The 56,474-nt window shown below is 56.7% G+C and carries 51 protein-coding genes and 4 tRNA genes (2 of these 55 cut by a window edge); 31 read left to right on the top strand and 24 right to left on the bottom strand.

Features of this window, described 5'->3' with window-relative positions:
- Both TU76_RS11865 and cysS read left to right on the top strand, forming a co-directional pair.
- On the top strand, positions 1–1,292 hold the 3' portion of the coding sequence (locus TU76_RS11865) for a glutamine--tRNA ligase/YqeY domain fusion protein (RefSeq protein ID WP_019823169.1). It extends 406 nt beyond the left edge of the window; 1,292 of the gene's 1,698 nt are visible here — the last part of the coding sequence; its start codon lies off the left edge, out of view; its stop codon occupies positions 1,290–1,292.
- Between the two features lie 22 nt (positions 1,293–1,314).
- On the top strand, positions 1,315–2,697 hold the full coding sequence (gene cysS, locus TU76_RS11860; protein ID WP_046809719.1) for a cysteine--tRNA ligase: 1,383 nt from the start codon (positions 1,315–1,317) through the stop codon (positions 2,695–2,697).
- A gap of 117 nt (positions 2,698–2,814) precedes the next feature.
- On the opposite strand, the gene folD is transcribed toward cysS, so the two are convergent.
- Entirely contained in the window at positions 2,815–3,669 is an 855-nt protein-coding gene (gene folD / locus TU76_RS11855; protein WP_019823166.1) for a bifunctional methylenetetrahydrofolate dehydrogenase/methenyltetrahydrofolate cyclohydrolase FolD, read from the bottom strand.
- A 280-nt stretch (positions 3,670–3,949) separates the two neighbouring features.
- On the opposite strand from folD, the gene TU76_RS11850 reads away from it, so the two are divergent.
- The 10 genes from TU76_RS11850 (at position 3,950) to TU76_RS11800 (ending at position 13,409) form a co-directional block, all read left to right on the top strand.
- Positions 3,950–4,026 (top strand) — tRNA-Arg (locus TU76_RS11850).
- A 40-nt stretch (positions 4,027–4,066) separates the two neighbouring features.
- Positions 4,067–4,142: transfer RNA gene (locus tag TU76_RS11845), tRNA-His, on the top strand.
- A 56-nt stretch (positions 4,143–4,198) separates the two neighbouring features.
- Positions 4,199–4,283, top strand: a tRNA-Leu gene (locus tag TU76_RS11840).
- Positions 4,284–4,368: 85 nt separating this feature from the next.
- Positions 4,369–4,444 (top strand) — tRNA-His (locus TU76_RS11835).
- 450 nt (positions 4,445–4,894) lie between these two features.
- The gene (gene tig, locus TU76_RS11830; RefSeq protein WP_046809720.1) at positions 4,895–6,205 is read left to right on the top strand and encodes a trigger factor; all 1,311 of its coding nucleotides are present in this window, start codon (positions 4,895–4,897) and stop codon (positions 6,203–6,205) included.
- Between the two features lie 90 nt (positions 6,206–6,295).
- The gene (gene clpP, locus TU76_RS11825) at positions 6,296–6,937 is read left to right on the top strand and encodes an ATP-dependent Clp endopeptidase proteolytic subunit ClpP (RefSeq protein ID WP_016782312.1); all 642 of its coding nucleotides are present in this window, start codon (positions 6,296–6,298) and stop codon (positions 6,935–6,937) included.
- 106 nt (positions 6,938–7,043) lie between these two features.
- Complete coding sequence (gene clpX, locus TU76_RS11820) at positions 7,044–8,327, top strand: ATP-dependent Clp protease ATP-binding subunit ClpX (protein ID WP_046809721.1); 1,284 nt, start codon at positions 7,044–7,046, stop codon at positions 8,325–8,327.
- A 163-nt stretch (positions 8,328–8,490) separates the two neighbouring features.
- Positions 8,491–10,887, top strand: coding sequence for an endopeptidase La (lon, locus tag TU76_RS11815; RefSeq protein ID WP_046809722.1), 2,397 nt, complete (start codon positions 8,491–8,493; stop codon positions 10,885–10,887).
- Positions 10,888–11,035: 148 nt separating this feature from the next.
- A complete protein-coding gene (locus TU76_RS11810) occupies positions 11,036–11,308 on the top strand; it encodes an HU family DNA-binding protein (RefSeq protein ID WP_016782315.1) in 273 nt (90 codons plus the stop codon).
- A 229-nt stretch (positions 11,309–11,537) separates the two neighbouring features.
- A complete protein-coding gene (locus tag TU76_RS11800; RefSeq protein WP_048351710.1) occupies positions 11,538–13,409 on the top strand; it encodes a SurA N-terminal domain-containing protein in 1,872 nt (623 codons plus the stop codon).
- 82 nt (positions 13,410–13,491) lie between these two features.
- Here TU76_RS11800 and TU76_RS11795 read toward each other — a convergent pair whose 3' ends face one another.
- Positions 13,492–13,839 (bottom strand): antibiotic biosynthesis monooxygenase family protein, encoded by a 348-nt coding sequence (locus TU76_RS11795; RefSeq protein ID WP_046809724.1) that lies wholly within the window; start codon positions 13,837–13,839, stop codon positions 13,492–13,494.
- Positions 13,836–14,993 carry a cytochrome P450 gene (locus tag TU76_RS11790; protein ID WP_048351709.1) on the bottom strand — a complete coding sequence of 386 codons (1,158 nt, stop codon included), beginning with the start codon at positions 14,991–14,993 and terminating at the stop codon, positions 13,836–13,838. Before TU76_RS11790 ends, TU76_RS11795 begins: the two co-directional genes overlap by 4 nt.
- Before the next feature lie 74 nt (positions 14,994–15,067).
- Between TU76_RS11790 and TU76_RS11785 the strand changes: the two genes are divergently transcribed.
- Positions 15,068–15,766, top strand: a complete 699-nt coding sequence (locus tag TU76_RS11785) for an ArsR/SmtB family transcription factor (RefSeq protein WP_046809726.1) — start codon at positions 15,068–15,070, stop codon at positions 15,764–15,766.
- Between the two features lie 76 nt (positions 15,767–15,842).
- Here TU76_RS11785 and fabI read toward each other — a convergent pair whose 3' ends face one another.
- The 8 genes from fabI to gloB all read right to left on the bottom strand — a co-directional run bounded on the left by fabI (position 15,843) and on the right by gloB (position 26,466).
- On the bottom strand, positions 15,843–16,637 hold the full coding sequence (gene fabI, locus TU76_RS11780) for an enoyl-ACP reductase FabI (protein WP_016782317.1): 795 nt from the start codon (positions 16,635–16,637) through the stop codon (positions 15,843–15,845).
- A 19-nt stretch (positions 16,638–16,656) separates the two neighbouring features.
- Positions 16,657–18,267 (bottom strand): ABC transporter ATP-binding protein, encoded by a 1,611-nt coding sequence (locus tag TU76_RS11775; RefSeq protein WP_048351708.1) that lies wholly within the window; start codon positions 18,265–18,267, stop codon positions 16,657–16,659.
- Position 18,268: 1 nt separating this feature from the next.
- On the bottom strand, positions 18,269–19,288 hold the full coding sequence (locus tag TU76_RS11770) for an ABC transporter permease (protein ID WP_046810825.1): 1,020 nt from the start codon (positions 19,286–19,288) through the stop codon (positions 18,269–18,271).
- A 1-nt stretch (position 19,289) separates the two neighbouring features.
- The gene (locus tag TU76_RS11765) at positions 19,290–20,363 is read right to left on the bottom strand and encodes a microcin C ABC transporter permease YejB (RefSeq protein ID WP_046810826.1); all 1,074 of its coding nucleotides are present in this window, start codon (positions 20,361–20,363) and stop codon (positions 19,290–19,292) included.
- Positions 20,364–22,205 (bottom strand): extracellular solute-binding protein, encoded by a 1,842-nt coding sequence (locus TU76_RS11760; protein ID WP_046810827.1) that lies wholly within the window; start codon positions 22,203–22,205, stop codon positions 20,364–20,366.
- Positions 22,202–24,031 (bottom strand): extracellular solute-binding protein, encoded by a 1,830-nt coding sequence (locus TU76_RS11755; RefSeq protein WP_019828399.1) that lies wholly within the window; start codon positions 24,029–24,031, stop codon positions 22,202–22,204. Before TU76_RS11755 ends, TU76_RS11760 begins: the two co-directional genes overlap by 4 nt.
- A gap of 156 nt (positions 24,032–24,187) precedes the next feature.
- Positions 24,188–25,588, bottom strand: coding sequence for a lytic transglycosylase domain-containing protein (locus TU76_RS11750; RefSeq protein ID WP_048351707.1), 1,401 nt, complete (start codon positions 25,586–25,588; stop codon positions 24,188–24,190).
- Between the two features lie 98 nt (positions 25,589–25,686).
- Positions 25,687–26,466: a hydroxyacylglutathione hydrolase gene (gene gloB, locus TU76_RS11745; RefSeq protein ID WP_048351706.1), complete on the bottom strand. Its 780-nt coding sequence runs from the start codon at positions 26,464–26,466 to the stop codon at positions 25,687–25,689.
- 218 nt (positions 26,467–26,684) lie between these two features.
- Here gloB and TU76_RS11740 point away from each other — a divergent pair, with 218 nt between their 5' ends.
- The 4 genes from TU76_RS11740 to TU76_RS11725 all read left to right on the top strand — a co-directional run bounded on the left by TU76_RS11740 (position 26,685) and on the right by TU76_RS11725 (position 29,407).
- Positions 26,685–27,443: a methyltransferase domain-containing protein gene (locus TU76_RS11740; protein ID WP_019828396.1), complete on the top strand. Its 759-nt coding sequence runs from the start codon at positions 26,685–26,687 to the stop codon at positions 27,441–27,443.
- A gap of 86 nt (positions 27,444–27,529) precedes the next feature.
- Positions 27,530–27,982 carry a ribonuclease HI gene (gene rnhA, locus TU76_RS11735; protein ID WP_019828395.1) on the top strand — a complete coding sequence of 151 codons (453 nt, stop codon included), beginning with the start codon at positions 27,530–27,532 and terminating at the stop codon, positions 27,980–27,982.
- Positions 27,975–28,733, top strand: a complete 759-nt coding sequence (gene dnaQ, locus TU76_RS11730) for a DNA polymerase III subunit epsilon (protein WP_019828394.1) — start codon at positions 27,975–27,977, stop codon at positions 28,731–28,733. The genes rnhA and dnaQ overlap by 8 nt, the downstream gene beginning before the upstream one ends.
- Before the next feature lie 92 nt (positions 28,734–28,825).
- A complete protein-coding gene (locus TU76_RS11725; protein ID WP_019828393.1) occupies positions 28,826–29,407 on the top strand; it encodes a GNAT family N-acetyltransferase in 582 nt (193 codons plus the stop codon).
- A gap of 17 nt (positions 29,408–29,424) precedes the next feature.
- Here the strand turns inward: TU76_RS11725 and TU76_RS11720 are convergent, their stop codons facing one another.
- Together TU76_RS11720 and TU76_RS11715 are read right to left on the bottom strand one after the other, a co-directional pair.
- The gene (locus TU76_RS11720; RefSeq protein WP_048351705.1) at positions 29,425–30,336 is read right to left on the bottom strand and encodes a LysR family transcriptional regulator; all 912 of its coding nucleotides are present in this window, start codon (positions 30,334–30,336) and stop codon (positions 29,425–29,427) included.
- 95 nt (positions 30,337–30,431) lie between these two features.
- Complete coding sequence (locus TU76_RS11715) at positions 30,432–30,653, bottom strand: hypothetical protein (protein WP_019828391.1); 222 nt, start codon at positions 30,651–30,653, stop codon at positions 30,432–30,434.
- Between the two features lie 197 nt (positions 30,654–30,850).
- Between TU76_RS11715 and TU76_RS11710 the strand changes: the two genes are divergently transcribed.
- Positions 30,851–31,411, top strand: coding sequence for an NADPH-dependent FMN reductase (locus tag TU76_RS11710; protein ID WP_048351704.1), 561 nt, complete (start codon positions 30,851–30,853; stop codon positions 31,409–31,411).
- 60 nt (positions 31,412–31,471) lie between these two features.
- On the opposite strand, the gene phnX is transcribed toward TU76_RS11710, so the two are convergent.
- Positions 31,472–32,299 (bottom strand): phosphonoacetaldehyde hydrolase, encoded by an 828-nt coding sequence (phnX, locus tag TU76_RS11705; RefSeq protein ID WP_019828389.1) that lies wholly within the window; start codon positions 32,297–32,299, stop codon positions 31,472–31,474.
- An 85-nt stretch (positions 32,300–32,384) separates the two neighbouring features.
- Entirely contained in the window at positions 32,385–33,494 is a 1,110-nt protein-coding gene (locus tag TU76_RS11700) for a 2-aminoethylphosphonate--pyruvate transaminase (protein ID WP_048351703.1), read from the bottom strand.
- A gap of 113 nt (positions 33,495–33,607) precedes the next feature.
- Here TU76_RS11700 and TU76_RS11695 point away from each other — a divergent pair, with 113 nt between their 5' ends.
- A complete protein-coding gene (locus TU76_RS11695; protein WP_019828387.1) occupies positions 33,608–34,465 on the top strand; it encodes a LysR substrate-binding domain-containing protein in 858 nt (285 codons plus the stop codon).
- 55 nt (positions 34,466–34,520) lie between these two features.
- Here TU76_RS11695 and TU76_RS11690 read toward each other — a convergent pair whose 3' ends face one another.
- Positions 34,521–35,390, bottom strand: coding sequence for a LysR family transcriptional regulator (locus tag TU76_RS11690; RefSeq protein WP_019828386.1), 870 nt, complete (start codon positions 35,388–35,390; stop codon positions 34,521–34,523).
- Positions 35,391–35,678: 288 nt separating this feature from the next.
- Here TU76_RS11690 and TU76_RS11685 point away from each other — a divergent pair, with 288 nt between their 5' ends.
- The 3 genes from TU76_RS11685 (at position 35,679) to TU76_RS11675 (ending at position 39,223) form a co-directional block, all read left to right on the top strand.
- Positions 35,679–37,004, top strand: a complete 1,326-nt coding sequence (locus TU76_RS11685) for an MFS transporter (RefSeq protein WP_019828385.1) — start codon at positions 35,679–35,681, stop codon at positions 37,002–37,004.
- A 15-nt stretch (positions 37,005–37,019) separates the two neighbouring features.
- Positions 37,020–38,411 (top strand): FAD-dependent oxidoreductase, encoded by a 1,392-nt coding sequence (locus TU76_RS11680; RefSeq protein ID WP_048351702.1) that lies wholly within the window; start codon positions 37,020–37,022, stop codon positions 38,409–38,411.
- Positions 38,412–38,518: 107 nt separating this feature from the next.
- Positions 38,519–39,223, top strand: a complete 705-nt coding sequence (locus TU76_RS11675) for a YebC/PmpR family DNA-binding transcriptional regulator (RefSeq protein WP_019828383.1) — start codon at positions 38,519–38,521, stop codon at positions 39,221–39,223.
- A 164-nt stretch (positions 39,224–39,387) separates the two neighbouring features.
- On the opposite strand, the gene TU76_RS11670 is transcribed toward TU76_RS11675, so the two are convergent.
- Complete coding sequence (locus TU76_RS11670; protein WP_048351701.1) at positions 39,388–40,698, bottom strand: protein kinase; 1,311 nt, start codon at positions 40,696–40,698, stop codon at positions 39,388–39,390.
- Positions 40,699–40,896: 198 nt separating this feature from the next.
- Between TU76_RS11670 and TU76_RS11665 the strand changes: the two genes are divergently transcribed.
- From TU76_RS11665 to TU76_RS11635, 7 genes are all read left to right on the top strand, one after another.
- The gene (locus TU76_RS11665; RefSeq protein ID WP_048351700.1) at positions 40,897–41,421 is read left to right on the top strand and encodes a Csu type fimbrial protein; all 525 of its coding nucleotides are present in this window, start codon (positions 40,897–40,899) and stop codon (positions 41,419–41,421) included.
- 16 nt (positions 41,422–41,437) lie between these two features.
- Positions 41,438–41,977 (top strand): Csu type fimbrial protein, encoded by a 540-nt coding sequence (locus TU76_RS11660; RefSeq protein WP_019828380.1) that lies wholly within the window; start codon positions 41,438–41,440, stop codon positions 41,975–41,977.
- Positions 41,978–41,995: 18 nt separating this feature from the next.
- Entirely contained in the window at positions 41,996–42,529 is a 534-nt protein-coding gene (locus TU76_RS11655) for a Csu type fimbrial protein (RefSeq protein ID WP_048351699.1), read from the top strand.
- 5 nt (positions 42,530–42,534) lie between these two features.
- Positions 42,535–43,029: a Csu type fimbrial protein gene (locus tag TU76_RS11650; protein ID WP_019828378.1), complete on the top strand. Its 495-nt coding sequence runs from the start codon at positions 42,535–42,537 to the stop codon at positions 43,027–43,029.
- A gap of 24 nt (positions 43,030–43,053) precedes the next feature.
- A complete protein-coding gene (locus TU76_RS11645; protein WP_046810836.1) occupies positions 43,054–43,830 on the top strand; it encodes a fimbrial biogenesis chaperone in 777 nt (258 codons plus the stop codon).
- A 223-nt stretch (positions 43,831–44,053) separates the two neighbouring features.
- Positions 44,054–46,291 carry a fimbria/pilus outer membrane usher protein gene (locus TU76_RS11640; protein ID WP_231984438.1) on the top strand — a complete coding sequence of 746 codons (2,238 nt, stop codon included), beginning with the start codon at positions 44,054–44,056 and terminating at the stop codon, positions 46,289–46,291.
- Positions 46,288–47,238: a Csu type fimbrial protein gene (locus tag TU76_RS11635; RefSeq protein ID WP_048351698.1), complete on the top strand. Its 951-nt coding sequence runs from the start codon at positions 46,288–46,290 to the stop codon at positions 47,236–47,238. The genes TU76_RS11640 and TU76_RS11635 overlap by 4 nt, the downstream gene beginning before the upstream one ends.
- Here TU76_RS11635 and TU76_RS11630 read toward each other — a convergent pair.
- Positions 47,235–48,386, bottom strand: a complete 1,152-nt coding sequence (locus TU76_RS11630) for a M14 family metallopeptidase (protein ID WP_019828374.1) — start codon at positions 48,384–48,386, stop codon at positions 47,235–47,237. The genes TU76_RS11635 and TU76_RS11630 overlap by 4 nt on opposite strands.
- Before the next feature lie 536 nt (positions 48,387–48,922).
- The gene (locus TU76_RS11625; protein ID WP_019828373.1) at positions 48,923–49,390 is read right to left on the bottom strand and encodes an Lrp/AsnC family transcriptional regulator; all 468 of its coding nucleotides are present in this window, start codon (positions 49,388–49,390) and stop codon (positions 48,923–48,925) included.
- Between the two features lie 184 nt (positions 49,391–49,574).
- Here TU76_RS11625 and TU76_RS11620 point away from each other — a divergent pair, with 184 nt between their 5' ends.
- Positions 49,575–50,627 (top strand): Glu/Leu/Phe/Val dehydrogenase dimerization domain-containing protein, encoded by a 1,053-nt coding sequence (locus TU76_RS11620; RefSeq protein ID WP_048351697.1) that lies wholly within the window; start codon positions 49,575–49,577, stop codon positions 50,625–50,627.
- Between the two features lie 49 nt (positions 50,628–50,676).
- Here TU76_RS11620 and TU76_RS11615 read toward each other — a convergent pair whose 3' ends face one another.
- On the bottom strand, positions 50,677–51,024 hold the full coding sequence (locus tag TU76_RS11615; RefSeq protein WP_048351696.1) for a DUF6124 family protein: 348 nt from the start codon (positions 51,022–51,024) through the stop codon (positions 50,677–50,679).
- A gap of 129 nt (positions 51,025–51,153) precedes the next feature.
- Here TU76_RS11615 and TU76_RS11610 point away from each other — a divergent pair, with 129 nt between their 5' ends.
- A complete protein-coding gene (locus TU76_RS11610) occupies positions 51,154–51,816 on the top strand; it encodes a LexA family protein (protein ID WP_019828370.1) in 663 nt (220 codons plus the stop codon).
- Between the two features lie 57 nt (positions 51,817–51,873).
- Here TU76_RS11610 and TU76_RS11605 read toward each other — a convergent pair whose 3' ends face one another.
- The 4 genes in view from TU76_RS11605 to TU76_RS11590 are tightly spaced (at most 28 nt apart) and all read right to left on the bottom strand, a layout consistent with a single transcriptional unit that may run on beyond the window.
- Entirely contained in the window at positions 51,874–53,814 is a 1,941-nt protein-coding gene (locus TU76_RS11605) for an acetyl/propionyl/methylcrotonyl-CoA carboxylase subunit alpha (protein WP_048351695.1), read from the bottom strand.
- Positions 53,811–54,629, bottom strand: a complete 819-nt coding sequence (locus TU76_RS11600; protein WP_048351694.1) for a gamma-carboxygeranoyl-CoA hydratase — start codon at positions 54,627–54,629, stop codon at positions 53,811–53,813. The genes TU76_RS11605 and TU76_RS11600 overlap by 4 nt, the downstream gene beginning before the upstream one ends.
- Before the next feature lie 28 nt (positions 54,630–54,657).
- Complete coding sequence (locus tag TU76_RS11595; RefSeq protein WP_048351693.1) at positions 54,658–56,265, bottom strand: carboxyl transferase domain-containing protein; 1,608 nt, start codon at positions 56,263–56,265, stop codon at positions 54,658–54,660.
- A gap of 11 nt (positions 56,266–56,276) precedes the next feature.
- Positions 56,277–56,474 carry the final stretch of an isovaleryl-CoA dehydrogenase gene (locus TU76_RS11590; RefSeq protein ID WP_019828366.1) on the bottom strand. 966 nt of this gene lie beyond the right edge of the window, so 198 of the gene's 1,164 nt are visible here — the last part of the coding sequence; its start codon lies beyond the right edge, outside the window; the stop codon is at positions 56,277–56,279.

The following is a 56,474-nucleotide window of genomic DNA, read 5'->3' as shown; positions in this document are numbered from 1 at the left end:
TGACGCCAGAGCAGGCCAAGGAATACCGCGGCAGCCTGACCGAGCCGGGCAAGAACAGCCCGTTCCGCGACCGCAGCGTCGAAGAGAACCTGGACCTGTTCGCCCGCATGACGGCCGGTGAGTTCGAGGACGGCAAGTGCGTACTGCGAGCCAAGATCGACATGGCTTCGCCGAACATGAACTTGCGCGACCCGATCATGTACCGCATCCGTCACGCCCATCACCACCAGACCGGTGACAAGTGGTGCATCTACCCGAACTATGACTTCACCCACGGTCAGTCGGACGCCATCGAAGGCATTACCCATTCGATTTGCACCCTGGAATTCGAAAGCCATCGCCCGTTGTATGAGTGGTTCCTCGACAGCCTGCCAGTGCCTGCGCGCCCGCGTCAGTACGAGTTCAGCCGTCTGAACCTGAACTACACCATCACCAGCAAGCGCAAGCTCAAGCAACTGGTTGATGAAAAGCACGTCAATGGCTGGGATGACCCGCGCATGTCCACGCTGTCGGGTTTCCGTCGTCGTGGTTACACGCCTAAATCGATCCGCAACTTCTGCGACATGGTCGGCACCAACCGTTCTGACGGCGTGGTTGACTTCGGCATGCTGGAGTTCAGCATCCGTGACGACCTGGACCACAGCGCACCGCGTGCCATGTGTGTATTGCGTCCGCTGAAAGTCATCATCACCAACTACCCGCAAGACAAGGTCGAAAACCTTGAGCTGCCTTGCCACCCGAAAGAAGACATGGGTGTGCGGGTACTGCCTTTCGCCCGTGAGATCTACATCGATCGTGATGACTTCATGGAAGAACCGCCAAAAGGCTACAAGCGTCTTGAGCCCGCGGGCGAAGTACGTTTGCGCGGCAGCTATGTGATTCGTGCTGACGAAGCAATCAAGGACGCCGATGGCAACATCGTCGAACTGCATTGCTCGTACGACCCTGAAACCCTGGGTAAAAACCCGGAAGGTCGCAAGGTCAAAGGTGTTGTGCATTGGGTGCCGGCGGCAGCCAGTGTCGAGTGTGAAGTGCGTTTGTATGATCGTCTGTTCCGCTCGCCAAACCCTGAAAAGGCTGAAGACGGTGCCGGCTTCCTGGAAAACATCAACCCTGACTCGCTGCAGGTGCTTACCGGTTGTCGTGCTGAACCCTCGCTGGGCAATGCACAGCCGGAAGACCGTTTCCAGTTCGAGCGCGAAGGTTACTTCTGCGCGGATATCAAGGACTCGAAACCTGGTCGCCCGGTATTCAACCGTACCGTGACCTTGCGTGATTCGTGGGGCCAGTGATCAAGTTTTGAAGGAATAAGCCGTGCTTACGATCTACAACACGCTCACCAAGAGCAAAGAAGTTTTCAAGCCGCTGGACGGCAACAATGTGCGCATGTACGTGTGCGGTATGACCGTGTACGACTACTGCCACATTGGTCATGGCCGCAGCATGATCGCCTTCGATCTGGTGACCCGCTGGTTGCGTTTCAGCGGCTACAACCTGACCTATGTGCGCAACATCACGGACATTGAAGACAAGATCATCAATCGTGCCCGTGAAAACGGCGAGCCGTTTGAGGCGCTGACCGAGCGCATGATCCAGGCGATGCATGAAGATGAAGCGCGGCTCAATATCCTCAAGCCGGATATGGAGCCCCGGGCCACGGATCACATCCCTGGCATGCATGCAATGATCCAGACCTTGATTGACAAGGGCTACGCCTACGCCCCGGGCAATGGCGATGTGTATTACCGCGTCGCCAAGTTCATGGGGTACGGCAAGCTGTCGCGCAAGAAAATCGAAGACCTGCGCATCGGTGCGCGTATCGAAGTCGACGAAGCCAAGGATGATCCGCTGGACTTCGTGCTCTGGAAAGGCGTCAAGCCTGGCGAGCCGAGCTGGGAGTCGCCGTGGGGGGCGGGTCGTCCGGGCTGGCACATCGAGTGCTCGGTGATGTCCACCTGCTGCCTGGGTGAGACCTTCGATATTCATGGCGGCGGCAGCGACCTTGAGTTTCCGCACCATGAAAACGAAATTGCCCAAAGCGAAGCGGCAACCGGCAAGACCTACGCCAATGCCTGGATGCACTGCGGGATGATTCGCATTAATGGCGAGAAGATGTCCAAGTCCTTGAACAACTTCTTCACCATTCGCGACGTCCTGGAGAAATATCATCCAGAAGTGGTGCGTTATCTGTTGGTATCGAGCCATTACCGTAGCTCGATCAACTATTCCGAAGACAACCTAAAGGATGCGAAAGCAGCCCTTGATCGTTTCTATAATGCGCTCAAAGGCTTGCCGAAGGTGGCTCCGGCCGGTGGTGAGGCATTCGTTGAGCGCTTTACCCAGGTGATGAACGACGACTTCGGTACGCCGGAAGCCTGTGCGGTGCTGTTCGAGATGGTTCGCGAGATCAACCGGTTGCGCGAAACCGATCTGCAAGCTGCGGCTGGTTTGGCGGCGCGCCTCAAGCAGTTGGCTGATGTGCTGGGTGTCTTGCAGCTCGAGGCTGATGATTTCTTGCAGGCTGGCGCTGAAGGCAAGGTCGATGCAGCCCAGGTGGATGCCTTGATCGCCGCGCGTTTGGCGGCCCGTGCCGGTAAGGACTGGGCAGAGTCGGATCGGATTCGTGATCAGCTCGCTGCAATGGGTGTTGTGCTGGAAGACGGTAAAGGCGGGACGACCTGGCGCTTGGCTGACTAGGTTGCTTGTTGTGTGAACAAAGGCCCGCCTCGTGCGGGCTTTTGTTTGTCCGGCGTTTGGTGGCGCCAATAACAACGGCACCCGAAGGTGCCGTTGTTTTTGTAGCAGGTTGAACATTTAGCTGTGCAATGTTTCAGCTGCGTACAGAGTGTTTTCAAGCAGGCAGGCGCGAGTCATCGGGCCTACGCCCCCTGGGACTGGGGTGATCCAGCCAGCGCGGGGTAGGGCGGTCTCGTAAACTACATCACCAACCAGTTTGCCATCCGCCTGGCGGTTGATGCCAACGTCGATCACGATGGCGCCTTCCTTGATCCACTCGCCCTTGACCAGGCCAGGTTTACCGGCAGCCACGACCACCAGGTCAGCACGGCCAACGTGGCCGGCCAGATCCTTGGTGAAGCGGTGGGTCACGGTCACGGTGCAGCCAGCCAGCAACAGCTCCATGGCCATTGGGCGGCCAACGATGTTGGATGCTCCGACAATCACGGCGTCCATTCCGTACAGATCCTGGCCGGTGCTTTCGAGCAGGGCCATGATGCCTTTGGGGGTGCATGGGCGCAGCAGTGGGATCCGTTGGGCCAGGCGACCGACGTTATAAGGGTGGAAACCGTCGACATCTTTGTCCGGGCGAATGCGCTCCAGCAGCTTGGATGCATCCAAGTGGGCAGGTAGAGGCAGTTGTAGCAGAATGCCGTCGATGTTCGCGTCGTCATTAAGACGGTCGATCAGATCGGTCAGCGCTTGCTGGGTAGTGTCAGAAGGCAGGTCATAGGCTTGGGAAAGAAAGCCTACCTCTTCGCAGTCTTTACGCTTGTGCGAAACATAAACCTGGGAAGCAGGATCGCTGCCGACCAGGATCACCGCCAGACCAGGGGTGCGCAGGCCTTGCTCGTGACGCTCGGCGACACGTTTGGCAATCTGCTGGCGCAGGCTGGCGGCAATCGCTTTACCGTCGATTAGTTGTGCAGTCATTACGCGTGATTAACCATCGTAAAGGGTGGAAAAAGGACGTGCATTCTCGCATGCCGTGGCGCGAGGGCAAAGGCGCCTGGTCTGTTTATTGCCCTAACTCCTTTATATTTCTAAACTTTTTTTAAAAAAGAGTTGACGACTTTCAGGCTCACCTATAACATTCGTCGCACTTGTCGGGCACAGCCTAGCACTGGTTAAGAAGGTAGAGCGAAGTTGTTGTTCAGCTTGGTGATACTGAAAGCACTTGGTTTGTAGTCGTCAAAGAATACAGGCTAACAAGGCGCCCGTAGCTCAGCTGGATAGAGCATCCGCCTTCTAAGCGGATGGTCGCAGGTTCGAGTCCTGCCGGGTGCGCCATTAGGCAGCTTTGGCACAAGTAAGCAGTACAGGCAATATGGTGGGCGTAGCTCAGTTGGTAGAGCACGGGATTGTGACTCCCGTTGTCGAGGGTTCGATCCCCTTCGTCCACCCCATATTTAGAAAGCCGCCAGATTAATCGTCTGGCGTCTTTGCTTTAAAAGTTTGAAATGCGGATGTGGTGGAATTGGTAGACACACTGGATTTAGGTTCCAGCGCCGCAAGGTGTGAGAGTTCGAGTCTCTCCGTCCGCACCAAATTTGAACAAAGCCGCTTGTAGCGGCTTTTTTCTTTTGTTTGACTGCTTGTTCTTTAGGGCTGGCAGTGCTGTAACGCAATATGGTGGGCGTAGCTCAGTTGGTAGAGCACGGGATTGTGACTCCCGTTGTCGAGGGTTCGATCCCCTTCGTCCACCCCATATTTAAAGAAAACGCCAGATTAATAGTCTGGCGTTTTTTTGTATCTGCAGTTTGAGAAACGGATGTATGGGTCCCCTGTAGCGCCTCATTTCCCGCATGCTTAGCGTCCTCTGCAATTTGTGTGACAATGCGCGCAGATTGGGGCGGCTCCAAAGGGTGTCCGATATCGCCAGTTACTCAGCAAGGGCTGTGTGTTGTTTGCACCCGGCTTTTGTCGAACTGTGTGGTCGTCTGCGAAAAGTGCCTTCGGTGAAGCATTGGGTCCTGCCTGATGCGCGCTTCTATCTATATAGAAGGCGAAGCAGATGGCCGTATTTACTTAATTTCTGCCGGCTGTTTCCAAGGGTGTTTGCGGTAGGGTGACTTCTTGAGTTTGACCCACTAGAATGCATGCCCTTGATTATGGGGTCGGAAACGGCCGGCTAACGTCTGTGCAACGAGGAATATCCATGCAAGTTTCTGTTGAAAATACTTCCGCTCTTGAGCGTCGCATGACCATTGGCGTGCCAGCTGAGCGTATTGAGGCTGAAGTCAACAAGCGTCTGCAACAGACTGCCCAAAAGGCCAAGATCCCGGGCTTCCGTCCAGGCAAAGTGCCAATGAGCGTGATCCGTCAGCGTTACGAAGCTGATGCGCGTCAAGAAGCTCTGGGCAATGTGATCCAGGCTTCTTTCTACGAAGCAGTGGTTGAGCAGAAGCTAAACCCGGCTGGCGCACCTTCGGTTGAGCCTAAAGTCTTCGAAAAAGGCAAGGATCTGGAATACGTTGCTACTTTCGAAGTGTTCCCTGAATTCGAAGTAACTGGTCTGGACACTATCGCTATCGAGCGCCTGAGCGCCGAAGTGGCTGATGCCGACCTGGACAAAATGCTGGACGTGCTGCGCAAGCAGAACACCCGTTTTGAAGTGACTGACCGTGCTGCCCAGAACGATGATCAACTGAACATCGATTTCGTTGGCAAGGTTGACGGCGAAGTATTCGCTGGTGGTTCCGCCACCGGTACTCAGCTGGTTCTGGGTTCGGGTCGCATGATTCCTGGCTTCGAAGAAGGCCTGGTTGGCGCTAAAGCTGGCGAAGAGCGCGTTCTGAAGCTGACTTTCCCTGCTGACTACCAAAACCTGGACCTGGCCGGCAAAGAAGCTGAGTTCACCGTGACTGTGAACACTGTTTCCGAGCCTAAGCTGCCTGAGCTGAACGAAGAGTTCTTCGCTCAATTCGGTATCAAGGAAACAGGTCTGGAAGGTTTCCGCGCCGAAGTTCGCAAGAACATGGAGCGTGAGCTGCGTCAGGCAATCAAGTCCAAGGTCAAGAATCAGGTAATGGACGGTCTGTTGGCTGCCAACCCGATCGAAGTTCCAAAATCCCTGCTGTCCAACGAAGTTGATCGTCTGCGTGTGCAGGCTGTTCAGCAGTTCGGGGGCAACATCAAGCCTGATCAACTGCCAGCTGAGCTGTTCGAAGAGCAAGCCAGCCGTCGCGTAGTACTGGGTCTGATCGTGGCTGAAGTGGTCAAGCAGTTCGACCTCAAGCCTGACGAAGATCGCGTTCGCGAAATGATTCAGGAAATGGCTTCCGCCTACCAGGAGCCAGAGCAGGTTGTAGCTTGGTACTACAAAAATGACGCTCAATTGAACGAGGTTCGTTCGGTTGTGCTGGAAGAGCAAGTTGTGGATACTGTTCTGCAGAAGGCTAAGGTGACCGATAAAGCGGTCTCTTACGAAGAAGCTGTCAAGCCGGTGGAAGCTCCACAAGCCGACTGATTTCTGACTCGTTAGAAAACACAACCATAAGCCAGCCTCGAGCTGGCTTATGCGTATCCAGACAAGACTATTTGGGAGTGACTGCCGGACATGTCCCGCAATTCTTATATTCAGCAGAACTCTGATATCCACGCCGCTGGCGGCCTGGTCCCGATGGTTGTCGAGCAGTCCGCCCGTGGCGAGCGCGCCTATGACATCTACTCGCGCCTGCTCAAGGAGCGAATCATCTTCCTCGTCGGTCCTGTAGAAGACTACATGGCCAACCTGGTAGCTGCGCAGCTGCTTTTCCTTGAAGCCGAGAACCCGGACAAGGACATCCATCTTTACATCAACTCCCCAGGTGGTTCGGTGACTGCAGGCATGTCGATCTACGACACCATGCAATTCATCAAACCTGATGTGTCGACCATCTGCATCGGTCAGGCCTGCAGCATGGGTGCCTTCCTGTTGGCCGGTGGCGCACCGGGCAAGCGTCACTGCCTGCCTAACTCGCGCATGATGATTCACCAGCCACTGGGCGGTTTCCAGGGGCAGGCGTCGGATATCGACATTCATGCCAAGGAAATCCTTAACATCCGTCATCGTTTGAACTCGCTACTGGCTCACCACACGGGTCAGACTCTCGAAACCATCGAGCGTGACACTGAGCGTGACAACTTCATGAGCGCCGAGCGTGCAACCGAATACGGTTTGATCGACTCTGTGTTCAGCAAGCGTCAAATGCCCGCTTAAGCAGCTCAAATGTGGGTGGTTGGGTTAACCGACCACCTGCGGGCTTGAAAAAGCCCGCAGTTGCCTTCATCTTGTGTTGCAAGCCTATCGGATTTGGATCGATCGAATGACTGACACCCGCAACGGCGAGGACAACGGCAAATTGCTCTATTGCTCCTTCTGTGGCAAAAGCCAGCATGAAGTGCGCAAATTGATTGCCGGCCCCTCGGTCTTTATCTGCGACGAATGCGTTGACCTGTGCAATGACATCATCCGTGAGGAGGTGCAGGAAGCCCAGGCCGAGAGCAGCGCGCATAAATTACCTTCGCCAAAAGAAATCAGCGGCATCCTTGATCAATACGTTATTGGTCAGGAACGTGCCAAAAAGGTTTTGGCTGTAGCGGTATACAACCACTACAAGCGCCTTAACCAGCGTGACAAAAAGAACGACGACGTCGAACTCGGCAAGAGCAACATTTTGCTGATCGGCCCAACCGGCTCGGGTAAAACCTTGCTTGCAGAAACCTTGGCTCGTCTGCTGAATGTGCCTTTCACTATTGCTGACGCGACCACGCTGACTGAAGCTGGTTACGTGGGTGAAGACGTTGAGAACATCATTCAGAAGCTGCTGCAGAAATGCGATTACGACGTAGAGAAAGCCCAAATGGGTATTGTCTACATCGATGAAATCGACAAGATTTCGCGCAAATCTGACAACCCTTCGATTACCCGTGATGTTTCCGGTGAAGGTGTGCAGCAGGCCTTGCTCAAGCTAATTGAAGGCACTGTGGCTTCCGTTCCCCCTCAAGGTGGTCGTAAGCACCCACAGCAAGAGTTCTTGCAGGTTGATACCCGCAATATCCTGTTCATCTGTGGTGGTGCATTCTCGGGTCTGGAGAAGGTTGTACAGGCTCGCTCGACTCGTGGCGGCATCGGCTTCAGCGCTGAAGTTCGCAGCAAGGAAGAGGGCAAGAAGGTTGGCGAATCCCTGCGTGAAGTCGAACCTGATGATTTGGTCAAGTTTGGTCTGATCCCGGAATTCGTGGGTCGTCTGCCTGTTCTGGCGACACTTGATGAACTGGACGAAACTGCTTTGATGCAGATTCTGACCGAGCCCAAGAACGCATTGACCAAGCAGTACGCGAAGCTGTTCGAGATGGAAGGTGTTGATCTCGAGTTCCGTGCTGATGCCTTAAAAGCTGTGGCCAAGCGCGCGCTTGAGCGCAAGACTGGCGCCCGTGGCCTGCGTTCGATTCTTGAAGGCGTACTGCTCGACACCATGTACGAAATCCCCTCGCAATCTGAGGTGAGTAAAGTGGTGATCGATGAAAGCGTTATAGAAGGCAAGTCCAAGCCGTTGTTGATTTATGAAAACAACGAAGCGACTGCCAAGGTTGCACCTGACGCGTAAAGGTAATGCTGGGCATTACACATAGCGTGTTAAAAAAGGGGCCTGCGGGCCCCTTTGTTTTTCCTGTTGTTCAACGCTTGTTTTTTTTCAAGACTGCCCCCATCTTGGCTTCAAGCTTACTTCCATCTGATTACGGCCTTATGGCCGCCGTAGAGGCGAAATCATGAAGACAACCATCGAATTGCCTCTCCTGCCATTGCGCGATGTTGTGGTTTATCCGCACATGGTGATCCCACTGTTCGTGGGACGCGAGAAATCGATCGAGGCCCTTGAGGCTGCGATGACGGGCGACAAGCAGATTTTGCTGTTAGCTCAAAAAAACCCTGCTGACGATGATCCGGGCGAAGATGCTCTCTATCGTGTCGGTACCATTGCTACCGTTCTGCAACTGCTCAAGCTTCCGGACGGTACTGTCAAGGTGCTAGTGGAAGGTGAGCAGCGCGGTGCTGTTGAGCATTTCGGCCAGGCAGATGGTTATCTGAGCGCTGAAGTCTCCTTGATTGATGAAGTGGCTGCCCCGGATCGTGAATCCGAGGTTTTTGTTCGCAGCCTGCTCTCGCAGTTTGAACAATATGTGCAGTTGGGCAAAAAGGTCCCGGCTGAGGTTCTGTCATCGCTTAACAGCATTGATGAACCAAGCCGTCTGGTCGATACGATGGCCGCCCACATGGCGCTCAAGATCGAACAGAAGCAGGAGATTCTTGAAATTGTCGACCTTCAGGCCCGGGTTGAGCACGTTCTTGCGTTGCTGGATGCCGAGATCGACTTGCTGCAAGTTGAAAAACGCATCCGTGGCCGTGTCAAAAAGCAGATGGAGCGCAGCCAGCGCGAGTACTACCTGAATGAGCAGATGAAGGCCATTCAAAAAGAGCTGGGTGATGGTGACGAAGGTCACAATGAAATTGAAGAGCTTAAAAAGCGTATCGATGCTGCCGGCTTGCCCAAAGATGCAATGGCCAAGGCTCAGGCTGAGCTGAACAAGCTCAAGCAAATGTCGCCAATGTCTGCTGAAGCCACTGTAGTGCGCTCCTACATCGACTGGCTGGTACAGGTGCCGTGGAAGGCTCAGAGCAAGGTGCGTCTTGACCTGAAGCGCGCTGAAGACATTTTGGACGCAGACCACTACGGTCTGGACGAAGTCAAAGAGCGGATCCTCGAATATCTCGCCGTGCAAAAGCGTGTGAAAAAAATTCGTGGTCCCGTTCTATGTCTGGTGGGTCCTCCAGGTGTAGGTAAAACCTCACTTGCTGAGTCCATCGCCCACGCGACAAACCGTAAATTCGTACGTATGGCCTTGGGTGGTGTGCGTGACGAGGCGGAAATTCGTGGTCATCGCCGTACTTATATCGGTTCGATGCCAGGAAGATTGATTCAAAAGATGACCAAGGTTGGCGTGCGCAACCCTCTGTTCCTGCTCGATGAAATCGACAAGATGGGCAGTGACATGCGCGGCGATCCGGCTTCGGCTTTGCTTGAGGTGCTAGACCCGGAGCAAAACCATAATTTCAACGATCATTACCTCGAAGTCGATTACGACCTGTCCGATGTGATGTTCCTGTGTACGTCCAACTCGATGAATATCCCGCCAGCTTTGCTGGACCGGATGGAAGTCATTCGTCTGCCTGGCTACACCGAAGACGAAAAGATCAACATCGCTGTCAAATATCTGGCCCCGAAACAGATCGAAGCCAACGGTTTGAAGAAAGGCGAGCTGGCGTTCGATAACGAAGCTATCCGCGACATTATTCGTTACTACACTCGTGAAGCCGGTGTGCGGGGTCTGGAGCGTCAAATTGCGAAGATCTGCCGCAAGGCGGTCAAAGAGCATGCAATGGAAAAACGCTTTGCTGTCACTGTGACTCCAGAGCTGCTTGAGCACTTTTTGGGTGTAAGAAAATTCAGCTACGGTTTGGCTGAAGTTCAGGATCAAATTGGTCAAGTGACCGGTCTGGCTTGGACGCAGGTTGGTGGCGAGTTGTTGACTATTGAAGCGGCAGTTGTTCCTGGCAAGGGTCAACTGATCAAAACGGGTTCGCTGGGCGATGTGATGGTTGAGTCGATCACGGCTGCACTTACGGTAGTGCGTAGCCGTGCTAAAAGCCTGGGTATCCCGTTGGATTTCCACGAAAAACGCGATATTCACATTCACATGCCGGAAGGCGCTACGCCTAAAGATGGTCCTAGTGCCGGTGTAGGAATGTGTACGGCTCTTGTCTCTGCATTGACCCTGATTCCGGTACGTGCCGATGTTGCAATGACGGGTGAAATTACCCTTCGTGGTCAGGTGCTGGCGATTGGCGGTCTGAAAGAAAAATTACTTGCAGCTCACCGTGGTGGGATCAAAACTGTAATTATTCCTGAAGAAAACGTACGTGATTTGAAGGAAATTCCTGACAACATCAAACAGGATCTTCAGATTAAACCAGTTAAATGGATTGACGAGGTCCTGCAAATTGCGCTGCAATACGCCCCGGAGCCCTTGCCGGATGTGGCTCCCGAGATTGTTGCCAAGGACGACAAACGAGAGTCTGACTCTAAGGAAAGAATTAGCACGCATTAATACGGATTCGCCTGATGGGCTTTCTTGACGCTTTTTAGAGCCCTTGTTATAAAGCGGCTCTATAAGTGTCCGTAAGTGCTTCAGCAGTCGTTTTGCTTTTACCAAAAAACTTTAGAAACATACTCAGATAGATATAAGGGGACTTAGAGTGAACAAGTCGGAACTGATTGATGCTATCGCTGCATCTGCTGATATCCCGAAAGCTGCAGCTGGCCGTGCGCTGGACGCAGTAATCGAATCCGTCACTGGCGCTCTTAAGGCTGGCGACTCTGTGGTACTGGTTGGTTTTGGTACTTTCTCTGTAACCGATCGTCCTGCTCGTATTGGTCGTAACCCACAGACCGGTAAAACGCTGGAAATTCCTGCTGCTAAAAAACCAGGCTTCAAAGCCGGTAAAGCACTGAAAGAAGCGGTTAACTAAGTTTCTGTAACACTTTTTACCCAACCGGGTCAGGCGCACGCCAGGCTTGGCAGCGGAGCGGTAGTGCAATCGATGGCAACATCGTCTTGTCACGCCGGGGGTCGCGGGTTCGAGCCCGGTCCGCTCCGCCAGTTACGAGAAGGCGCATCCTCGGATGCGCCTTTCTTCTATCCGGACTCTACCCACGCTCCACGGTTGCTCATTATGCAAGACCGTTTCTGGGGGAAGCATGCTGCAAAATATCAGGGACAATTCACAAGGCTGGATTGCCAAGACCATCATCGGTGTCATCGTCGCGTTGATGGCGTTGACCGGTTTCGATGCCATTTTTCAAGCCACCTCTACCAGCCAGGATGCCGCCAAGGTTAACGGTGAAGAAGTCACTCAAGTTGAGCTGAGCCAAGCCGTCGACATGCAACGTCGTCAGCTGCTGCAGCAGTTGGGCAAGGATTTCGACTCTTCGTTGCTGGATGAAAAAATGCTGCGTGAAGCGGCCCTCAAAGGGCTGATCGATCGCAAGCTGTTGCTTCAAGGCGCTAAAGAAGCGAAGTTTTCGTTCTCTGAAGCTGCCCTGGATCAAGTCATCCTGATGACCCCTGAGTTTCAGGAAGATGGCAAATTCAGTCCTGAGCGTTTCGATCAGGTCATTCGTCAACTGGGTTACGGCCGTCTTCAGTTCCGCGACATGCTGGGCCAGGAAATGTTGATTGGTCAGCTGCGTGCCGGTTTGGCAGGTAGCGGTTTTGTGACCGATGAACAGGTGAACGCTTTTGCCCGTCTCGAAAAACAAACCCGTGATTTCGCTTCTCTGAACATCAAGGCCGACCCGGCTGCGGTGAAATTGAGCGATGACGAAATCAAGGCTTACTACGACGAGCACGCCAAAGAGTTCATGACGCCTGATCAGGTCGTAATCGATTACATCGAGTTGAAGAAATCCTCTTTCTTTGACCAGGTAGCCGTTAAAGACGATGAGCTGCAAGCGCTCTATCAAAAAGAAATCGCCAACCTGGCTGAGCAGCGTCGAGCTGCGCATATCCTGATCGAAGTCAACGACAAGGTCAGCGACGAGCAGGCCAAAGCCAAGATCGCCGATATTCAGCAGCGTCTGGCCAAAGGTGAAAGCTTTGAGGCTCTGGCCAAGGAGTTTTCCCAGGATCCGGGTTCGGCCGCCAATGGCGGTGATCTGGGCTTTGCAGGTCAAGGTGTCTACGATCCTGTGTTTGAAACTGCAGTTTATGCATTGAAGCAAGACCAGGTTTCGGAACCGGTGCGGACCACTTTTGGTTATCACCTGATCAAGCTGCTGGGCGTCGAAGCACCTGAAGTGCCGAGCTTTGCCAGCCTGAAAGACAAGCTGACCCATGACTTGAAAACCCAGCAGGTCGAGCGCCGCTTTGTAGATGCGACCAAGCAATTGGAAGACTCTGCGTTTGAAGCCTCCGATTTGGTTCAGCCTGCTCAAGAGCTGAAGCTGACTGTGCATACCTCTGCGCCATTTGGTCGTGAGGGTGGCGAAGGCATAGCAGCCAATCGTGCTGTGATTCAAGCCGCATTCAGTACCGAAGTGATGGATGAAGGTGCGAACAGCACGGCTATCGAACTCGATCCTGAGACCGTAGTTGTGTTGCGCGTCAAGGAGCACCGCAAGCCAGAGCAGTTGCCTCTTGAAGCTGTTGCTTCAAGCATTCGCGCGCAATTGGTGAAAGAACACGCCAGCGCTGCTGCCAAAACCAGAGCTGAAGAAATCATCAAGGAACTGCGCGATGGCAAACTGCCGTTGAACCAGCCAATTGATGGTCAGTCCTGGAAGGTTCAGGAAGCTGTTGCCCGTGGCCAGGAAGGTATTGATCCGGCCGTGTTGCAAGCTGTGTTCCGCATGCCCAAGCCAGCATCTAAGGACAAGCCGACGTTTGGCAGCGTGACCTTGGCTGATGGTGGTGTCATGGTCTTGCGTTTGAATGGTGTTAACGATGCTGTTGCACCGACTGAAGAAGAGAAGGCGTCGTACCGTCGCTTCCTCGCTTCCCGTGTTGGCCAGCAAGACTTTGCTGCCTACCGCAAGCAGTTGGAAAACGAAGCCAAGGTAGAGCGCTACTAGGCGTTTATCCCGCTTCACTAAAAATGGCCGCTCAGTGAGTGGCCATTTTTTATGGGCGGTGATTGGCGATTGTCGTAAGGATTCACTCAGGGTGGGCGTGTTGACTATCGACTGGAGCCTGGGATCGCTGGTCAAGGGTGTAATCGCGCACTACATGGGCGATACGCACGTGATAGTCGTTGAATACCTGTACCCGACCTTCGGATTGGGCCATTCGATGCTGCTCCAGCGTACGCCACTTCTGGATAGCCTCTTCGTCGCGCCAGAATGACAATGACAGCAGTTTTCCCGGTTCGCTCAGGCTTTGGTAACGCTCAATGGAAATAAAACCCTCCAACTCTGCAAGCAGGGGTTTGAGTTCTCCTGCAAGGTTGAGGTAACGCTGGTAGTGCTGGTCGTGCGGCCAGGCTTCAAAAATCACGGCAATCATTGTTCAGGCTCCAAGGGATTGCTCCATGCGGGGATTCGGCCATTGAGCGAAGGGAGGTAACTCCAGCGCAATTGCGGTATCAGTGAGGTAGCCGGTTGTTGCAGCAATGCCAAAATGCTTTGAGCCGCAATAGTCAGCGCTAATTGCTGACCGGGGCACTGATGTCTTGCGTGGCCAAAACTGTAGATTTTTCGATGAGTTCGCCTGAGCAAAAAGCGGTCGGGGTCTGGATTCGAGTGTGGGTCCCTGTTGGCCGAGGCCAGCAACAGCAGAACCGTATCCCCGGCGTGCAAGACGCTATCGCCAATGGTGCATTGCCTGGTCACGAAGCGCCGAGTGTTCTGTACTGGAGAGTCGAAGCGCGCAACCTCTGCAACCAGCTCGTTAATCTGTGTCGGAGTGCGGGTTACCTCCTCGAGCAACCCGGGTTGTTGTTGAAGTGCAACAAGCGTGTTGCCGATCAATCCGGCGCCTGCTTCGCAAGTCTGGGATACACCGATCAGGTTGGCGATCAGTGCATCTTGGTCTTGCCAGTTGCTGGCTGTGCAGGCCCGGCATATATCTGCAAGGAAGTCGCTTTTAGGCTGTTGGCCGTTGAGCAGCGCGTTCAGCATCTGGCTTAACCGGGTGGCGGCATCGTCCGCGCTGCGCAGTTGGCAGGCATTGCTCAATGGCGAAAGGCAAGCGACAAAATCCCTGGTCAGGCTGGCGACGCTGGGTAGCTGGGCGGCTTGAAACCCCATCATGGCTGCGAGCACTGAAACTGGCAGGCTGAACATTAAGCCGTTCAGGCTCTCGGCGCCGAGGTCTGCACGGCCTACAAGGCTGCACACGAGTGTTTCGACGTTCTGCACAGGCACTGCCATCAGAGCAGGCTCGATCGCGGCTCTTGGGCATTGCTGGCGCGCTCCCTCGTTCATGCGCATCAATCTGGCGAATACGTCCCCGGCCGGACCTTGGGCGATGGCTCGCGGAACCGGCTCATGCTCGGGCCGTACCCGGCAATCCGGCTGTTGCAGGATTGCCTCCACTGCTGCAGCTCCGCAGGCGACCCACAGGCCAAGATCAGGATCGAAAAAAAGATCCGTTTTTTCTCGCAAGTGCGAGTAATAAGGGTAGGGGGCGGCGTGTGTAGCAGCTTCGAAGGGAGTCATTAAGAGCGTCCTTGTCAGTAAGAACGGGTAATCTCTCGCATCCTCTCTTCCTGCAATTCGCTCAGGAGCGAAATATGGATGTTCCATGTCATGACTCCGATATCTCCCAGGTTGCGGCGGCCATTGCTGAGCCGGCAAGGACGAGGATGCTCTGCGCGTTGATGGATGGCCACGCGCGCACCAGTACCGAGCTGGCTGTGATTGCGGGGGTGGGAACATCCACGGCCAGTGCGCATTTGGCTCGGCTGAGAGAGGACGGGCTGGTCAAGCTGCATGTGCAGGGGCGGCATCGTTACTACAGCCTGGCCGATGCCCATGTGGCTCGAGCTATTGAAGCCCTGATGGTCATCAGCAAGATAGCCACTCCACGGTTTGTGCCTACGGCACCCGATCGTTTGCAGTTTGCCAGAACCTGTTACGACCATATGGCTGGGACGCTGGCGGTTCGCCTGCATGACTTTTTCATCGAGTCGGCCTGGCTTGTATCGACCGCGTCCAATGACGGCCTGTATCAACTCACGCCTGACGGTGAAAGGGCGATGACGGGGCTTGGTATAAAGATCGATGCGCTGCGGGCGCAGCGTCGTCGCTTTGCCTGCGGGTGCCTGGACTGGAGCATGCGCAGTCCTCATCTGGCTGGCACGCTGGGCGCCGCCTTCCTGCAAATGTCCATTGCCCGCAATTGGGTTGTCCAGGATCTGGACAGTCGAGCACTTGGGTTGACTCCCAAAGGGCGAAAGGAATTGGCCACCCGTTTCGGCATCAGTTTTTAAAGGCTGTGCACGAAATGAAAAACGCCCGATGCATTCAATGCACCGGGCGTTTTGAGTAACAGCTACAACGAAGTATTTACTCTTCGAGGCTGCCCATGGCGGTAGTGTTGAAACCACCGTCCACGTACATGATTTCACCGCTGATGCCCGACGCCAGGTCGGAGCACAGGAAGGCGCCGGCATTGCCGACTTCGTCGATGGTGACGTTACGACGCAGAGGAGTCTGTGCTTCGTTGGCCGCCAGCATTTTGCGGAAGTTCTTGATGCCCGAAGCGGCCAGGGTGCGGATCGGACCTGCCGATACGCAGTTAACACGAGTGCCTTCCGGACCGAGGCTGCCAGCCAGGTAACGTACGCCCGCTTCCAGGCTGGCTTTGGCCATACCCATCACGTTGTAGTTAGGCATGGTGCGTTCTGCACCCAGGTAAGACAGGGTCAGCAGGCTGCCGTTGCGGCCTTTCATCATCGGGCGACCGGCTTTTGCCAGGGCTACGAAGCTGTAGGCGCTGATGTCGTGAGCGATGCGGAAGCCTTCACGCGTAGTAGCGTCAGTGAAGTCGCCATCCAGTTGGTCGCCAGGAGCGAAACCTACTGAGTGAACGATGCAGTCCAGACCGTCCCACTTCTTGCTCAAGTCTTCGAATACCTTGGCGATTTCTTCATCGCTGGCAACGTCGCAAGGGAAGCACAGTTCAGGGTTGGAACCCCAGCCTGCTGCGAACTCTTCAACACGACCTTTCAGCTTTTCGTTCTGATAAGTGAAAGCCAGTTCAGCGCCTTCACGATGCATGGCGGCAGCAATGCCAGAAGCGATGGACAATTTGCTAGCGACACCAACGATCAGTACGCGCTTACCGGTGAGAAAACCCATGTGTTGTTCCTCTATCAGGTTAATCGACAGCCACTGGTGCCAAAAAGGCGGCTTCCAGCAGCTGCTGTGTATATGGATGTTGCGGTGAGGCAAAGATACTTTGCGCATCACCCTGTTCGACCACTTGGCCATGCTTGACCACCATCAACTGGTGGCTTAGCGCTTTGACGACAGCCAGGTCATGGCTGATAAACAAATATGTCAGGTTGTGCCTGGTTTGAAGTGAGCGCAGCAGCTCAACGACCTGGCGTTGCACTGTCCGATCCAACGCTGAGGTGGGTTCGTCCAGCAAAATCAACTCCGGCTTCAAAACCAGTGCCCGGGCAATGGCGATTCTTTGCCGTTGTCCGCCCGAAAACTCGTGAGGGTAACGGTGCCGGGTTTCCGGATCCAGACCTACTTCTCGCAAGGCTTCAATAATTGCTATTTCCTGCTCTGCCTCTGTGCCCATGCGGTGGATGCGCAGCCCTTCACCGACAATCTCGCTGACGCTCATGCGCGGGCTGAGACTGCCAAACGGATCCTGGAACACCACCTGCATTTCGCGGCGCAGCGGCCTGACTTCTTTCTGCGACAGACAGTCTAGCCGTTTGCCTTCAAAACTGATCAAACCCTTGCTGGCAATCAGGCGCAAAATGGCCAGGCCCAGCGTCGACTTGCCCGATCCACTTTCACCCACAATGCCCAGTGTCTGTCCCTGCGCCAGGCTGAAGTTGATTCCATCGACTGCTTTCACGTGGTCAACGGTCTTGCGCAACAGCCCTTTTTTGATCGGGAACCATACTTTCAGGTCCTCGACTTCCAGCAATGGCGGGCCGGCAACGGTGTTGGCCGGGCCTCCGCTAGGCTCTGCACTGAGCAGTTCCCGAGTGTATGGATGCTGCGGCGAACGGAACAGCTGCTCGCACGATGCTTGTTCGACGATTAAACCGCGCTGCATGACACATACTCGATGCGCAATTCGTCGAACAAGGTTCAAATCGTGACTGATCAGTAACAGCGACATGCCTAGGCGGGCTTGCAGATCCTTGAGCAGATCAAGAATTTTAAGCTGCACCGTGACGTCCAGCGCCGTGGTGGGCTCATCGGCGATCAGCAACTCGGGTTCATTGGCCAGGGCCATGGCGATCATCACCCGCTGCCTCTGCCCACCCGAGAGCTCGTGAGGCAGAGCCTTGAGACGCTTGTGAGGCTCGGGGATGCCAACCAGGTCCAGAAGCTCCAGCGTACGCTGTGTGGCCGCCTTGCCTGTTAGCCCCTTATGAATGCCTAGCACTTCATTGATTTGTTTTTCAATGCTGTGCAGCGGATTCAGTGAAGTCATGGGCTCCTGAAAAATCATTGCAATGCGATTGCCACGAATGTGACGCAGCTTTTTCTCGTCCAGACTCAGTAAATCTTGCCCGCCATAGGTAATGCTGCCGCTTGGATGGCGTGCAAGCGGGTAGGGCAGAAGCCTGAGGATCGAGTGCGCGGTCACTGACTTGCCAGACCCGCTTTCACCGACCAGGGCCAGGGTTTCCCCGCGCTTGATATCAAAATTGATGCCTTGTACCACACGCTGCGGTGTTTCACCGGCGGTGAACTCGACGGAGAGGTCGCGCACTTCGATCAGGTTGTCTTGCGTCATCTCATTTCCTCGGGTCGAAGGCATCGCGAGCGGACTCACCGATAAACACCAGCAGGCTGAGCATAATGGCCAGTACCGCGAATGCACTGATACCCAACCAAGGAGCTTGCAGGTTGGACTTGCCCTGAGCGACCAGTTCACCGAGTGACGGCGCGCCTGGCGGCAGGCCGAAGCCCAAAAAGTCCAGCGCGGTGAGCGTGCCAATGGCTCCGGTCAGGATAAACGGCATAAACGTCATGGTGGAGACCATGGCGTTAGGCAGAATATGGCGGTACATGATGGCCATGTCCTGCATGCCGAGGGCGCGTGCGGCGCGCACATATTCCAGATTTCGCCCACGCAGGAATTCGGCGCGTACGACGTCGACCAGGCTCATCCACGAGAACAGCAGCATGATCCCCAGCAGCCACCAGAAATTGGGCTGCACAAAGCTGGCGAGAATGATCAGCAGATACAACACGGGCAAGCCTGACCAGATTTCCAGAAAGCGCTGGCCGGCAAGGTCCACCCAACCCCCATAAAAGCCTTGGAGTGCTCCGGCGATGACGCCAATGATCGAACTTAAAACGGTCAGGGTCAGCGCGAACAGCACCGAAATCCGAAAGCCGTAAATCACTCGGGCCAGCACATCGCGCCCCTGGTCATCGGTGCCTAGCCAGTTTTCCGCTGACGGCGGCGCAGGAGCGGGCACTTTCAGGTCGTAGTTAATGCTCTGATAGCTGTACGGGATGAGTGGCCACAGCACCCAGGCGTCTTTCTTGGCCAGCAGTTCACGGATATACGGGCTTTTGTAATTGGCTTCGAGGGGGAACTCACCGCCAAAGTCAGTCTCCGGGTAGCGCTTGAGCGCCGGGAAATACAGTTCCCCGTCGTAATTGATCACCAGTGGTTTGTCATTGGCGATCAGTTCGGCATTCAGGCTAAGCCCGAACAGCACCAGAAAAATCCACAGCGACCACCAGCCACGCTTGTTGGCTTTGAAGCGCGCAAAGCGGCGTCGATTCAGAGGCGATAATTTCATCTCAATGCTCCCGGCTTTCAAAGTCGATGCGTGGATCAACCAGGGTGTATGAGAGGTCACCGATCAGCTTCACCACCAGCCCGACCAGCGTGAAAATAAACAGGGTGCCGAAGACCACGGGGTAATCGCGATTGATCGCCGCTTCAAAGCTCATCAGGCCCAGGCCGTCGAGGGAGAAAATTACTTCGACCAACAAGGCGCCGGTAAAGAAAATTCCTATGAATGCGGACGGGAAACCCGCGATCACCAGCAGCATGGCATTGCGAAACACATGGCCATAAAGCACGCGATGGTTGGTCAGCCCTTTGGCTTTTGCGGTGACCACGTACTGTTTGTTGATCTCATCCAGGAAGCTGTTTTTAGTCAGCAAGGTCATGGTGGCGAAGTTGCCGATTACCAGCGCGGTGACCGGCAATGCCAGATGCCAGAAGTAATCAAGGATCTTGCCGCCCACACTCAGCTCGTCGAAGTTGTTGGAGGTCAGGCCTCGCAACGGGAACCAGTCAAAATAGCTGCCCCCGGCAAACAGCACGATCAGCAGGATGGCAAACAAAAAGGCGGGGATCGCATAACCGATAATGATCAACGAACTGGTCCAGACGTCGAAATGGCTGCCGTGCCGCGTAGCCTTGGCGATTCCCAGCGGAATCGATACCAGGTACATGATCAGGGTGCTCCATAACCCCAGTGAAATCGAAACCGGCATCTTCTCCTTGATCAGGTCGATGACCTTGGCGTCTCGAAAGAAACTCTCGCCGAAGTCCAGTTGTGCGTAGTTCTTGATCATGATCCACAAACGTTCCGGCGCCGACTTGTCGAAGCCGTACATCTTTTCGATTTCCTTGATCAGCTCCGGGTCCAGCCCTTGCGCGCCGCGATAGTTGGAGCCGGCCACGGACACCTCCGAACCCCCTCCCGCGATACGGCTGGTGGCACCATCAAAACCCTCCAGCTTGGCGATCATCTGTTCAACCGGGCCGCCGGGTGCGGCCTGGATGATGATGAAGTTAATCAGCAGTATCCCGAATAGCGTCGGAATAATAAGCAGCAGTCGCCTGAATATATAAGCCAGCATTTAAGGCTCCTGGCTCGCGCTTGCAGGTTTAATCGGGGTCTCAGTTTTGGCGTCAGGCTTTGCCCACCAGGTCGAGGTGCCAATGTCGTATTTCGGGGTCACTTCGGGGTGGCCGATGTGACTCGAATACGCAACGCGCCAGGTTTTGATGTGCCAGTTCGGAATCACGTAGAAGCCCCACTGCAAGACTCGGTCCAAGGCCCGGGCATGGTTGATCAGGCTTTTTCGGGACTCGGCATTGATCAGGCCCTCCGTCAGTTGATCAATGGCCGGGTCCTTGAGGCCGATAAAGTTACGGCTGCCGGGCTTATCGATACTGAGCGATTCCCAGTATTCGCGCTGTTCGCTACCAGGTGAGCTGGACTGCGGGAAGCTGCCGACGATCATGTCGTAATCGCGCGAGCGCAGACGGTTCAGGTATTGGGAGGTATCGACCCGACGTATCTGCAAGTCGATACCCAGATCGCTCAAGTTGCGTTTGAAAGGCAGGAGGATTCGCTCGAATTCGGTTTGTGCCAGCAGAAATTCGATGGTGACCGGCTTTCCCTGTGCGTCGACCATCTTGTCGTCGACGATACGCCAGCCTGCTTCTTGCAGCAGTTGATAGGCGCGGCGTTGCTGCTCGCGAATCATGCCGCTGGCATCAGTGACGTTAGGCTTGAAGACTTCAGTGAATACCTTGTCCGGAACCTGGCCGCGCAAGGGTTCCAGAATGGCCAGTTCTTCTTCGGTGGGCGGTGCTTTGGCAGCCATTTCTGAGTTTTCGAAATAACTGCCCGTACGTGCATAAGCGCCGCTGAACAGCTGCTTGTTGGCCCACTCGAAGTCAAACAGCAGGCTGATGGCTTCGCGAACACGAACATCCTGGAACATGGGTTTGCGCAGGTTGAAGACAAAACCCTGCATGCCTGTCGGGTTGTGGTTGCGGATTTCTTCTTTTTTCAACCGGCCCTGAGTGAAGGCGGGGGCGTTGTAGGCACCGGCCCAGTTCTTGGCGCTGATTTCCAGCCAGTAATCAAATTGCCCGGCCTTGAGGGCTTCGAACGCTACGCTGTTGTCGCGAAAGTAATCGACGGTAATCGTGTCGAAGTTGTACAGGCCCTTGTTGATCGGCAGGTCTTTGCCCCAGTAGTCCTTGTTGCGCTCGTAACGGATTGAGCGCCCGGGCTTGATTTCGGTGATGGTGTAAGGCCCGCTGCCGGGCGGCACTTCCAGGTTGCCCTTGCCGAACTCTCGTGTTTCCCACCAGTGCTTGGGCAAAACCGGGAGCTGGCCAAGTATCAGCGGTAACTCGCGATTCTTGTTGTGCTTGAAGGTGAACTTCACTTGCAACGGGTTTTCTGCGATCGCCTGGTCGACATCGCTGTAATAGCCCTTGTAAAGCGGTGAACCGTTTTTCATCAGGGTATCGAAGCTGAACACCACGTCTTCGGCACGAATCGGATGACCGTCACTGAATTTTGCCTGGGGGCGCAGGTAAAAGCGCACCCAGCTGTTGTCTGGGGCTTTTTCGATTTTCTCGGCGATGAGGCCGTAGGAAGTGAAGGGCTCATCGAGGGTTTGCCGGGCCAGGGTATCGAAGGTCAGGTCAATGTCGTCGGCCGGAACGCCTTTGTTGATAAAGGGGTTGAGGCTGTCAAAACTGCCCAGCGAGGACTTGCGAAATGTCCCGCCCTTGGGAGCGTCCGGGTTGACGTAATCAACATGCTTGAAATTGGCCGGGTATTTCGGCGGCTCGTCGTAGAGGGTCAACGCATGTTGAGGGGCGGCCAGCGCCATGCAGGCAAAACCGGTCAACAGTAAGCCAGCGAGGGGGTTGAGCAACGTACGCAAAGGCATCATTGTTTTTTCTCCGTAGGCTTAAGCCACCACGCGCTAAGGCCCAGGGTGTAGGGCGGCGTAGTCACAAAGGCGAACCGGTTGCGGTACGCCAGGCGGTGATAGTTCAGATACCAGTTAGGAATGATGTAGTGCTGCCATAGCAACACACGGTCAAGGGCTCGCCCGGCCGACAATTGCTCGTCACGGTTCTGGGCGGCCAGCAAGCGTTCGAGCAACTGATCCACGAGCGGGCTGGAAACGCCTGCATAGTTTTTGCTGCCCTTGACGTTCGCCTGGCTGGAGTGGAAGTACTGCCACTGTTCAAGGCCGGGGCTCAGGGTCTGGTCAAGGGTCATGAGGATCATGTCGAAGTCGAATTGATCCAGTCGTTGTTTGTATTGCGCGCGATCTACCGTGCGTAGTCGGGCGTCGACGCCGATGCTGGCGAGGTTTTCCACATAAGGCTGCAGGATGCGCTCAAGGTTGGGATTGACCAGCAATATCTCGAAGCGCAGCGGCTTGCCTTCGCTGTTGAGCAAGCGTTGACCGGACAGCTTCCAGCCGCTTTCGGCCAGCAAGCCCAGTGCCTGGCGCATCGTTTCACGGGGGATGCCGCGGCCGTCGGTTTGGGGCAGGGCAAAGGCCTGGCTGAACAGTTCGGGAGGCAGTTGGTTGCGCCACGGTGAAAGCATCAGCCATTCATGCCCTTGGGGAATGCCGCTGGCCGAAAACTCGCTGTTGGGATAAAAACTCGAAGCGCGCTTGTAGGCACCGTTGAACAGTGTGCGGTTGGTCCATTCAAAGTCGAACATCAAGCCCAGGGCCTCACGGACTCTGGTTTGCTCAAAGGTGGCGCGGCGGCTGTTCATGAACAGCCCCTGGGTTTGCGTCGGAATCTGGTGGGCGATTTCAGCCTTAACCACATCTCCCCGACGGACCGCCGGGAAGTTATAGCCATTGGCCCAGTTCTTGGCCTGGTGTTCGATATAGATATCGAATTCGCGTGCTTTGAAGGCTTCGAAGGCGACATCGCTGTCGCGGTAGAACTCCACTTCAACCCGGTCGAAATTATATTTGCCGCGATTGACCGGCAAGTTGGCGCCCCACCAGTTCTTCACATGCTCGAAGACCAGTTGGCGACCCGGAGTGACCTTGGTGATGCGGTATGGCCCGCTGCCCAGCGGTGGTTCAAAGGTGGTGGCTTTAAAATCGCGTTTTGCCCAGTAATGTTGGGGCAGGACTGGCAACTCACCCAGACGCAAAATCAGCAAAGGGTTGTTTGCACGCTTGAACACAAAGCGAATGCGCTTGGGCCCCAGAATGTCGACGCGCTGGACTTCCTGAAGATTGGTCCGGTACTGCGGATGGCCCTCTTTGAGCAACAGGTTGTAAGAGAACGCAACGTCGTAGGCAGTGATCGGTTTGCCATCGTGAAAACGGGCTTCGGGTCGAAGGTTGAATACCACCCAGCTGCGGTCTTCGTTGTACTCCACCGATTGTGCGATCAAGCCATAGCTGGATGTTGGCTCATCGCCGGATGGCGCGTATTGGCCAGTGCCGGCCATCAGGGTTTCGTTGAGCTCGTTGACCCCGTATTGCAAAAAATTTGGCGTCGATACCGGGCTGGTGCCTTTGAAGGTATAGGGGTTTAGCGTGTCGAAGGTGCCGAACGCCATGACCTTCAAGGTCCCGCCTTTGGGCGCGTCAGGGTTTACCCAATCGAAATGGGTGAACGTGGCCGGGTACTTGAGTGTGCCGAACTGCGCATAACCGTGGCTTTCGCTCAAGGATGCGCTTACGGGGAAGCTCAAGGCCAGGCTGATAAATAGCGTGAGGAGGGGACGCATCAAGTCAGAGATCCGATCCAGGCATTGGGCTTAGGTTTCCGTACAGTAACAGCTTGTATCTGTAGGAAAAAGGCCACGCTGGAAAGCACTGCGGGCAAGTTGCGCCCTACTTTTGTGTAGGAATCAACTTGCCCGCAATAGTGCCAGCATTATGCTTTAACGCGGTTTTGAAACTGTCAGCATCTGCCCGGGTTTCAGGGCTTTTGCGCTGCTTGGGTTCCAGCGCTTGAGATGTTGCATTTCAACGTTGAAACGCTTGGCAACGATGTACAGCGAGTCGCCTTTTTTGACCTTGTATTGCGTAGGCTTTCTGCCCGTGGACTTGCGGGTGTCCTGCATGACCAGGATCTGACCGGCCTTGAGGTTGTTGCCGCTTAGTTTGTTCCAATGCTGCAGGTCTTTGACATCAACCTTGTTGGCTTTGGCAATCAGGGTCAGGTTGTCGCCACTTTTAACCCGGTACTTGCGGTTAAGCCGTGCCGGTTGATTGCTCGCAATGCTGTCAAACACAGGCTTTTTAGGGCGCAGACTGACGAGTTCTTCGGGCTTGAGGTTGGAAAGGCTGGCGGTCAGCAACTGCGCTTTGGAGGTGGGCACAAGCAGGTGTTGCGGGCCATCGGTCGTGGCGCGCTGCTTGTAAGCCGGATTCAGCTGAAACATCTCGTCTTCGTCGATCTCGGCCAGGGCTGCCACGCGGGACAGATCCATGGACTGCTTGATTTCGACCATTTCGAAGTAGGGTTCGTTGGCGATCGGATTCAGGTTGATGCCATAGGCTTCAGGGGCCAGAACCACTTGGGACAGTGCCAGCAGTTTTGGAACGTAGTCTTTGGTTTCCTGCGGCAGTGGCAGGTTCCAGTAATCGGTCGGCAAGCCGAGTTTTTCATTGCGCTCGATGGCCCGGCTAACAGTACCTTCGCCTGCGTTGTAAGCCGCCAGGGCCAGCAGCCAGTCACCGTTGAACATGTCGTGCAGACGGTTCAGGTAGTTCAGGGCTGCCAGGGTCGAGGCGGTAATGTCACGGCGACCGTCGTAAGCACGGGTTTGACGCAAATTGAAATAGCGGCCCGTCGAAGGGATAAATTGCCAGAGACCGACCGCATTGGCGTGGGAGTACGCCATTGGGTTGTAGGCGCTTTCGATGGCTGGCAACAGGGCCAGTTCCAGCGGCATGTTGCGCTCTTCGAGGCGTTCGACGATGTAGTGGATGTAAAGACTGCCACGCTCTCCTGCGTTCTCGAGGAATGACGGATTGCTGGCAAACCACAAGCGCTGTTGTTCAATGCGGGGGTTAACGTTCTGGCCGTCCTGCAACTTGAACCCTTGGCGCATCCGCTCCCAGACATCTTGCGGGGCAACGGGGCTAGTTTTTTCGCTGAGCCAGAGCGGCTCTTGAGGGATGCGCTTGGCGATTTTCAGGCTGGCCCGTTCGGTGGTTTGCGCCGAATGATCCATGGATTGGCAGCCCGCAAGAGTGGCGGACACAGCCACCGCGATGGCTTTAACCAAGCGCGTCAATGCGTCTGAATTGATGGAGTAACCTTTAAATGACGACATTGGCTGATGATAGTTTCAGGAAAAAATGTCGGGGGATTCTAGAAAGCAGGGGGGGTGCGGTCAACTGTTGAGAATTTCTGTGCTAACCGCAGCCCGTTTTAGAACGTATCTTTCCAGCTGCGCAGGCTGGCAAAGACAGCACCGGGCGAGTCGTTGTCGAGGGAGTTCCACTCGTCAGCTTTTTCTTTAACAGATGTTTCTTTAACCCTTAAAAAGGGATTTGTGCGTAATTCGAGGCCTATGGAGGATGGCAAGCTGATGCGGCCTTCGGCGCGCCATTGGGTGACTTGCGCTACCCGCGCTGCAATATCCGCATTGGTGGGCTCGACCGCCTGGGCGAAGCGCAAATTGCTAAGGGTGTATTCGTGGGTGCAGTACACGCCAGTGAGGGCTGGCAGCGCAGCGAGTCGGCTCAGTGACTGGTGCATTTGTTCAGGGCTGCCCTCGAACAGTCGGCCACAGCCAGCGGCGAAGAGGGTGTCACCGCAGAACAGCAGGGGAGCCGATGGGTCGTCATGATAGAAGGCGATGTGCCCCAGCGTGTGTCCGGGCACGAGCATGACTTGAAATTCAAGGCCCAGCACTTCGATACGGTCGGCGTCGTTAAGCGCCACTTGTCGGGCTGGAATGGTCTCAAGTGCCGGGCCCCAGACCTTCGCGTTAGTGTGCTCATGCAGTTGCGCAACACCGCCCACATGATCGAAGTGGTGATGGGTGATCAATATGTCACTGAGCACCCAGCCCGGGTGCTGCTCCAGCCAGGCCATGACGGGCGCGGCGTCACCCGGATCGACCACGGCGCAGCGTTTGTGATCGGTGTCTTGCAACAACCATATGTAGTTGTCGCTGAAGGCGGGCAGGGCGTCGATCTGTAACATGGTGCAATTCCCAAGTGCGAAACAATGGCGCATCTTAGGGTCTGTTGATGTTCCATTGCGAGCCGCGTCGCAGGACGACGTTGCGTCCAGCCTGTTCAGTACAACCTGACTGCGCTGCTCGCGCCTCGCCCGGCACCACGTGTGCTATGGTCGCGGCCGCAAAGAAACGTCAGCAAACCTTAAGGCTTGTGATTGGTAGACGGCGAGTTGGAGGAGCGATGACCGATAAAGCATTGGCTCAGGCAGACCCTGAGTGGCTGGCGCTGATCAGTTCAGCGCGTGAATGGCTGTCCGGCCCCCTTGGGCAGTTGTTGCTCGAAGATGAGCAGCGTGTGCTTGAGGATGAGCTGGGACGCTTTTTCGGCGGCTATCTGGTGCATTACGGCCCTGGCGCCGAACCCCCTCCAGAGGCTGCGCAAGTACGCCGCAGTGTGCGTCTTGGAGCCCCCCTGCCGGGTGTTGAGATCATTTGTGAAGAGCAGGCGTGGCCGTTGTGTGAGCACGCAGCGGATGTGGTGGTGTTGCAGCACGGCCTGGATTTTTGCCTCTCGCCCCATGGTTTGTTGCGCGAAGCAGCCAGCAGCGTGCGTCCTGGCGGTCATTTGTTGATTGTCGGGATCAACCCCTGGAGCAGTTGGGGCTTACGCCATGTGTTCGCCAAGGATGCCCTGCGCAAAGCGCGTTGCATTTCACCTTCACGGGTCGCCGACTGGCTGAATCTGCTGGGCTTTGCGCTGGAGAAACGCCGCTTCGGGTGCTATCGTCCGCCGCTTGCATCCAAGGCGTGGCAAAGCCGTTTCTCAGGCTGGGAGCGCAAGGCTGGCAGCTGGCAATTGGCCGGTGGTGGCTTCTATATATTGGTTGCACGCAAAATGGTGGTGGGCTTGCGCCCCGTCAATCCTTTGCGCCGGGAACCGATGGGCAAGCTGATTCCCCTGCAGATGGCCAAGGTCAATCGGCGCCACACTGAACCTTAATTTTTGTTGGGCCGGGTTTGCCCGGCTCAGGCACTGACCCTTGCTGATGGTCAGGCCATAAGCAGCCTTTTTCTGGATAGTTTGTAATGACCGATAGCGTTGAAATGTTCACCGATGGTGCCTGCAAGGGCAATCCTGGCCCGGGTGGCTGGGGTGCCTTGCTGGTCTGCCAGGGCGTTGAAAAAGAACTCTGGGGTGGCGAAGCCAATACCACCAATAACCGCATGGAGCTGATGGCCGCCATTCGCGGTCTTGAAGAGCTTAAACGCCCGTGTGAAGTGTTGCTGGTGACTGACTCCCAGTACGTGATGAAAGGCATCACCGAATGGATGGTCAACTGGAAAAAGCGCGGCTGGAAAACCGCTTCCAAAGAGCCGGTGAAAAACGCCGATCTATGGAAGCTGCTCGATGAGCAGGTCAACCGTCATACCGTGAAGTGGCAGTGGGTACGTGGGCACATCGGTCATCCTGGCAACGAACGCGCCGACCAGTTGGCCAACCGCGGAGTAGATCAGGTGCGGGGAATCAAGCATGCGTAGTGTGGTACTCGATACCGAAACCACCGGTATGCCGGTCACTGACGGCCACCGCGTGATCGAGATCGGTTGCGTCGAGTTGATGGGGCGTCGTTTGACCGGCCGGCATTTTCACGTATACCTGCAGCCCGACCGTGAAAGTGACGAGGGCGCCATCGGCGTTCACGGTATTACCAACGAATTTCTGGTGGGCAAGCCCCGCTTTGCTGAAGTGGCCGATGAGTTTTTTGACTTCATCAAGGGCGCTCAGTTGATCATTCATAACGCCGCGTTTGACGTGGGCTTTCTGAACAACGAATTTGCCCTGATCGGGCAGACGGACCGGGCGGACATAACCCGTCACTGCTCCATCCTCGATACCCTGGCCATGGCGCGGGCCCGTCACCCGGGGCAGCGCAACAGTCTTGATGCCTTGTGCAAACGCTATGGTGTCGACAACTCGGGCCGTGAACTCCACGGCGCATTGCTCGACTCCGAGATCCTGGCAGACGTTTACCTGACCATGACCGGTGGTCAGACCAGCCTGTCGTTGGCCGGTAATGCTTCCGACGGCAATGGTTCTGGCGAAGGCTCAGGCAATCAGGCCAGCGAAATCCGCCGCTTGTCGGCCGACCGTCAGCCGGGTCGGATTATTCGTGCAAGTGAAAGCGACTTGGCCGAGCATGCGGCTCGTCTTGAAGCCATTGCCAAATCGGCAGGCAGCCCCTCGTTGTGGGCCCAGCTTCTCGACGCTAAGGGACAGACGCTGCAATAGCCTTGCGCTAACCTTGTAGTCGCTGCCGCAGGCTGCAATGGGTTGCACAGCAGCCCATTGTCAGCATCGACGACAAGAAAGAAGGATTTTTCATGCATCTGGTTATGAACCCCAAAGACCCTCAAGTCTCTGTACGTTTGGCCGACGAAGGTTTTGCGCCGTATGTGTGGTGCAATGACTTCAGCTTTGAGGTTCGCGCTTACGCTCGTGCCGACCGCCATAAAAGGGTCGAGCACTGGCCGCTGGACCTGATCACGCCTTATCGCAAATGCTACGGCATCGACCCTGATGAATTTGCCAGCTATCGGGGTGGCAAGGACAGCGACATCTTCATGGCGTACCTGGACAATCAGCCGGTCGGGCATGTGGTGGTGAGCACCAACTGGAATGGCTTCGCCCACGTGGATGAGCTGGCCGTCGTCGCCAGCGCCCGTCGCCATGGCGTGGCCAAGTCATTGCTGGATGTGGTCAAGTTCTGGAGCCACAAAAAAAACCTGCCGGGAATCATGCTGGAAACCCAAAACAACAACCTTGGCGCATGCCGGTTGTATGAGCGTTGCGGGTATCAGGTCGGTGGCATCGATTACCTGCGCTATCGCGGCATAGACCCGCAGACCAGCGAAGTGGCGATCTTCTGGTATTTGATGTTTGAGAATCGCGACGCAGTACTTTGAAGGTCATGGGGCGGTTGTTACAGCACCACCAACCCCTGATCCGCGAGTAATGCCTCGGCCTTTTGACGCACGATATCGAGCAGTGCCTTAAGCGCAGGCCCGGGCTGTGCGTCTTTGCGGGTCAGCCCGTAGAGTGTTACCGGGATAGCCGGTGACAGTGGGCACACATCCAGCCCGCTGGTTTTGGCTCCCACTGCCGTGAACGGATCGACCAGCGCCAACCCTTCGCCAGCTTCCACCATGCTGCGCATCATCTGGTAACTCTGAACCTGAATCTGTACCACAGGCACCGGGCGCAAGGCTTGAAGCTTGTCATCGAGCAGGCGGCTCAAAGGGTCGTGCTGCTGCAGGCCAATCATTGCCTGTCCAGCCAACTCTTGCAGTGCGATGTATTTGTGCTTGGGGGATAACCAGCCGTGGGGTGCCAGGAACTGCACTTTGCCTTGAATCAGCGGCTGGCAGTCGATCCCGGGTTGTTCAGATGCCTGCAAACTCAGGCCGATATCGCATTCGTCCATTAACAGGCGGCGCACAATTTCGGCGCAAGGCTGGCTGGTCAAGGTGGTCGGCGTATCGGGGAAACGGCGCCTGAGGGCACCTATGCAGTGCGGCAGAAGGGGGTGTGCCAGGGTTTCGCTGCAGGCCACGCGCAAGGCCGGCTCCTGATGCTGGCGCAAGTCGTTGCCAAGCTGGCGTAGCGGCTCAAGTGCCTGGTACAGCTGGTTGATATGGGGTTGGAGCACAAGGGTGTCGCGGGTGGCTTTAAGCCGCCCGCGAACACTGGCAAACAGCATAAAGCCCAATTGCTGCTCGGCTTCCTGCAGCGTGGCGCTGAGGGTTGCCGCGGGCAATTGCAGCAACTCGGCAGCATGGCCGAGATTGCCGGTTTGCAAGATGGCTTGAATCACTTCGATGTGGCGTAAACGCATGCGTGAAGTCCATGTCCGGCAGATGAGGTTTCAGCGTTATGAAGCCTGACCCAAGTCTCATCCTTTGACTTCAGCGATATGCCGCGGGCAGCAGGTTAGGCGGCGACAACCGGAGAAGGATCTCGAACCAGTATGACGCCCGACTGTACTAGCTCGAAGGTATTGTCGTCGTTCTTTTTGACGCGATCGCCAATGGCCAGTTTGTACGTTTTTACCGGTTGGTCGCCTGCCGCTTGTGTATCTTCAAACTCATGCACGGAATAGACGCGACCTTCCGCATCCCTTGCATGAAATTGCCCAACGAGAACTGCCGCCATTTGTAGAGAACCTCTGGAGATAAACACCCAATTTGCGGTTCTGTAGACCGTTGATCAGTAGGGGAAGTTTAGCAATGTGAAAAAAATAGTCCTGCTACTTTACAGGCTTGCAGGCAGATAGGGTGAACTGGGGTGCAAGAAAGGCGTCCGATCATCTATAACTACTCTTCCTACAACTACAGACTCGGGGTTTTTCTATGAGCAAGGTCTACAGCGTTGCGGTGTTGGTCGGTAGTCTGAGGAAAGATTCTCTCAATCGAAAAGTCGCCCTTGCTCTGGCAGAACTGTCTCCGGCAAGTCTTAAGCTGGATATTGTCGAAATCGGTGACTTGGCGCTTTATAACGAAGACATTGATGTCACGCCGCCACCTGCGTCTTACAGCACGTTTCGCGATCAGGTACGCCCGGCCGACGCTGTGCTGTTCGTGACCCCTGAATACAACCGCTCGGTGCCGGGTGTATTGAAAAACGCGATTGATGTCGGCTCGCGTCCCTATGGTCAAAGCGTGTTCAGTGGCAAGCCGGGTGCCGTGATCAGTGTTTCTCCGGGAGCCATTGGCGGCTTTGGGGCAAACCAGCATTTGCGCCAGTCACTGGTTTTCCTCAATGTGCCGTGCATGCAGCAGCCTGAAGCGTACCTGGGCGGGGCGGGGGATGCAATTGATGCGTCTGGAAAGCTGTCAGACAAAACTCGACCGTTTTTGCAGAAATTCATCGACGACTTTGCCAATTGGGTCGAGCAGCAACACAAACGCTGAGTCTTTCTCATAAAAAACGCGGCAGGCCTGACTCAGGGCAGCCGCGTTTTTTTATCTCACTTAGCTGCTTTGTGGCATTTCGCCATTGGCCAGGCGCTGGTTGATATCGGCAATGACGTTCGGCAGGTCGCTGATGGTGTCTATCAGGTAGTGGGGGCGTGAGCCTGCAAACAAGGCATGAATGCGGGTGCGCTCACTGTCCAGTGTCGCGGCATCCAGCGCCTTGTATTGCGCGTAGGTCAAGCCCAGCGCGTTGCCGGAGCACACCAGCGCGACCGTCCACATGCCTGCACGGCGGCCTTCGAGGATGCCCGGCACGGTGTCGTCGATTTTCACGCAGGCGCCTACATCATCGATGCCCAGCGCGATCACGTTGGCCAGTGCTTGAGCGGGCCACGGGCGGCCATTGGGCACTTCGTCGGTGGCCACTACGTGATCCGCGACGTAGCCATTGGTGGCCGCCAGCTCAACGACTTTGGCCATCACCTGCGCCGGGTAGCCCGAGCATGATCCGATTTTGATGCCTTGTTCACGCAGTTTGGCGATGGTTTCCAATGCGCCGGGGATCAGGGCCGAGTGCTCGGCAATTTTTTCGATTTGCAGCGGCATAAAACGTTGGTAAATGGCGGTTACGTCTTCGTCAGTCGGCGCGCGGCCAAACACGTTTGTATAGCGCTCGGTGATTTGTGGTTGGTCACACAAGGTGCGGATGTGGTCCCACTTGCCCATGCCCATCGGGCCGCGTGCTTCTTCGATGGAAACCTGTACGTCGAACTCGGCGAAGGCTTCGACAAAAATTTGCGTCGGTGCGAACGAGCCAAAGTCGACCACGGTGCCTGCCCAATCGAGAATGGCTGCCTGGAGTTTGCTCGGGTTGGTGTAATTCATGTCTGTCAATCCTGTATGAGCGGGCTGTGCCGCACGAAGTAATTTGGGTTGTTCAAGCAGGTGGGAGCGCCTCGCCCCCACATCATCAGATCTCGAAGACTTCCATCTCTTGCAGCACCTGGCCTACCGCATTGACGGCAGCCTGCATCTCAGCCTTATTGACGTGACCGATGCAGCCCACGCGGAAGGTTTCGACCTGGGTCAATTTGCCCGGATACAAGATGAAACCCTTGGCTTTGACGCGTTCATAGAACTCCTTGAACTGGTAGCGCGGATCTTTGGGGGCATGGAAGGTGACGATAATCGGCGCTTGAATGGCGTCGGGCAGGAAGCTACGGATACCCAGCCCGGCCATGCCGTCGAGCAGCGTCTGGCAGTTGTTGGCATAACGCTGGTGGCGTGCCGGCAAACCGCCTTCTTCGTTGTACTGCAGCAGGGCTTCGTGCAAGGCCGCGACCACGTGGGTGGGCGGAGTGAAGCGCCATTGGCCTGTCTTGGCCATATAGGCGTGCTGATCAAACAGGTCCATCGCCAGTGAGTGACTGTTGCCTGCTGCGTTCGCCAGTGCCTCTTTGCGGGCGAAAACAAACCCCATGCCCGGAACGCCTTCCAGGCATTTTCCGGAGGCGGCGATCAGCGCGTCGAAAGGGACTTGCTGCGCATCAATGGGCAGAGCGCCGAAAGAACTCATGGCGTCGATGATCAGACGTTTCCCGTGTTGAGCAATGACCGTTGCAATTTCGGGCAGCGGATTAAGAATTCCGGTACTGGTTTCGCAGTGAATCAGAGCCACATGGGTGATGCTCGGGTCGGCACTCAGCAGACGCTCTACGTCGGCAGCAGTGGTGGGTTCATCTTCAGCTGTTTCAAAGGTGCTGAAGCGACGCCCCAGCACTTCGCAGATCTTGGCCAGTCGTTTGCCATAGGCACCGTTGATCAGCACCAGCACATTGCCATCTCGTGGCACCAGGGTGCCGATGGCGGCCTCGACGGCGAAGGTGCCGCTGCCTTGCAGAGGCACACAGTGATGGCTGCTCTTGCCATTGACGATGGTCAGCAGTTGGTCGCAGAGGCTGGCAGTTAACTGGTTGAAGCTGTCATCCCAGGAACCCCAGTCGACCATCATCGCCTGGCGGGTACGCGCCGACGTTGTCAGTGGACCGGGGGTCAGCAGGATCGGCGCGGCAGTACTCATTCTGAAGTCCTCACAAGCATTGGATGGCTACTTGGTACAGGGCATAAATTGCAGTTTGAGTTGATATCAATCAAATTGTTTGTTGTTATGCCAGCCATCAGTGAGGGTTATGCATGAATTTATTCCAGCTTCGTGCCTTTGACGCCGTGGCCCGTGAAGGCAGTTTTACCCGCGCTGCGGCGCGACTTTTTATCAGTCAGCCGGCCGTAACCGGGCACATCAAGGCTCTTGAAGAGCACTATCAAATCACCTTGCTGCGGCGTACTGCACGGCGTGTAGAGTTGACCGAAGAAGGCACCAGGCTTGCTGCCATCACCCGCGCCATGTTTGGTTTGGTGGATGAGGCACAGGTCATGCTGGAGGCCAATCGCCAACTGCTCACCGGACGGCTTGAGGTGGCGGCCGACGGTCCGCATTTGGTGATGCCGATGCTGGCCAGCTTGCGGGCGCGTTATCCGGGGATCACCGTGAACTTGCGTTTGGGCAATGCCCAGGAAACCCTGGCGGCGTTGTTGTCGGAGCATGCCGATGTGGCTGTGCTGACAGAGGTCGAACCGCGCAAAGGGTTGACCTTGCGCGCGCTGGATCAGTCCAGGATATGCGCCTTGGTGCCGGCCAATCACCCGTGGCTGGCGCTGCCGGATGGTGTCGAGATTGCGCAACTGGATCAGGTGATCATGGTGTTGCGTGAACCGACATCGATCACCCGTCGCACCTTCGACACTGCCTGTGAGCTGGCCGCAGTCAACCCGCGGGTGTTGCTGGAACTGGACAGCCGCGAAGCCGTCACCGAAGCGGTAGCTGCTCAGCTCGGGGTGGGAATCGTGTCTTCGGTAGAAGTCAGCCATGACCCGCGTGTACGCGCGGTGCCGATCAACGGTGCTGGGTTGGTCAATCTGCATATGCTCGGTTGTATGGAGCGGCGTGCCGAGTTGCGGCTGATCAAGGCATTCATGGAGCTGGCGCCGTAAAGGCGCTTTAATCCTGTGGGAGCTGGCTCACTCCCAAACTAGACTGTCCATGGGCTTACAAACTCTCCTTCACAATTTCCAGAAACGTCGCCACCACACGCCGTGAACTCTGCTCGCGCAGGCAGACCAGGGTTTCAGTCAGGCGTCTTTTGCAGTCGGTAATGGGCAGGGCGCATACCCGTGAGTCCGACCCGAATTCTGCCGCCGATACCACCCCTACGCCAATGCCGACAACCACCGCTTCACGTGCAGCTTCGCGGCCTTCCACCTGGATCGCGGCGCGAATGCGCAGTCCAGCCTGGCTCATTTCTTCTTCAAGGGTTTGTCGGGTCACCGAGCCTACTTCGCGCAGCACCAAGGGGGTGTCATCCAGGTCGGCCAGGCAGATGGAACTGCGACTGGCCCACGGGTGGGTACGGGCCACAAACGCCACCATTGGATCGCTGCGCAAGGGCACGCTCAGCAATCGCTCATCGCTGACATCGCGCCCCAGCAATGCCAAGTCCGCTTGGTAGTTGAACAGGCGTGTCAGGGATTCGTCGGTGTTTCCTGTTTCGATTTTTACTGTGATCCCCGGGTAGCGTTCACAGAAACGGGCTATTTGGGGCAGTACATGAACCGGCGCGTCGACGGCCAGAATCAGGCTCCCGGTTTGCAGGGCGCGGGAGTCTTGCAACAGCTCCTGTGCCTCGGCCTGCACCACGAAAAGACGCTGAGTGATGCTTAGCAGGCGCTCACCCAGATCCGTCAGGCGTACCGAGCGTTTGTTGCGGTGAAAAAGCAGCACGCCAAAACGTTCCTCAAGTTTTCTGACCTGATCGGAGATGGCCGGCTGGCTCAAAAACAACCGTTCGGCGGCGCGGGTAAAACTGCCGTGGACGGCGACCGCGTGAAAGGCTTTCAACTGCGCATGTGAAATCGGCATTGGATAACCTGTTACAAGCTGAGCTTATGAGTGAAATACGATAAATCGATTTTACCTATTAGTCAGTAATTGCTTTGATCGACCTCGGCCCGGCGTTATGTCCTCGATAGCGCCGGGTTGTGACACCCCCTGAAAAGACCTGAAAACCCAATAAAATGGACAGCAGGGTGTGTCTGATAGATGCCGGTCTGCTTTCTCGGGGCGGTATTGAAGTGCTCAACATAATAAAAAAACAGGCGTTCTTTTCTGATTCTGCCGGCACATTTCACACCTGAGGTCAGACCCAACATGAATAAGTCCATTGCCACCATCCAGCGCTGGCGCGTGCAGATTTTTGCCATCACTTGGCTGGCCTACGCGGCCTTTTACTTCACACGAAAAGCCTTCTCCGTTGCCAAACTGGGCATCAGCGAAGACCCAAGCTTTCATCTGGACAAGATGGCCATGGCCAACCTTGACGGCATCTACCTCGCCGCGTATGCCGTCGGGCAATTCACTTGGGGGATCCTTGCGGACCGCTTTGGGCCCAGGGTTGTGGTGTTGGGCGGCTTGATCATTTCGGCGCTGGCGGCACTGGTTATGGGCACTTACGCCACTTTGCCGATTTTTGCTACTTGCATGCTGATCCAGGGGTTGGCGCAATCGACGGGCTGGTCGGGCCTGTGCAAAAACATCGGAAGTTTCTTCCCGTCCGAGCAGCGTGGTCGGGTGCTGGGGCTGTGGAGTTCGTGTTACGCCTTTGGCGGGCTGGTGGCTTCACCCTTTGCCGGGTGGTGGGCATACACGCTGATGGGTACCTGGCACGCGGCGTTTATTTCCAGTGCAGTGGTGGTGGCATTGGTGGCGGGGCTGTTCTTTATATTCCAGCGCAACACTCCTGAAGATGTCGGTCTACCTGCGGTCGAGCCGGAGCCGGAAATGAGCGCTGAGGAGATTGCTGCCGAAAAACGCATCAGTGTCTTGGCCCCGCTGCGCGAGATCATGCGCAATCGCACGGTACTGACCCTGGGGCTGGCGTACTTCATGTTGAAGCCGGCGCGTTACGCAATTCTGTTGTGGGGGCCGGTCATCGTTTTTGAACAAATGCCCCAAGTGGGTAAGGTTGGTGCGGCCATTATTCCCACGGCCTTTGAGCTGGCGGGTTTGTTGGGGCCGATCATGATAGGCCTGGCCTCCGACAAGCTATTCGGCGCCCGGCGAATGCCAGCCTGCATTTTGAGTCTGCTGGCGCTGACCGTTTCCCTTGCATTCTTTATGGGGGCATTGCATTCCGGCAGCGTAACGCTGGTGGTGGCCTTGTTGTTTGTAATGGGGCTGACCCTGTACGGGCCCGACTCCATGATCAGCGGCGCTGCCGCCATTGATTTTGGCACCGCCAAAGCCGGTGCCACCGCGGCGGGTTTTGTGAATGGCTGCGGTTCAGTCGGGGCGATTCTTGGCGGTTTGTTGCCTGGCTATTTCGACACGGTCACGGTGTTTATTGTATTTGCCTGCTGCGCGCTTTTTTCCTCCCTGGTGCTGATCCCGCACTGGAACAGCAGGCCTGCAGGGCTCAACGCCGGCTGCGCGTTTGTACCCAATCACCCGTTGTTGATCAAACCTTTGCGTACCTGAGCAGGAGAACGACCCATGCGACCTTTTTGGCTGGAACAGGCACTTGCCCAGGAAAATATAGAACCCTGCACGGCGCTGCAGGGTGAAACACGGGCTCAAGTGTGCATTGTGGGCGGCGGCTACACAGGGCTGTGGTCCGCGATCATGCTCAAGGAGCAGAGCCCCGAACTGGACGTGGTGCTGATTGAGGCTGACATCTGCGGGGCAGGTGCCAGCGGGCGTAACGGAGGCTGCGCGCTGTCCTGGTCGGCCAAGTACTTCACCCTTGAACGCTTGTTCGGGGTGGAGGAGGCGGTGCGACTGGTCAAAGCGTCAGAACAAAGCATTTATGCGATTGGCGCGTTTTGTGAAAAGTACGCAGTGGACGCGGATTACCGCCTCGATGGCACGCTGTATACCGCGACCAATCAGGCGCAGGTTGGCTCCACAGACGGCGTGATTGCCGCGCTGGAGCGTCAATCCATCAACTCGTTCAGCAAGTTGCCCGTTGACGAGGTCCAGCGCCGGGCCGGATCGGCTCAGCATATGGAGGGCTGGTTTTCTCCCGCAGCGGCCAGCGTGCAACCGGGCAAGCTGGTGCGCGGGTTGCGCCGGGTTGCCTTGCAGCTAGGCGTGAAAATTTATGAGAACACTCCAATGACCGGGCTGGAGGAAGGCACCCCGGCAGTGATCCGCACCCCGGCGGGGAGCATTCGCGCCGACCGTGTGGTGCTGGCGATGAATGCGTGGATGGCCCGGGCGTTTCCACAGTTCGAACGCAGCGTGGCGATTGTGTCCAGCGATATGCTGATTACCGAACCCCGTCCTGACTTGCTGCAGGAAATCGGCCTGACCAGCGGTGTCACAGTGCTCGACTCACGAATTTTCGTGCACTACTACCACAACACCCCGGACGGGCGAATCATGCTGGGCAAGGGCGGCAACACCTTTGCCTATGGCGGGCGCATGTTGCCGGTGTTCGATCAGCCTTCACCCTACGCCGGGCTACTGAGCAAAAGCCTTGAGCAGTTCTTTCCGGCATTTGCGGGGGTTGGAGTGGAGGCTACCTGGAACGGGCCTTCTGATCGTTCGGTCACCGGTTTGCCGTTTTTCGGTCAGATGAGCAGCCACGGCAATGTGTTTTATGGCTTTGGTTATTCAGGTAGCGGGGTAGGTCCGTGCCACATGGGCGGGCAGATCCTGGCGTCACTGGTGCAGGGGCTGGCTAATGACTGGACACGTTCGCCGCTGGTCAACGGACCGTTGGGTTATTTTCCGCCCGAACCCATTCGTTACCTGGGCTCGTTGATGGTGCGCAATGCGATTCGGCGCAAGGAGCGTGCCGAAGACCATGGCCACCGGCCCCGGCATCTGGATGTGCGTCTGGCCAGATTTGCAGCGGCTGCGGGCAAGGCCGACAAGGGTTAAGCAGGCAACGATTGGATTTTTTGGTCGATTGCCGACTTCTTGCCGTATAAACTTGCGCCCATTCGACGGCCGACAGGCCGCGACACACCAGATTGAGAGAGTGAGTTATGGGCGCACAGTGGAAGGTTAAACATAAAGCGGACGCCGCCAACAGCCGCGGCAAGATTTTTGGCAAGTTGGCCAAGGAACTGACAGTTGCTGCTCGCAACGGCGCAGATCCGGACATGAACTCGCACTTGCGTCTGGTCTACGAACAGGCCAAAAAGGCTTCGATGCCGGCTGACACCATCAAGCGTGCGATCAACAAAGGTGCCGGTATCGGTACTGAAGCCGTGCAATACCATCGTGTGACCTATGAAGGCTTTGCACCTCATCAGGTACCGCTGATCATTGAGTGCCTGACGGACAACATCAACCGCACCGTGGCTGAAATCCGCGTTGCTTTCCGCAAAGGCCAACTGGGCGCTTCGGGTTCGGTGGCATGGGACTTCAACCACGTCGGCATGATCGAAGCCAAGCCTGATACCCCGGATGCAGACCCTGAAATGGCCGCGATTGAAGCGGGTGCCCAGGACTTCGAAGAAGGTGAAGACGAAGGCACGACTTTGTTCATCACTGAGCCGACTGACCTGGACTCCGTGCAAAAAGCACTGCCGGAGCAAGGCTTCACCGTGTTGTCGGCCAAATTGGGCTACCAGCCGAAAAACCCGGTCAGTGGTTTGACTGACGAGCAAATGGCTGAAGTTCAGGAGTTTCTGGCCAAGCTGGAAGAGCAGGACGACGTGCAGGACATGTTTGTAGCGCTGGCCTGAGTCTGCCCTGACTCCGTAGCAGCTGCCGTAGGAACGAGGCTGCGTTCGAGCGCGAAGCGGTCGTAAAACCTGAGTCTTCGGTGTATTCGACACACCGTGAACTATGACATTACGACCGCTTCGCGTTCGAACGCAGCCTTCGTTCCTCGGCAGCTGCTACGCACTTATCCCAGTATCTGGTTAACCTCAGCAAACCCAGGTCGTGCCAACACCTCCGGCTGGATGCAACGCTGTTGCAAGCCTTGTAACGCACTGCGCCGTTGATCACTCAGGCCTGAATCGATCCGCTCCAGCAACTCCCCCAGTAAAATCCCGAAGGCACGTACTTCAATACGTTGCAGCGCACGGCTGCGCGGGCTGTCGTCGATGGCGTGGAAGCACGCTGCACCAAAATCCCCCAGCAGGCATTCGCCTTGTGCATTGAACAAAATGTTGTGCCCGTACAAGTCGCCATGACAGATGCCCTGCGCGTGCAAATGACCTGCCGCCGAGGCGATGCCGCGAGCGATACGCAAAGCGCTGTCGCCGGTAAAGCGGGTGCTGTCGGCATATACATCACGGCTGCAGGTATCGAAACTGGGGAGGGCCGCCAGGTTGATGAACGACGGGTCGATCAGCTCCATGACCAGACCGGCCTGATTCTCAGGATGCCCGGCGACACGTCCTAATACCTTGATCAGGTTGGGGTGCCGGCCTGCGGCGATACAGGCGTTCATTTCATTGAGTGGCGAGCCGTCGCTGGTGATGCTGCCCTTGTACAGCTTGACGGCAACTGACTGGTCAGCCTGACCGGGGCGGCTCCACCGTGCTTGATAAATGATGCCGGAGGCGCCTTCGCCCAGTTTGTGCTCAAGCTCAAGGTGCGACCAATCGATGTTCGGGGTGTTGTCGGGCTGGCGACGGGCGCTGGCATCTTCTTGCAACGGGTTACCGGCGTATGCCAGCCAGCTCAGGCCTGGCAGTGCCAGCAGCATGTCAGGCAGCTCGCTGAATTGGTTGGCCGCCAGGCGGATCAGTTCCAGACGCTCACAGCCGGCCAGGCTGCGGGGCAGTTGCTGGAGACGGTTACCGGCCAGCATCAGCTTTTGCAGCAGGGGGCGCTGGCCCAGTGCTTCGGGTAGTTGCTCGATGCAGTTGTCGGTCAGGATCAGCCACCGCAGCAAAGGTGGCAGCGCAGCAGACGGCACACTTTGGATCTGGTTGGCTTTGAACCCAATCATGCTCAACTGTGCGCACTGGCCCAAGCAAGCTGGTAGCTCGGTGAACTGATTGTCCGAGCAAAACAGAATGCGCAAACGGGTCAGGCGATGCAGGTCATCGGGCAGGCTGCTTAGGGCGTTACCGCTCAGGTTAAGAATTTCCAGCGAGTCGGCCAGCTGGAAAATTTCGGGCGGGAACTCGGTCAGCCCACACGACAGATCAAGGCGTTTGAGGCCCGCCAGTTGGCCGGCGCGCAGTTTGGCGAGGGTATCCATAAGCAGGGTCGGGTACTCGAGGGTGGGGCAAAAGTGTCGCGCATGATAACGATTAATCAGCGTGGGGCCGAGTATTTGCGTGCAGGGGCTGTGAGTTAAGAGTTAGGTTTCGTTTAACTTTGTTTAATTTCTTACACGGCTGGACGTATCGTCCTTCGATGCTAGCCTTCATCCTATAAATGCACACAAGGAAAGGTCATGGAGTGCCGTCTAGGGATAGTCATCATAGGCTCCTTGTTCAGTACCTGTGCCTGGTCTGCGCAGTACGAGGTTCAGGTTCGAGTCATCGTCGAACGAGGCTGCCAACTGGTGGGCATAACCCGCGACGCTGGCGTTGAGTCCTTGGGCCTCCTTGATTTCGGCCGTACTGCGCGGCTGGACGGTCCCTCGGCACCCTTGGGTGCATCGCTGATAAACCCGCGTTTACCGCGCCTGGAATGCAATCCCGATACCACCTATCAAATTCAGGTCGACGGTGGCCAGCATGGTGGCACCGCAGATGTTCGCTATTTGGCCCTGGGGCCGGATAGCCCGCCCATTCCTTATCGACTGTTTAGCGATCCGGCCCGCCAGATCCCGTTGTCGGTCAATGTGCCTGTCAGCGGCACAGTGCCTGAGAGCGGTTCAGTTGAGTTGCCGTTGTATGGCCGGATCGAGCCGTTGCGTCAGATCCCCCCAGCAGGACTGTATGCGGACCTGTTGAAAGTCACTCTCACGTGGTAGTGCCAGGAGTATGAATATGGCCGGCCCTGCTCAGTTGTCAGCCTTGCTTGCAGCCTGCGGGCTTTTGGTCAGCGGTGCACAGGCGGCCATGGTCAGCGGACAGATTCAGGCGCGTCTGGTGATTATGGCCAGTTGCCAGGTGAGCAGTGGAGTGGGGACTGGAGAGGAAAACCGTCTCGATGATCTCGGAACGCTTAATTTCGGCTCAAAAGGCCCGACCTGGGATACACCGGTCGAGGTGTTGCTAGATGGCAGCGAGAGCAACTTGAGGGTGACCTGTAACCCTGCAGTGCGAGGTTTTACGGTTTCGATCGATGGTGGCAATCACGGTAATGGCGTAGACCGCCGACTGAGTAATGGCCGGCAAATGATCCCTTATCGCTTGTATCTCGATGCTGCTGGCAGCAACAGCTACAGCATCGGGCAGCAACACAATTTTGTGGTGGCAAGTGGCGGTCATGTACCGATCCCGGTGTATGGCATGGTGATGGCAAATCCTGTGGCGCTACCGGCTGGCGTCTATCGCGACACGCTGCGGGTGACGCTGGATTGGTAAACAAAAGTGGGGTGCAAGATGCGCGGACTTAAATCAACGCTGGGTTTCTCATTGTTGGGCTTGATGTTGACCGGCCCGGTGCAAGCAGCCACTACCGTGAGTGGCACTGTAAATGCCTCGTTGGTGCTGACGAGCAGTTGCCTGATCAACGGGGTGGTGGGTGCTGGTGGGGCGGTGTTCGGGGCGCTGGACTTCGGTACGACCACGACGCTGTTCGACACCGCGAACGCTCAGGTAATGAGCGGGGCTGGAGCCCTGAAGGTGCTGTGTTCGGCCGGGACCACTCCCGCGATCACTCTCGGCACGGGTGCCCATGACGGGTTAGCGGCGGCGCAAGGCACGCGGGCATTGGCCAGTGGCAGCAATTACGTGGGCTATGACCTGTACAGCGACTCGGGCCATACCACGCTGGTAGCTATCGGTGGCAACGTCACGCTGCCCCTGAGCACGGGTGTGGAGCAAACAGTCAATATTTACGGCAAAGCGACCGGCAAGTCCGGGCTGCCGGCCGGGACTTACAGCGACACCATTACTGTTGTGTTGACTTTTTAAGCCTTGTGGCATGGCTGCGTGCTCTATCACTGGTGCTGCTGTGCACCGGCAGTGCAACGGTGAATGCAGCTTTGACAGCGGCGCTACCGGTCAGCGCCAGCATCGTGGCGGGTTGTCTGGTGAACAGCACGGGGGGGCTGTACGGCACCTTGAGCTTCGGGACGTATTCCGCATTATCCACCGCGCCAGTGACGGTGGCGCTGGCAGGTGGTGTGACGCTGCAATGCACGCCGGGGGTCAGTGTAAGCATGCAAGTCAATGGCGGTTTGAATAACGTCAGCGGACGGCATTTAAAGATGGGCAGCGGTACTGCGCAGATTGCCTATCAGTTGTTTCAAGACGCAGCGCGTACCCAGAGCCTGGGTATCGCGCAATCGGTCAACGTGCCGTACACCAATGCCAACGCTATAAGCCTGCCGATTTACGGCTATGTGGTGTTGCCGGGCAACCAGCCGGCGGGCACCTACAGCGACACGCTGCAGGTGCAAATTTCTTATTGATGCCCAAGGATCAGGAGCCTGTTTATGCATTCATTTTTACGGCCACTTCAGGGGCTGGCCTTTTGCTTGCTGGTATTGGGCATGGCCCAGTCTGCACAGGCAGCCAGTTCGATTTTGATCTGGCCTATCGATCCGGTATTGGAAGCGGACCAACAGGCCAGTGCCCTGTGGTTGGAAAACCGTGGTGACACGCCCGCCAACTTGCAGATACGGGTATTCGCCTGGAATCAGGAAGGCTTTGACGACAAGTACCAGAACCAGCGCGATGTGGTTGGCAGCCCCCCTGTAGCCACCATCCAGCCCGGACAAAAGCAACTGATTCGCCTGACCCGGGCCAAGACTTTTCCGGCGGGCGAGGAGCACGCTTACCGCATCATCATTGACGAGATCCCGATGCCGCTGCCTCCCTCAGAGGCCGGCAGCAACAAGGCTGCGGCAGCTGTCCGCTTGCAGATGCGCTATTCGGTGCCGTTGTTTGCCTATGGCGCGGGGCTGTGGAGCAAGCCGGATGCCAGCCGCCCTCGGGACCCGAGCGGTGCGGGCTTGCCGCAATTGAGCGGACGCGCCGTCAAGGTCGACGGCAAGCCTTATGTCGAGGTGGTTAATCGCGGGGCGGTACATGCGCGATTGACCGAGGCCGCGCTCAAGTCGGGTGCTCAGTCCAAACCGGTCGTGGACGGGTTGCTGGGTTACGTGTTGCCAGGGGCAACGATGCGCTGGCCGGCCCCGGCTCAGGGCGATGCGTTGCAGGTCCGTGTCAATGGCCAGGCGCAGTTGCAGACTGTGCCTTTAAGCCAATAACCCGGGCATCGACCCGTTTTCGCAAGTCACCTTCGGCAATCGCCCTTGGCATGCTCGCCCGGCATTCAAGGTTGTTGCGCAGGGGAAGTGGTAGCAAGGAGCGGCCATTGAAAGCTTGGGCGTGGAAGTGAGGAGGTCCCAGGTGTGCGTCTGCATCGGTCTGTGCAGTGCGCTCTGGGGTCCATCGACTGAGGCAGGTGAATTGCCGCCACCTCCCGCCAGCATGGAGGCTGTTGCCGATGCCCAGCTCTATCTGGAACTGGTGGTTAACCAAATGAACACAGGACGCCTGGTGCAGGTGCAGCAGCGTGCAGGTCAACTGTATCTGCAAGCGAGTGTGCTACAGGAGGCCGGGATACACCTGCCCCTCACACCACCAGAGGATGTAGGCCTGGACAGTGTGCCGGGCTTGCACAGTGAGTACGACATACAGGGCCAGCGCCTGTTGCTGGATGTGCCGCCCGACTGGTTGCCCGAGCAAGTGCTGGGGCGCTCGACCTTGCCGCACAGCGAGGCCGTCAGCAGCTTTGGTGCGTTGTTCAACTACGATGCCTACCTCAATGACACCGATGATGCGGGCTCTTATCTGGCCGTCTGGAACGAAGTTCGGGTGTTTGACAGTTGGGGCACGTTGTCCAATACCGGGCAATACCGGCGCAATATCGTTACCTCAGGGCAAACCTCGCTGGACAGCGGCTATCTGCGCTATGACACCACCTGGCGCTTTTCTGACGATGAACGAATGCTCACCTACGAGGCTGGCGACCTGATCAGTGGCGCCTTGCCCTGGACCAGTGCCCTACGCATGGGCGGTGTGCAGCTGTCCCGGGATTTTGGTGTGCGCCCCGATCTGGTGACTTATCCATTGCCGCAGTTTTCCGGAGAGGCGGCGGTGCCGTCGTCGGTAGATCTGTTTATCAATGGCTACAAGTCTTCCAGTGAAAACTTGCAGCCGGGGCCCTACACCCTGACTAACGTCCCTTTTATCAATGGTGCCGGTGAGGCTGTGGTGGTGACCACTGATGCGCTGGGGCGGCAGGTTTCTACCAGCGTACCGTTTTATGTGACCAGTACCTTGCTGCAGCAAGGCTTGAGTGACTTTAGTGTCTCGGCGGGCAGTGTGCGTCGGGGCTACGGGATTGAAAATTTTGCCTACGGCCCTGCTGTGTCATCGGGTAGCTTGCGTTATGGCCTGACCAACAATGTGACGCTTGAAAGCCATCTTGAAGCCTCGGACTCGCTGACCCTGGGCGGGGTGGGGGGCAACCTCAAGCTGGGCAACTTTGGTGTGCTCAACAGCGCTGTGAGTCAAAGCCAGCTCGATGGTCGCAGCGGCCGACAGGTGAGCCTGGGCTATCAGTACAGCTCGCAAGGTGTGAGCTTTGCCTATCAACGCTTGCAACGGTTTGACGACTACGCCGACCTGACGGTCATCGACACTGACTACATCAGCCTCAGCCGACGCAGCGAGCAAGTAACTCTGGCCGTGGATCTGGATCGTTTCGGGAGTCTGGGGGCCGGGTATTTCGATGTGGTGGCCGCCGATGCTACACGCACGCGCCTGCTCAACTTGAGCTGGAGCACGCCGCTGTGGTTCAGCAGCAGCTTGTATGTCTCGGCCAACCGTGAATTGGGCGACAGCAACTGGGCGATGCAGGCGCAGATCGTGGTGCCCTTTGATCTGCGCGGCAACTTCAGTTTTGGCACCGAGCGCAGCAGTTCGGGGGTGACGCAACAACGGGTCAACTACAGCCGTAGCGTCCCGACCCAGGGGGGTGTTGGTTTCAATCTGGGCTATGCCCAGGGTGATGCGCCGGCGTACCGCCAGGCCGATCTGACCTGGCGGCTGCAATCGGTGCAGTTGCAGGCTGGAGTGTATGGCACGTCGGATCAGCAGACACGCTGGGCAGATGCCAGCGGCTCGCTGGTATGGATGGACGGACAAACATTCGCCGCCAACCGCATCGACGATGCTTTTGTGGTCGTCAGTACCGGCGGTTTTCCCGATGTAGGCGTGCGTTACGAAAACCAGTGGATCGGCAATACCGACAAGAACGGTCACTTGCTGGTGCCCTGGAGCAGCGCTTATTACCGCGGTAAATACGAGATTGATCCGCTGAACCTGGCAGCCAATATCCTCAGCCCCAATGTTGAGCAGCGCGTGGCTGTACGCCGGGGCAGCGGTTATTTACTGGAGTTCCAGTTGAGCCGGGTGGCGGCTGCCAGCGTGCATCTGGTTGATGCCCGGCAACAGGATCTGGCGCTGGGCAGCGCGGTATTGAACGAGCAAAACGGCTCTCGTGCGGTCGTGGGCTGGGACGGGCTGGTGTACCTGGAAAACCTGGCGGCGCAGAACTCGCTGCAGGTGATCATGCCCGACGGCCAGTCGTGCAAGGCGCAGTTTGGATTGCCGCCAGAGACGGACCAGGTACCCTTGATTGAGGGAGTGGTGTGCCAATGAAGTGTGCAATCGGGTTGGGACTGTTGTGCTGTTTGGCAGCGTTCGAAGCCAAAGCCGGCTGCACTGTTGCGGGGGTCGCCAGCCCGGCCAGTTATGGCCCGATCAGCTCGACTCTGGTACGCACTGCGGCTCAAAGCACGTCATCCTCCAATGCGGGCCTGACCTGCACCGCCGGGGGGATTTCGCTGCTCGGTGAAGCGTATTTCAAGGCCACGATCACGTCCTCCAACTCCGGCATGGTTGGCCCCACCGGGGATGTTATTGCTTACACCATTTATGCGAGTAACAGCATCGCGAAGCCCATCACCCGTGGCCAGGCATTCGACTTTTCCAGCAATGGTCTACTGGGTGCTACGGCCCCCAGTATGATCCCGTTGTACTTCACCACTGCAGCCAACAACGTGGCGGCTGGCGTCTACACCGAAACCCTGAATGTTCGCTGGGACTGGTCCTACTGCACCGGGCTGGGAGTGTTGGGGATTTGCCTGGGATATGACACGGGCTCCAACAAGATCAGCACCCTGACAGTGAGCATGACGGTGGCCAACGACTGCACCATCAGCGCACCCTCGATCAGTTTTGGCAGCGCACCGGTGGTCAGCGCGTTTTCAACAGTAAGCCAGACCGTCAGTGTCAACTGCACCAAGGGCAGTGCCTATACGGTCGGTTTGGGCGATGGCACGCACCCCGTCAGCGTGGGAGGGAGGCGGCAGATGATGTCCGGCGGCAACTATTTGGCTTACGACATTTTTCAGAGTGCCGGCACTACCCGCTGGGGCAGCGTTGGCGCTGCCCGGCGGGCCAGTTCGACGGCTGAGGTCAATCCCGGAAACGGCTTGGGCAGCGGCAGTCAGATATTCAATTACAACGCCCGCATCTACACCGACCAGGCCACGCCGCCAGCCGGCACCTATACCGACAGCGTGGTGCTGGACGTGAGTTTTTAACGCAGTTCCTTGACCATGGCCGACAGGGTGGTCAGCACGTCCTTGGCCAACTGCTTTGAGCGTTTACCATCCCAGCCGGTCTGGGGGTTCGGCGCATCGTCGTTGTCCTTGAACGGCATCTCAAGGGTCAATGACAAGCAGTCAAAGCGCTGGCCGACGCTGTTACAGGCCAGGGTCATATTGGCTTGTCCGGGTTCGTCACGGGTGTAGCCATGGGTGGTCTGAAAATCTTTGGTCAGGCCGCTGAGGTGACTACGAAAACGCTCATCTAGGGTCGCCAGGCGTGGGGTGTAGCCAGGATTGCCTTCGCAGCCTGCCGTGAACACATAGGGGATTTCTTCGTCGCCGTGGATATCCAGAAACAGGTCAACGCCGTAGTGAGTCATTTGCTCTAGGGCAAAGAACACTTCAGGACTGATCTGGGGGCTGGTGTTTTGCCAGGCCCGGTTCAGGTCCTGGCCGTTGGCATTGGTGCGCAAGTGCCCGTGAAACGCGCCGTCCGGGTTCATGTTCGGGATCAGGTACAAGTCGGCAAAGTCCAGTAGCTTGCGCATCTGTGGATCGCTGCCCTGTTCCAGGCGTTCGAAGATTCCTTCCATAAACCATTCGGCCATGTGTTCGCCCGGGTGCTGCTGGGCGATGATCCAGATCTTGCGCTTGTGGCTGGCGCCGTTGCCTTTGCGCAGCAACTGGATATCGCGACCCTCGGCACTTTTGCCGGTGGCCAGCAATTGGCAACCTGACCACTGTAAGGCGTTTTTGATCAACTGATCGTGGCGTTCGCGGCTATAGGGTTCGAAGTAGGCAAACCAGGCTTGAGGCTGTTCGGCGGCAAGGTGAACGTTCAGCGATGTACCGTCGAATTCGCTCGGGACCCGGAACCAGTTTTCTTGATCGTATGAAGCCACCGCTTGATAGCCATCCCATGCCTTGTTGTAGGAAGACTGGCCGGCATTGCTCAATTGAAAGTGGTGAGTGTGCCCCGGGGTCAGGCCATCGGCCTTGAAGTGGAACCACTGAAAGTGTGGGCTCTTGGTATCCGGCCTGATGGCCAGTTTTACCTGCAGCGGGTTGCTGGCATCCAGCACCTGGATATTGCCGCTGTCGAAGTCGCTGCTGATATGAAGTGAAGAGGGCGCCACAGTCATCGTCAAAATCCCGAAATCTGATAATTGTGGGCGTTACTGTACATCGCTATGGCTATAGGCCAATACGGAATTTTGGACAATAAGTTGAAGGAAAAAGCGAAGGGGGGCGTCGTCCTTGACGCTGCGCAAGTGTAGGGTTTTTGCGATTGATTCTCAAGTGCTAGATTGCCATTACGGCCATAGTCCAGGACTTCAGGCTTCCGTTTCCCGATGTTCTTTTGCTATCATCGTCGGCATCGTAGCGGTCACCGAAAAAACCGGCCGCACACAAGACTTCATTAGCCTGAAGCACGCAGAGCCAGATAACTGGCCGCAAAAAAAAGACCCGGCTAGAAGCCGGGTCAAATAACCGTGATTAGCCTGATGAGGAGGTAATTCAAAAGACCGACCTAAGGTCCTTTGAATTATCGACTGATCTCGCGACCAGCTGCATGCAATAGTAATCATTATCATTTGCAAAGCAAGTATTTTCCCGCGCTTTTTGGAAATTAAATTTCCTTATCCCATCCCAAGGCTCTATCTCGCGGCCTTTACCCCTAGTCCAGCAGCAATTCAGTGGTGCGTTTGACTTCACTCATGGCGATATTCGAGTGGGCTTCCTGGACGTGCGGCTTCTGTAACAAGTGATCGCGCAAAAAACGTTCATAACTGTCTATGTCGTGGGTAACCACTTTCAGCAAATAGTCCATGTCGCCTGCCATCGTGTAGCACTCGATCACCTCGGGGTAATCGGTGATCGCTTCTTCAAACTCGGTCAGGTGACGTCGTCCATGTCCGGATAGCCGCACATTGACGAACACCACCACATTGAGCCCAAGCTTTTTCGGATTGAGCAGGGCGACCTTTCGCTCGATTACGCCTTCCTCTTGCAATCGATGGATGCGACGCCAACAGGGCGATTGCGACAACTCCACGTGTTCCGCCACTTCGGCGGCAGACAGGTCGGCGTTGTGTTGCAGCAGGCGAAGAATCTTACGGTCAATAGCGCTTAATTTAATCTGCATGAATTGATCTGATTTCTTATTTTTTTTGAACGATTCATGCAGATTAGCAGAAGAAATCCTACAAATTAGAAAGAAAAATCCTAGGCAAAACCTTCACTCTTTTGCTTCGCACCCCTGCGTTGGGTCAGATACTGACTTCTCGGTCTGACTCGTTTCCCAGGCTAATAACAAGAGAGAGAATGCAATGCCGATTTTTACTCACCCCGAATTCGATCATCACGAACAGGTCCAGTTCTGCCATGACAAGGCCACTGGCCTCAAAGCCATCATTGCGGTGCACAACACCCGTCTTGGCCCTGCTCTGGGCGGGTGCCGCATGTGGCCCTACGCCGATGAGCAGCAAGCCTTGAACGATGTATTGCGCCTGTCCCGTGGCATGACTTACAAATCGGCGCTGGCCGGGTTGCCGTTGGGCGGGGGCAAGGCGGTGATCATTGGTGATCCGCGCAAGGACAAGAACGAAGCGCTGTTCCAGGCCATGGGTGGTTTTGTCGAAAGCATGGGTGGGCGTTACATCACGGCTGCTGACTCGGGCACCGGGGTCACCGAAATGGCTCTTATGGGCCAGCGCACTCGTCATGTAGTGGGTGCTGGCACGCGTGAGCAGCTGGGGGGCGGCACCCGTAGCGGTGATCCGTCTCCTGCAACGGCGCTCGGGGTGTTCATCGGTTTGCGTGAAGCGGTCTTGCAACGTCTTGGCCGCAGTGACCTGACGGGGCTGCGTGTGGCCGTACAGGGTCTTGGGCAAGTGGGCTTCAACCTCGCCCGGCAATTGAAGGAGGCGGGGGCTGAGCTGTGGGTCCACGATATTCAGGAGGCCAACGTGCGTCGCGCAGTTGACGAGCTGGGCGCTCACGCAGTGACGGCACAAGACATTTACGGGCTGGACGTCGATGTGTTCTCGCCTTGTGCGCTGGGCGCAATCATCAATGATGAAACCTTGCAGTTACTGCGTGCGCCAGTCATTGCCGGTGCTGCCAACAATCAACTGGCCAAAGCCTCCCATGCCGATGAGCTGTGGCGTCGGGGCTGTCTGCATGCACCGGATTATGCGATCAACGCGGGCGGTATTATTGACGTGTCCTACGAGTACAACGGAGGCACGCCCGAGCAGGTTCGTCAGCACGTGGAAGGCATTGGAGAAACTCTGCGTCAGATCTTTCTAAGGGCCAAAGCCGAGGATCAGAACACCACGCGCATCGCCGATAGCCTCGCACGCGAACGTCTCAACGCTTGATGAGAAAGGCGCGGGTGTCCGTATCGGGCAGCCGGCGCCTGCTCTTGCATCAATGGGCCGCCAGTTGCTGCACATCGATCGCCCTGTCCACCAGTTGCTTGGATGATTCGATGAAGAACAGGAGGCTCATCAGCAGGTCACGCTGAGGTCCTTGCTGATGTTCGGCGGCGCCTTGAGCGCTGGCAATTGCACATCGCAGATAATCTGACGCATGGACCAAGGCTTCTTCCTGGCTCACGTCACTGCTCACCAGGAACACTTTTTTTTCAGCCGTGTGCTGAGAAACAGATGGTTTCAAATAATAGTCCAGCGCACGTTGAGTCGCGACGGTGTCCTTTAAGGATTCGAGCTCGGAATCGGACTCGTTTTTCTGCGGGGTTTTTGTAATTGGAGTCATGATTTGCCTGCGTTTCAGGAATTTATCGAATCAGCCAACCAAGATTAGTACAGTAAGTATTTTCATATTCAAGTTAAATAATACAATGTGTGTATTGTTGAGTCGAATTCAATCCGTATTGTTCGGCAGATGGATAAATGGATCGCTTTAGTCAGAACCAAATTGCGCGAACTAAAACTCACGCAAGAAAAACTAGCCGAACGCGTCGGGGCTTCCCAGGGCGGAGTCGGCCATTGGCTCAATAAACGCCGCCAACCCGACTTGCCGACGATGAACAACGTGTTGCATGCCCTTGGGCTCGAGCACCTTGAAGTCGCGCTGGTAATTCGTGAGCGCAGTGACGCAGGCGACAAGCCTGGCGCTGACGAATACACCTACGAGATCACCTCGGCATTCCGCTATCCGGTGAGAGACTGGGTCACGGCAGGTCAGGTCAGCGAGAAGCTGCAGGCTGGCTATGCTGCACCGCCCGGCACGATATTTGAGGTGAGTGATCACTACGCCAAAGGGGCTGCGTTCTGGTTGCAGGTGACGGGTGATGCCATGACCGCGCCGGTGGGGGTCAGCATCGCGCAAGGGATGATGATTCTGGTCGACCCGGACATTGAGGCCACGCCAGGCAAAATGGTCATAGCCCTGACACCTGAGTCAGAGGCGAGCACATTTCGGCAATTGATCGAAGAGAGCGGTCAACGTTACCTGAAGCCACTTAACCCGACCTATCCTAAGACCCTGTTTGATGAAAACTGCCGGATCATCGGGGTAGTGGTTCAGGCGACAGTCAAGTTTTAGAGGTGTATTTCAAATGCTGTAGTAAAGGCGGATACCGATGTCGGTATCCGCCTTTTTTCATTCAAGTTCGACCAGCGCAGCCCCTTCACTGACCATTTCGCCTTCCTGGAAGAACAAGGCTTTCACCACGCCCGCATGGGGCGCCCGCAGACTGTGTTCCATCTTCATGGCTTCAAGAACCACCAGTTGAGCGCCAGCCTCGACGGTTTGTCCGATTTCAACCAGCACTCGCACGATACTGCCATTCATGGGCGCTGTGAGGCCGCCCTGGGCCGTGTGACTGGCATCCACGGCACTGATCGGGTCGTGCAGGCGCACGCAGTGCAGCTCACCGTTCCACCGCAGGTAAAGCGCATCTGCCCGGCGAACGGCCAAGTGCTGACGCCTTACTCCGCCCGCTTCGATGACTAGCTGTTCATTACACAAGGTGGCGGCGTTACCACTTGGATGGATGACCTGTTGCTCGCCATTACAGGCCAATGCCAGCAAGGTTTGAGCGGGTAGGCCGGTACGAAAGCCGTTGCGTGCGGACCAGGGTGACGCCGGGTCATCGTCGCGTACTCGTGGGGGCTGACTCTGATTAAAGGCTTCAGCGGCTGCCGACCAGAAGGCTGCAGGCAGCGGCTGTGCAGCAGGCAGCAATTGATCCTCGTAGCGCGGGATAAACCCGGTATCGAGTTCAGCTGCGGCGAAGGCGGGATGAGCAATGATACGACGCAAAAAGCTCAGGTTGGTTTTCAGGCCACCTATGGCAAATTCATCGAGCATCGCCAGCAACCGTAAGCGGGCCTGCTCCCTGTCTTCTCCCCAGGCAATCAGTTTGCCCAGCATCGGGTCGTAAAACGGTGAAACCTCGTCACCCTCGCTGACGCCACTGTCCACGCGTCTTCCCGGGCCGGCAGCCGACTCGCGATACACCTCAAGGCGTCCGGTTTGCGGAAGAAAGTCATTGCTTGGGTCTTCCGCGTACAGGCGCACCTCGATGGCGTGGCCGTGTAAAGGCACTTGCGCCTGGGTCATGGGCAGCGCTTCACCACGGGCCACACGGATTTGCCAGGCCACCAGATCCAGCCCGGTAATGGCTTCGGTGACCGGATGCTCAACCTGCAAGCGCGTGTTCATCTCCATAAAGAAGAACTCGCCTCGCGCATCCAGCAAAAACTCTACGGTGCCTGCACCCACATAGCCGATAGCCTGTGCCGCTCTCACGGCAGAATCACCCATGGCCTGGCGCTGCTCGACGCTCAGGCCCGGTGCTGGCGCTTCTTCCACGACCTTCTGGTGGCGACGCTGAATCGAGCAGTCACGCTCATTGAGATACAGGCAGTTGCCGTGTTGGTCGGCAAAAATCTGTATTTCCACATGACGGGGTTTGAGCACGTACTTTTCAACCAGCATCCGCGCATCGCCAAAAGATGACAGTGCTTCACGCTGCGCCGAGGCCAGTGCCTGCGCCAGCTGGCTGACCTCCTCGACGACTTTCATGCCTTTGCCGCCACCCCCCGCCGTGGCTTTAAGCAGCACTGGATAGCCGATGCGCTCTGACGCCACACGAAAGGTTTCCAGGTCCTGATCTGCGCCGTGATAGCCCGGCACCAAGGGTACGCCTGCGACTTCCATCAAGGCCTTGGCCGCAGACTTGCTGCCCATCGCATCAATGGCACTGGCCGGCGGGCCGAGAAAAATCAGTCCGGCCGCTTCAATGGCGCGGGCAAAGCCTGCGTTTTCCGACAAAAAACCGTAGCCGGGGTGAATGGCCTGAGCCCCGCTGGTCTTCGCCGCTGCGATGATCTTGTCGATTTTCAGGTAGCTGTCGGCGGCTTTGCTCCCCCCCAGGTCCACACAGATATCAGCTTCGCGGCAATGCCGCGCATCGCGGTCGGTAGTGCTGTGGACGGCGACGGTTGTGAGGCCCATCGCTTTGGCCGTGCGCATGACCCGACAGGCGATCTCGCCACGGTTGGCGACCAGCACAGAGGTAATACCAGAGGCGGTCATGGGCGCGGCTCCTGTGTCGTTGGATTGGCTTGCCAACTGGGAGCACGCTTTTGCAGAAAGGCACGCAAGCCTTCCTGGCCTTCAGGGCTGACCCGAATCCGTGCAATGGCGTTTTCGCAGTAGCGGCGAATGGCTAGAGTCGGTGCGCCATGACTGACTTCGCGCAGCAGGTCCTTGCAGGAACGCATGGCGTGCGGACTGTTAAGCAGCAGGTTTTCGATCCAGTGGTCGATGTGCTGCTCAAGCTCGGCGATGGGGTAGCATTCTGACAGCAAGCCCAGCTCGCGGGCACGATGGCCACTGAAGCGTTCGGCGGTCAGGGCGTAGCGCCGCGCCGCACGTTCACCGATGGCTTGCACCACAAAGGGACTGATCACGGCAGGCGCCAGGCCGATGCGTACTTCAGACAAACAGAACTGCGCGTCATCCGCGCCGATGGCCATGTCGCAGGCGCTGATCAGGCCCAGCGCTCCGCCGTAGGCCGCACCTTGCACAACGGCCAGGGTGGGCATTTTCAGTTTGGCCAAGTTGTACATCAATTCGGCCAGATGGCGGGCGTCGTCGAGATTGGTGTGATAGTCGAGCTCGGCCGATTGCTGCATCCAGGCCAGATCGGCGCCTGCGCTGAAATGTTTGCCACGCCCGCGCAGAACCAAAAAGCGCAGGGTCGGATCCGATTGCACGGCATCCAGAGCAAGAATCAGCTCACGGATCATCTCGGCGTTGAAAGCGTTGTTCTTTTGCTCACGGCTCAACCACAGGGTGGCAAAACCCCGGGGATCGGTGTGCAGTTCGAGCGTGTTGAAATCGATCATGTTTGTCAGTCCTTTAAGAGGCGAGGGCTTACATCCGGAACACGCCAAAGCGTGTGGCATCAATCGGAGCATTGAGTGCCGCCGACAAGCCCAGCGCCAAGACGTCGCGGGTTTGAGCCGGGTCGATCACGCCGTCATCCCACAACCGAGAGCTGGAGTAGTAGGGGTGGCCCTGGTGTTCGTACTGGTCAAGAATCGGCTGTTTGATCTCGGCCTCGTCCAGTGCCGAGAACGCCACACCATTGCGCTCAGCCTGTTCACGTTTGACCTGTACCAGCACGCCCGCCGCCTGTTCGGCACCCATCACGCCAATTCGGGCGTTTGGCCACATCCACAGAAAGCGCGGATCGTAGGCGCGGCCACACATTCCGTAGTTACCGGCCCCGAAACTGCCGCCGATGATCACGGTGAACTTCGGTACCTTGGCGCATGCGACGGCAGTGACCAATTTGGCCCCGTGCTTGGCAATGCCCCCGGCTTCGTACTTTTGACCGACCATAAAGCCTGTAATGTTTTGCAGAAAGATCAACGGAATACCGCGCTGGCACGCCAGCTCAATAAAGTGCGCGCCTTTTTGTGCGGCCTCTGCAAACAGAATCCCGTTGTTGGCCAGAATCGCCACCGGATAGCCGTGCAAATGCGCAAAGCCGCACACCAGCGTGGTGCCGAACAGGGCCTTGAATTCATCGAGCACCGACCCGTCCACCAGTCGGGCAATCACTTCACGCACATCAAAAGGCTGTTTGGCATCGGCCGGAACGATGCCGTACAACTCGTCACGGCCATACAGCGGGGCTAGCGCAGTTCGCTGTTGCAGTTGGCCCAGCTTGCGCCAGTTGAGGTTGGCGACGCTGCGCCTGGCCAGCGCCAGCGCATGTTCGTCGCTGTCGGCGTAATGATCGGCGACCCCTGAAATCTTGCAATGCACATCGGCGCCGCCCAAATCCTCGGCGCTGACGACTTCACCCGTGGCAGCCTTAACCAACGGCGGGCCGGCCAGAAAGATGGTCGCCTGCTGACGTACCATGATGGCTTCGTCGGCCATGGCGGGCACATAAGCCCCCCCAGCCGTGCACGAGCCCATGACTACGGCAATTTGCGGGATACCCGCCGCGCTCATGTTCGCCTGATTGAAAAAGATGCGTCCAAAGTGCTCGCGGTCCGGGAACACTTCATCCTGGCGCGGCAGGTTGGCACCACCGGAGTCCACCAGATAAATGCAGGGCAAGCGGTTCTGCTCGGCGATGGTTTGCGCCCGCAGGTGTTTTTTGACCGTCAGCGGATAGTACGAGCCGCCTTTGACAGTGGCATCGTTGGCCACAATCATGCATTCCACGCCTTCTACCCGACCAATACCGGCGATTATTCCGGCAGCCGGGACGTCTTCGCCGTACACGTTGTAAGCCGCCAACTGACTCAGCTCCAGAAAGGGCGAACCGCTGTCCAGCAGGCGATCTATACGCTCGCGTGGCAGCAACTTGCCCCGTGAAGTGTGCCGTTCCTGCGCCTTGGCCCCGCCCCCCTGTTGCACCTGCTCAAGCAGGGCATGCAAGGCATTGACCTGCTTGAGCATGGCCTCACGGTTGATACTGAACTCGGCCGAGCGCGGGTTGATCGTCGTATGCAAGATGGACATGCCTACGCTCCTTAGCGAGTTTCGTTGAAGAGTTCACGACCAATCAGCATGCGTCGGATTTCGCTGGTGCCAGCGCCGATTTCATACAGCTTGGCGTCACGCAGCAGGCGCCCTGCAGGAAACTCGTTGATGTAACCGTTGCCGCCCAGAATCTGGATCGCATCGAGGGCCATTTGTGTGGCGCGTTCGGCGCTGTACAAAATCACCCC

The sequence above is a fragment of the Pseudomonas psychrophila genome, assembly GCF_001043005.1.
In the GTDB taxonomy this organism is placed as follows: domain Bacteria; phylum Pseudomonadota; class Gammaproteobacteria; order Pseudomonadales; family Pseudomonadaceae; genus Aquipseudomonas; species Aquipseudomonas psychrophila.
The sequence above is the reverse complement of the archived record's forward strand: the minus strand, read 5'-3'. Positions and strand labels throughout refer to the sequence as shown.

What these genes read in the sequence shown, in the direction of transcription:
- TU76_RS11595 (WP_048351693.1), bottom strand. Translation starts at nt 56,265, where the DNA reads ATGTCCATCTTGCATACGACGATCAACCCGCGCTCGGCCGAGTTCAGT.
- TU76_RS11720 (WP_048351705.1), bottom strand. Translation starts at nt 30,336, where the DNA reads ATGCGTTTACGCCACATCGAAGTGATTCAAGCCATCTTGCAAACCGGC.
- clpX (WP_046809721.1), top strand. Translation starts at nt 7,044, where the DNA reads ATGACTGACACCCGCAACGGCGAGGACAACGGCAAATTGCTCTATTGC.
- TU76_RS11800 (WP_048351710.1), top strand. Translation starts at nt 11,538, where the DNA reads ATGCTGCAAAATATCAGGGACAATTCACAAGGCTGGATTGCCAAGACC.
- TU76_RS11765 (WP_046810826.1), bottom strand. Translation starts at nt 20,363, where the DNA reads ATGCTGGCTTATATATTCAGGCGACTGCTGCTTATTATTCCGACGCTA.
- gloB (WP_048351706.1), bottom strand. Translation starts at nt 26,466, where the DNA reads ATGTTACAGATCGACGCCCTGCCCGCCTTCAGCGACAACTACATATGG.
- TU76_RS11690 (WP_019828386.1), bottom strand. Translation starts at nt 35,390, where the DNA reads ATGCCGATTTCACATGCGCAGTTGAAAGCCTTTCACGCGGTCGCCGTC.
- lon (WP_046809722.1), top strand. Translation starts at nt 8,491, where the DNA reads ATGAAGACAACCATCGAATTGCCTCTCCTGCCATTGCGCGATGTTGTG.
- folD (WP_019823166.1), bottom strand. Translation starts at nt 3,669, where the DNA reads ATGACTGCACAACTAATCGACGGTAAAGCGATTGCCGCCAGCCTGCGC.
- TU76_RS11625 (WP_019828373.1), bottom strand. Translation starts at nt 49,390, where the DNA reads ATGCAGATTAAATTAAGCGCTATTGACCGTAAGATTCTTCGCCTGCTG.
- TU76_RS11665 (WP_048351700.1), top strand. Translation starts at nt 40,897, where the DNA reads ATGGAGTGCCGTCTAGGGATAGTCATCATAGGCTCCTTGTTCAGTACC.
- TU76_RS11725 (WP_019828393.1), top strand. Translation starts at nt 28,826, where the DNA reads ATGCATCTGGTTATGAACCCCAAAGACCCTCAAGTCTCTGTACGTTTG.
- TU76_RS11620 (WP_048351697.1), top strand. Translation starts at nt 49,575, where the DNA reads ATGCCGATTTTTACTCACCCCGAATTCGATCATCACGAACAGGTCCAG.
- TU76_RS11750 (WP_048351707.1), bottom strand. Translation starts at nt 25,588, where the DNA reads ATGTCGTCATTTAAAGGTTACTCCATCAATTCAGACGCATTGACGCGC.
- dnaQ (WP_019828394.1), top strand. Translation starts at nt 27,975, where the DNA reads ATGCGTAGTGTGGTACTCGATACCGAAACCACCGGTATGCCGGTCACT.
- TU76_RS11680 (WP_048351702.1), top strand. Translation starts at nt 37,020, where the DNA reads ATGCGACCTTTTTGGCTGGAACAGGCACTTGCCCAGGAAAATATAGAA.
- TU76_RS11770 (WP_046810825.1), bottom strand. Translation starts at nt 19,288, where the DNA reads ATGAAATTATCGCCTCTGAATCGACGCCGCTTTGCGCGCTTCAAAGCC.
- TU76_RS11655 (WP_048351699.1), top strand. Translation starts at nt 41,996, where the DNA reads ATGCGCGGACTTAAATCAACGCTGGGTTTCTCATTGTTGGGCTTGATG.
- TU76_RS11615 (WP_048351696.1), bottom strand. Translation starts at nt 51,024, where the DNA reads ATGACTCCAATTACAAAAACCCCGCAGAAAAACGAGTCCGATTCCGAG.
- TU76_RS11605 (WP_048351695.1), bottom strand. Translation starts at nt 53,814, where the DNA reads ATGACCGCCTCTGGTATTACCTCTGTGCTGGTCGCCAACCGTGGCGAG.
- TU76_RS11635 (WP_048351698.1), top strand. Translation starts at nt 46,288, where the DNA reads ATGAAGTGTGCAATCGGGTTGGGACTGTTGTGCTGTTTGGCAGCGTTC.
- TU76_RS11755 (WP_019828399.1), bottom strand. Translation starts at nt 24,031, where the DNA reads ATGCGTCCCCTCCTCACGCTATTTATCAGCCTGGCCTTGAGCTTCCCC.
- TU76_RS11675 (WP_019828383.1), top strand. Translation starts at nt 38,519, where the DNA reads ATGGGCGCACAGTGGAAGGTTAAACATAAAGCGGACGCCGCCAACAGC.
- TU76_RS11670 (WP_048351701.1), bottom strand. Translation starts at nt 40,698, where the DNA reads ATGGATACCCTCGCCAAACTGCGCGCCGGCCAACTGGCGGGCCTCAAA.
- TU76_RS11775 (WP_048351708.1), bottom strand. Translation starts at nt 18,267, where the DNA reads ATGACGCAAGACAACCTGATCGAAGTGCGCGACCTCTCCGTCGAGTTC.
- TU76_RS11790 (WP_048351709.1), bottom strand. Translation starts at nt 14,993, where the DNA reads ATGACTCCCTTCGAAGCTGCTACACACGCCGCCCCCTACCCTTATTAC.
- TU76_RS11610 (WP_019828370.1), top strand. Translation starts at nt 51,154, where the DNA reads ATGGATAAATGGATCGCTTTAGTCAGAACCAAATTGCGCGAACTAAAA.
- TU76_RS11740 (WP_019828396.1), top strand. Translation starts at nt 26,685, where the DNA reads ATGACCGATAAAGCATTGGCTCAGGCAGACCCTGAGTGGCTGGCGCTG.
- TU76_RS11700 (WP_048351703.1), bottom strand. Translation starts at nt 33,494, where the DNA reads ATGAGTACTGCCGCGCCGATCCTGCTGACCCCCGGTCCACTGACAACG.
- TU76_RS11645 (WP_046810836.1), top strand. Translation starts at nt 43,054, where the DNA reads ATGCATTCATTTTTACGGCCACTTCAGGGGCTGGCCTTTTGCTTGCTG.
- TU76_RS11760 (WP_046810827.1), bottom strand. Translation starts at nt 22,205, where the DNA reads ATGATGCCTTTGCGTACGTTGCTCAACCCCCTCGCTGGCTTACTGTTG.
- rnhA (WP_019828395.1), top strand. Translation starts at nt 27,530, where the DNA reads ATGACCGATAGCGTTGAAATGTTCACCGATGGTGCCTGCAAGGGCAAT.
- TU76_RS11710 (WP_048351704.1), top strand. Translation starts at nt 30,851, where the DNA reads ATGAGCAAGGTCTACAGCGTTGCGGTGTTGGTCGGTAGTCTGAGGAAA.
- TU76_RS11715 (WP_019828391.1), bottom strand. Translation starts at nt 30,653, where the DNA reads ATGGCGGCAGTTCTCGTTGGGCAATTTCATGCAAGGGATGCGGAAGGT.
- TU76_RS11695 (WP_019828387.1), top strand. Translation starts at nt 33,608, where the DNA reads ATGAATTTATTCCAGCTTCGTGCCTTTGACGCCGTGGCCCGTGAAGGC.
- fabI (WP_016782317.1), bottom strand. Translation starts at nt 16,637, where the DNA reads ATGGGTTTTCTCACCGGTAAGCGCGTACTGATCGTTGGTGTCGCTAGC.
- phnX (WP_019828389.1), bottom strand. Translation starts at nt 32,299, where the DNA reads ATGAATTACACCAACCCGAGCAAACTCCAGGCAGCCATTCTCGATTGG.
- TU76_RS11630 (WP_019828374.1), bottom strand. Translation starts at nt 48,386, where the DNA reads ATGACTGTGGCGCCCTCTTCACTTCATATCAGCAGCGACTTCGACAGC.
- TU76_RS11600 (WP_048351694.1), bottom strand. Translation starts at nt 54,629, where the DNA reads ATGATCGATTTCAACACGCTCGAACTGCACACCGATCCCCGGGGTTTT.
- TU76_RS11685 (WP_019828385.1), top strand. Translation starts at nt 35,679, where the DNA reads ATGAATAAGTCCATTGCCACCATCCAGCGCTGGCGCGTGCAGATTTTT.
- clpP (WP_016782312.1), top strand. Translation starts at nt 6,296, where the DNA reads ATGTCCCGCAATTCTTATATTCAGCAGAACTCTGATATCCACGCCGCT.
- TU76_RS11640 (WP_231984438.1), top strand. Translation starts at nt 44,054, where the DNA reads ATGGAGGCTGTTGCCGATGCCCAGCTCTATCTGGAACTGGTGGTTAAC.
- TU76_RS11795 (WP_046809724.1), bottom strand. Translation starts at nt 13,839, where the DNA reads ATGATTGCCGTGATTTTTGAAGCCTGGCCGCACGACCAGCACTACCAG.
- TU76_RS11660 (WP_019828380.1), top strand. Translation starts at nt 41,438, where the DNA reads ATGGCCGGCCCTGCTCAGTTGTCAGCCTTGCTTGCAGCCTGCGGGCTT.
- TU76_RS11785 (WP_046809726.1), top strand. Translation starts at nt 15,068, where the DNA reads ATGGATGTTCCATGTCATGACTCCGATATCTCCCAGGTTGCGGCGGCC.
- tig (WP_046809720.1), top strand. Translation starts at nt 4,895, where the DNA reads ATGCAAGTTTCTGTTGAAAATACTTCCGCTCTTGAGCGTCGCATGACC.